At 67.5% G+C, this 57671-nt stretch carries 48 protein-coding genes and 1 tRNA gene (2 of these 49 only partly in view); 38 read left to right on the top strand and 11 right to left on the bottom strand.

The annotated features are described in order from the left end of the window. On the top strand, positions 1–2179 hold the 3' portion of the coding sequence (locus ACSFB7_RS12120; protein ID WP_435470348.1) for a DUF6351 family protein. 185 nt of this gene lie to the left of the window's left edge; the window shows 2179 of its 2364 coding nt (coding positions 186–2364); its start codon lies off the left edge, out of view; the stop codon is at positions 2177–2179. A 28-nt stretch (positions 2180–2207) separates the two neighbouring features. Here ACSFB7_RS12120 and ACSFB7_RS12115 read toward each other — a convergent pair whose 3' ends face one another. Together ACSFB7_RS12115 and ACSFB7_RS12110 are read right to left on the bottom strand one after the other, a co-directional pair. After that, on the bottom strand, positions 2208–2915 hold the full coding sequence (locus tag ACSFB7_RS12115) for a Crp/Fnr family transcriptional regulator (RefSeq protein WP_435470346.1): 708 nt from the start codon (positions 2913–2915) through the stop codon (positions 2208–2210). Between the two features lie 35 nt (positions 2916–2950). Then, complete coding sequence (locus ACSFB7_RS12110; protein WP_435470344.1) at positions 2951–4465, bottom strand: helicase HerA-like domain-containing protein; 1515 nt, start codon at positions 4463–4465, stop codon at positions 2951–2953. A gap of 113 nt (positions 4466–4578) precedes the next feature. Here ACSFB7_RS12110 and ACSFB7_RS12105 point away from each other — a divergent pair, with 113 nt between their 5' ends. The 10 genes from ACSFB7_RS12105 to fabG are packed head-to-tail and all read left to right on the top strand — an operon-like array spanning position 4579 to position 14098. Then, positions 4579–4890, top strand: coding sequence for a phosphopantetheine-binding protein (locus ACSFB7_RS12105; protein ID WP_187110524.1), 312 nt, complete (start codon positions 4579–4581; stop codon positions 4888–4890). A 5-nt stretch (positions 4891–4895) separates the two neighbouring features. Next, positions 4896–5540: a COG4648 family protein gene (locus tag ACSFB7_RS12100; protein WP_435470342.1), complete on the top strand. Its 645-nt coding sequence runs from the start codon at positions 4896–4898 to the stop codon at positions 5538–5540. Between the two features lie 16 nt (positions 5541–5556). Further along, the gene (locus ACSFB7_RS12095; protein WP_435470340.1) at positions 5557–7266 is read left to right on the top strand and encodes an ApeI family dehydratase; all 1710 of its coding nucleotides are present in this window, start codon (positions 5557–5559) and stop codon (positions 7264–7266) included. After that, the gene (locus ACSFB7_RS12090; protein WP_435470338.1) at positions 7266–8282 is read left to right on the top strand and encodes an acyl-CoA synthetase; all 1017 of its coding nucleotides are present in this window, start codon (positions 7266–7268) and stop codon (positions 8280–8282) included. Before ACSFB7_RS12095 ends, ACSFB7_RS12090 begins: the two co-directional genes overlap by 1 nt. Next, entirely contained in the window at positions 8254–8904 is a 651-nt protein-coding gene (locus ACSFB7_RS12085) for a LolA-related protein (protein ID WP_435470336.1), read from the top strand. The genes ACSFB7_RS12090 and ACSFB7_RS12085 overlap by 29 nt, the downstream gene beginning before the upstream one ends. Before the next feature lie 53 nt (positions 8905–8957). Beyond that, positions 8958–11294: an MMPL family transporter gene (locus ACSFB7_RS12080; RefSeq protein ID WP_435471032.1), complete on the top strand. Its 2337-nt coding sequence runs from the start codon at positions 8958–8960 to the stop codon at positions 11292–11294. After that, positions 11294–12133: a polysaccharide deacetylase family protein gene (locus tag ACSFB7_RS12075; protein ID WP_435470334.1), complete on the top strand. Its 840-nt coding sequence runs from the start codon at positions 11294–11296 to the stop codon at positions 12131–12133. The genes ACSFB7_RS12080 and ACSFB7_RS12075 overlap by 1 nt, the downstream gene beginning before the upstream one ends. Further along, complete coding sequence (locus ACSFB7_RS12070; protein ID WP_435470332.1) at positions 12130–12900, top strand: class I SAM-dependent methyltransferase; 771 nt, start codon at positions 12130–12132, stop codon at positions 12898–12900. The genes ACSFB7_RS12075 and ACSFB7_RS12070 overlap by 4 nt, the downstream gene beginning before the upstream one ends. Then, a complete protein-coding gene (locus ACSFB7_RS12065) occupies positions 12897–13370 on the top strand; it encodes a hotdog family protein (protein WP_435470330.1) in 474 nt (157 codons plus the stop codon). The genes ACSFB7_RS12070 and ACSFB7_RS12065 overlap by 4 nt, the downstream gene beginning before the upstream one ends. Then, positions 13367–14098, top strand: a complete 732-nt coding sequence (gene fabG / locus ACSFB7_RS12060) for a 3-oxoacyl-ACP reductase FabG (RefSeq protein WP_435470328.1) — start codon at positions 13367–13369, stop codon at positions 14096–14098. Before ACSFB7_RS12065 ends, fabG begins: the two co-directional genes overlap by 4 nt. A 556-nt stretch (positions 14099–14654) precedes the next feature. On the opposite strand, the gene ACSFB7_RS12055 is transcribed toward fabG, so the two are convergent. Genes ACSFB7_RS12055 through ACSFB7_RS12040 form a run of 4 tightly spaced genes read right to left on the bottom strand, consistent with a single transcriptional unit; the run spans position 14655 to position 18059 of the window. Beyond that, positions 14655–15431 (bottom strand): glycosyltransferase family 2 protein, encoded by a 777-nt coding sequence (locus tag ACSFB7_RS12055; protein WP_435470326.1) that lies wholly within the window; start codon positions 15429–15431, stop codon positions 14655–14657. Continuing rightward, entirely contained in the window at positions 15398–16195 is a 798-nt protein-coding gene (locus ACSFB7_RS12050; protein WP_435470323.1) for a lysophospholipid acyltransferase family protein, read from the bottom strand. The genes ACSFB7_RS12055 and ACSFB7_RS12050 overlap by 34 nt, the downstream gene beginning before the upstream one ends. 41 nt (positions 16196–16236) lie before the next feature. Then, the gene (locus ACSFB7_RS12045) at positions 16237–17217 is read right to left on the bottom strand and encodes a chorismate transformation FkbO/Hyg5 family protein (protein ID WP_435470321.1); all 981 of its coding nucleotides are present in this window, start codon (positions 17215–17217) and stop codon (positions 16237–16239) included. Between the two features lie 53 nt (positions 17218–17270). Continuing rightward, positions 17271–18059 carry a class I SAM-dependent methyltransferase gene (locus ACSFB7_RS12040; protein ID WP_435470319.1) on the bottom strand — a complete coding sequence of 263 codons (789 nt, stop codon included), beginning with the start codon at positions 18057–18059 and terminating at the stop codon, positions 17271–17273. 117 nt (positions 18060–18176) lie between these two features. On the opposite strand from ACSFB7_RS12040, the gene ACSFB7_RS12035 reads away from it, so the two are divergent. From ACSFB7_RS12035 to rng, 9 genes are read left to right on the top strand one after another with little or no spacing between them, the layout of a single operon-like run. After that, positions 18177–18902 carry a YebC/PmpR family DNA-binding transcriptional regulator gene (locus ACSFB7_RS12035; RefSeq protein WP_435470317.1) on the top strand — a complete coding sequence of 242 codons (726 nt, stop codon included), beginning with the start codon at positions 18177–18179 and terminating at the stop codon, positions 18900–18902. 43 nt (positions 18903–18945) lie between these two features. Further along, positions 18946–20244 carry a phosphoribosylamine--glycine ligase gene (purD, locus tag ACSFB7_RS12030; protein ID WP_435470315.1) on the top strand — a complete coding sequence of 433 codons (1299 nt, stop codon included), beginning with the start codon at positions 18946–18948 and terminating at the stop codon, positions 20242–20244. Then, a complete protein-coding gene (gene hemF, locus ACSFB7_RS12025; protein ID WP_435470313.1) occupies positions 20244–21170 on the top strand; it encodes an oxygen-dependent coproporphyrinogen oxidase in 927 nt (308 codons plus the stop codon). Before purD ends, hemF begins: the two co-directional genes overlap by 1 nt. Then, positions 21167–21796 (top strand): nicotinate (nicotinamide) nucleotide adenylyltransferase, encoded by a 630-nt coding sequence (gene nadD / locus ACSFB7_RS12020; protein ID WP_435470311.1) that lies wholly within the window; start codon positions 21167–21169, stop codon positions 21794–21796. The genes hemF and nadD overlap by 4 nt, the downstream gene beginning before the upstream one ends. After that, a complete protein-coding gene (gene rsfS / locus ACSFB7_RS12015; RefSeq protein ID WP_435470309.1) occupies positions 21796–22491 on the top strand; it encodes a ribosome silencing factor in 696 nt (231 codons plus the stop codon). Before nadD ends, rsfS begins: the two co-directional genes overlap by 1 nt. Then, positions 22488–22955 carry a 23S rRNA (pseudouridine(1915)-N(3))-methyltransferase RlmH gene (gene rlmH, locus ACSFB7_RS12010; RefSeq protein ID WP_187110507.1) on the top strand — a complete coding sequence of 156 codons (468 nt, stop codon included), beginning with the start codon at positions 22488–22490 and terminating at the stop codon, positions 22953–22955. The genes rsfS and rlmH overlap by 4 nt, the downstream gene beginning before the upstream one ends. Continuing rightward, a complete protein-coding gene (locus ACSFB7_RS12005; RefSeq protein ID WP_435470307.1) occupies positions 22952–23677 on the top strand; it encodes a phytanoyl-CoA dioxygenase family protein in 726 nt (241 codons plus the stop codon). Before rlmH ends, ACSFB7_RS12005 begins: the two co-directional genes overlap by 4 nt. Before the next feature lie 2 nt (positions 23678–23679). After that, positions 23680–24282: a Maf family protein gene (locus ACSFB7_RS12000; RefSeq protein ID WP_435470305.1), complete on the top strand. Its 603-nt coding sequence runs from the start codon at positions 23680–23682 to the stop codon at positions 24280–24282. A gap of 6 nt (positions 24283–24288) precedes the next feature. Beyond that, positions 24289–25815 carry a ribonuclease G gene (gene rng / locus ACSFB7_RS11995; RefSeq protein ID WP_435470303.1) on the top strand — a complete coding sequence of 509 codons (1527 nt, stop codon included), beginning with the start codon at positions 24289–24291 and terminating at the stop codon, positions 25813–25815. Here the strand turns inward: rng and msbA are convergent. After that, the gene (gene msbA, locus ACSFB7_RS11990; RefSeq protein ID WP_435470301.1) at positions 25812–27596 is read right to left on the bottom strand and encodes a lipid A export permease/ATP-binding protein MsbA; all 1785 of its coding nucleotides are present in this window, start codon (positions 27594–27596) and stop codon (positions 25812–25814) included. The two genes, rng and msbA, sit on opposite strands and share 4 nt — an antisense overlap. Before the next feature lie 254 nt (positions 27597–27850). Here msbA and tolB point away from each other — a divergent pair, with 254 nt between their 5' ends. From tolB to ACSFB7_RS11965, 5 genes are all read left to right on the top strand, one after another. Then, entirely contained in the window at positions 27851–29077 is a 1227-nt protein-coding gene (tolB, locus tag ACSFB7_RS11985; RefSeq protein ID WP_435470299.1) for a Tol-Pal system beta propeller repeat protein TolB, read from the top strand. Between the two features lie 25 nt (positions 29078–29102). Further along, positions 29103–29618 (top strand): peptidoglycan-associated lipoprotein Pal, encoded by a 516-nt coding sequence (gene pal / locus ACSFB7_RS11980; RefSeq protein ID WP_435470297.1) that lies wholly within the window; start codon positions 29103–29105, stop codon positions 29616–29618. After that, positions 29618–30367: a tol-pal system protein YbgF gene (gene ybgF, locus ACSFB7_RS11975; protein WP_435470295.1), complete on the top strand. Its 750-nt coding sequence runs from the start codon at positions 29618–29620 to the stop codon at positions 30365–30367. The genes pal and ybgF overlap by 1 nt, the downstream gene beginning before the upstream one ends. A gap of 31 nt (positions 30368–30398) precedes the next feature. Further along, on the top strand, positions 30399–31235 hold the full coding sequence (locus tag ACSFB7_RS11970) for a tRNA threonylcarbamoyladenosine dehydratase (RefSeq protein ID WP_435471030.1): 837 nt from the start codon (positions 30399–30401) through the stop codon (positions 31233–31235). A 48-nt stretch (positions 31236–31283) separates the two neighbouring features. Further along, positions 31284–31359, top strand: a tRNA-Lys gene (locus ACSFB7_RS11965). Positions 31360–31577: 218 nt separating this feature from the next. On the opposite strand, the gene ACSFB7_RS11960 is transcribed toward ACSFB7_RS11965, so the two are convergent. Beyond that, positions 31578–32279, bottom strand: coding sequence for a methyltransferase family protein (locus ACSFB7_RS11960; RefSeq protein WP_435470293.1), 702 nt, complete (start codon positions 32277–32279; stop codon positions 31578–31580). Between the two features lie 108 nt (positions 32280–32387). Further along, positions 32388–32699, bottom strand: coding sequence for a nuclear transport factor 2 family protein (locus ACSFB7_RS11955; RefSeq protein WP_435470291.1), 312 nt, complete (start codon positions 32697–32699; stop codon positions 32388–32390). Between the two features lie 213 nt (positions 32700–32912). Between ACSFB7_RS11955 and ACSFB7_RS11950 the strand changes: the two genes are divergently transcribed. Both ACSFB7_RS11950 and ACSFB7_RS11945 read left to right on the top strand, forming a co-directional pair. Continuing rightward, a complete protein-coding gene (locus tag ACSFB7_RS11950; RefSeq protein WP_435470290.1) occupies positions 32913–33554 on the top strand; it encodes a hypothetical protein in 642 nt (213 codons plus the stop codon). A gap of 54 nt (positions 33555–33608) precedes the next feature. After that, positions 33609–33881 (top strand): hypothetical protein, encoded by a 273-nt coding sequence (locus ACSFB7_RS11945; RefSeq protein ID WP_435470288.1) that lies wholly within the window; start codon positions 33609–33611, stop codon positions 33879–33881. A 42-nt stretch (positions 33882–33923) separates the two neighbouring features. Here the strand turns inward: ACSFB7_RS11945 and ACSFB7_RS11940 are convergent, their stop codons facing one another. After that, positions 33924–34217: a hypothetical protein gene (locus ACSFB7_RS11940; protein ID WP_435470286.1), complete on the bottom strand. Its 294-nt coding sequence runs from the start codon at positions 34215–34217 to the stop codon at positions 33924–33926. 237 nt (positions 34218–34454) lie between these two features. Further along, entirely contained in the window at positions 34455–35939 is a 1485-nt protein-coding gene (locus tag ACSFB7_RS11935; RefSeq protein WP_435470284.1) for a hypothetical protein, read from the bottom strand. Positions 35940–36444: 505 nt separating this feature from the next. Here ACSFB7_RS11935 and ACSFB7_RS11930 point away from each other — a divergent pair. The 11 genes from ACSFB7_RS11930 to ACSFB7_RS11880 all read left to right on the top strand — a co-directional run. Continuing rightward, entirely contained in the window at positions 36445–37044 is a 600-nt protein-coding gene (locus tag ACSFB7_RS11930; RefSeq protein WP_435470282.1) for an STN domain-containing protein, read from the top strand. Positions 37045–37046: 2 nt separating this feature from the next. Continuing rightward, positions 37047–37565, top strand: coding sequence for an RNA polymerase sigma factor (locus ACSFB7_RS11925; protein ID WP_435470280.1), 519 nt, complete (start codon positions 37047–37049; stop codon positions 37563–37565). A gap of 111 nt (positions 37566–37676) precedes the next feature. Beyond that, positions 37677–38699, top strand: coding sequence for a FecR family protein (locus ACSFB7_RS11920; RefSeq protein ID WP_435470278.1), 1023 nt, complete (start codon positions 37677–37679; stop codon positions 38697–38699). Positions 38700–38882: 183 nt separating this feature from the next. Further along, on the top strand, positions 38883–50261 hold the full coding sequence (locus ACSFB7_RS11915) for a filamentous haemagglutinin family protein (RefSeq protein WP_435470276.1): 11379 nt from the start codon (positions 38883–38885) through the stop codon (positions 50259–50261). 33 nt (positions 50262–50294) lie between these two features. After that, on the top strand, positions 50295–50921 hold the full coding sequence (locus ACSFB7_RS11910; protein ID WP_435470274.1) for an RNA polymerase sigma factor: 627 nt from the start codon (positions 50295–50297) through the stop codon (positions 50919–50921). A gap of 347 nt (positions 50922–51268) precedes the next feature. Next, a complete protein-coding gene (locus tag ACSFB7_RS11905; protein WP_435470272.1) occupies positions 51269–52060 on the top strand; it encodes a class II aldolase/adducin family protein in 792 nt (263 codons plus the stop codon). 88 nt (positions 52061–52148) lie between these two features. After that, entirely contained in the window at positions 52149–53717 is a 1569-nt protein-coding gene (locus ACSFB7_RS11900) for an ABC transporter substrate-binding protein (protein WP_435470270.1), read from the top strand. A 34-nt stretch (positions 53718–53751) separates the two neighbouring features. Further along, on the top strand, positions 53752–54726 hold the full coding sequence (locus ACSFB7_RS11895) for an ABC transporter permease (protein WP_435470268.1): 975 nt from the start codon (positions 53752–53754) through the stop codon (positions 54724–54726). A 370-nt stretch (positions 54727–55096) separates the two neighbouring features. Further along, the gene (locus ACSFB7_RS11890; RefSeq protein ID WP_435471028.1) at positions 55097–55939 is read left to right on the top strand and encodes an ABC transporter permease; all 843 of its coding nucleotides are present in this window, start codon (positions 55097–55099) and stop codon (positions 55937–55939) included. After that, positions 55936–57588, top strand: coding sequence for an ABC transporter ATP-binding protein (locus ACSFB7_RS11885; protein WP_435470266.1), 1653 nt, complete (start codon positions 55936–55938; stop codon positions 57586–57588). The genes ACSFB7_RS11890 and ACSFB7_RS11885 overlap by 4 nt, the downstream gene beginning before the upstream one ends. Continuing rightward, positions 57588–57671 carry the beginning of a 2-hydroxyacid dehydrogenase gene (locus ACSFB7_RS11880; protein WP_435470264.1) on the top strand. 855 nt of this gene lie beyond the right edge of the window, so 84 of the gene's 939 nt are visible here — the first part of the coding sequence; the start codon lies at positions 57588–57590; its stop codon lies beyond the right edge, outside the window. Before ACSFB7_RS11885 ends, ACSFB7_RS11880 begins: the two co-directional genes overlap by 1 nt.

Raw genomic sequence — 57671 nt, 5'->3', positions numbered from 1 at the left:
GATCCGCACGCTGTCGAACCGCGCCGACATGATCAGCGACGGCGATGCCTACATCGAGATCGTGCTGCCCGAGGGCAAGAGCGCACTCGACCTCGCCGTGGACCTGGACGGCAAGGACGTGTCTTCCGCCTTCGCCCTGCGCGCCAACGGCCGCGTGCTCGGCACCGTGACCGGGCTTCGCGTGGGCAGCAACACGCTCACCGCCACGCTCAGGTCGACGAAGACCGGCGCGAAGCTCGCCATCGAGAACTTCGGCCGCGGCGGCAACATCTTCGCGGGCACGCCGGTCCAGCCGTGGATCTGCGCGACGAAGGCCGGCTCGGTCGCCAGCGTGACGGTGCCTGGCACCGGCCTCTCGGCCTCCGTGACGACGCGGGTGAGCGGGCTCGATGCCGATCCGGTCGATGCCGACTGCAATGCGCCCACCGTCTACACCTACTACTACCAGCCCAAGGCCAAGGAGGGCACCGACTGCGGCCAGCAGCCCTTCGGCCCCTACGCCTGCTTCGTGCAGTACGACCCGGCCAAGCGCCCGAAGGATGCCGACATCGCGAACTTCACCACCGACCGCGGCGACACCGTAAAGGCCCTGCTGCGCGTGGAGCTGGGCACGATGGGCCGCAGCGAATACCAGGTGGCGGTGTACTTCGACCCCGCCAAGCCCTGGACGCCGTGGGAGCCGCAGAAGGGCTGGAACGGCAAGGTGCTCTGGAAGATGGGCGCCTCGGCCTCGGGCAACCGCTTCCAGCAGAGCCCGGGCACGGCCCTGTTCGACGACAACGCGCTGCGCGCCGGCTTCATGACCGTCAATTCGCAACTCACGAACCACAACGACAACAACAACGAGTTCCTGGCGGCCGAGAACATCATGATGGTCAAGGAGCACATCGTCGACACCTACGGCGAGATCCGCTTCACCATGTCCGACGGCGGCTCGGGCGGCTCGATGATGCAGACGGTGCCGGCCTCGGTGATGCCGGGCCTGCTCGATGGCTTGCAGACCGGCTACAGCTACCCCGATGCGGTCACGACCTGGATCGAGACGCGCGACTGCGGCAACCTCTGGCGCTACTACGCCACCGGTCCGGGCACGGGCCTTTCGCCGGCGGCGCGGGCGGCCATCGAGGGCCATCCGACGGCCGACTACTGCACCATGTGGGTCTATTCCTTCCTCGCGCCGCAGAGCCCGGTGCAGGCCCCCAACTGCGGCCCGGGCTTTCCGGCGGCGTTGGTGTACGACCCGGTGCTGCGGCCCAACGGCGTGCGCTGCACCATCCACGACGTGATGACCGCGATCCTCGGCACCACCGAGCTGAACGGCAACACCGTGCCCAACCTGCCTTACGACAACGCGGGCGTGCAGTACGGGCTGAAGGCCTTGCGCTCCGGCGCCATCACGCCCGAGGAGTTCGTCGCGCTCAACGAAGGCATCGGCAGTTGGGATGCGGACATGATCTGGTCGGGCGACAAGGCCGTCATTCCCGCTGTGCGCGCGCGGGCGCAGACCAGCGCCATGACCGCGCTCTACCGCAGCGGTCTTGTGAGCTACGCGAAGAACCTCGCGAAGGTGCCGATCATCGACCTGCGGCCCGAACTGGGCGCCGACATCCACATGGCCTGGCGCACCTTCGAGCAGCGCGCGCGGCTCGATGCAGGCAACGGCGGACACGACAACCACGTGGTGCTGGCGAGCGCGGCCGGCACCGGTGTCGCGCTCACGAAGCAGGCCTTCCTGATGATGGACCGCTGGCTGAGCGCCATGGAGGCCGACACCTCGGGCGATGCGAAGGAAAAGAAGGTCGTGAAGAACAAGCCCTCCGACGCGGTCGATCTTTGCCTCGCGACCGCGGGCATGACCAATGCCGAGCTGGTGGACATCGGTTTCAACAGCGCCGCGTGCCCGGTGAAGCCCTACGAGTCGGTGCGCATCGTGTCGGGCGGTCCGCTGTCGGAAGACGTGTTCAAGTGCCAGCTCAAGCCCATCAACTTCGCATCGGCCGACTACGCGGGCATCGGCTTCACGGGCGGCCAGCAGGTTCGCCTGCAGGCGACGTTTCCCGATGGCGTGTGCGACTGGAGCAAGCCGGGCGTGGGGCAGGTGCCGTGGACGCCGACCACCTTCCGCAACGGCCCCGGCGGGCAGGACATGCCGGCCGCGCCGGTGTCCGTGGCGTTCTGACCTTCTGACGTTCTGAGTTCGGCAGCCCTCAACCGGGCTGGTTGTTCGGAAACCTCGACAGGCGCTGCCTGTCGAGCACGTTGATGTAGCCGTAGCCCGTCTTGATGAGCTGGGCCGCTTCGAGTTCGTGCAGCGCCGCGTTCACCCGCTGGCGCGACACGCCGACCATCCAGCCGATTTCTTCCTGGCTGATCTGCAGCGTGGCGTCGGTGTTCGGATAGAGCACCGGATGGAACAGGCTCGCGATGCCGCGCGCCACGCGGGCGGTGGGCTCCAGCAGCCGGTCGAACTTCACCGTCGCGATGAACTGGCTCAGCCGCTCGTTCAGGTGCGACAGCATGAAGTGGTTGAAGGGGACGCTGCGGTCCAGCAACCACGCGAAGGTGTCGCGCGGCAGGTGCAGCGTGGTGGTGGGGCGGGTGGCGGCAATCTCGTACTTGCGCTGCTCGACCTTCAGCAGCGAGCCTTCGCCGATCCAGCCGCCGGTGGCCACGCCGGTGAACATCACGGGCTTGCCGTCGGCCGAGGTGTCCTGCACGCGGAGAAAGCCGCGGATCACGCCGATCCAGCTGTCGGCGATCTCGTTGCGCTGGCAGACGAATTCACCCGGGCCGTGCTCGCGGGTGAAGAGCGCCTTGTAGACCACCTCGCGCTCGCTTTGCGTGAGCACGCGCGGCCAGATGCAGCGCTCCCAGAACTGGTGGACCTCGTTGTCCGACAGCTTGCTGGTGGACATGCGGGGCTCTGGTGCGCAGGTGGTGGTGGCCGGCTTCAGCGCTTCTTGCTGCCGAAGATCCCGCCGAGCACGCCGCGCAGGATCTCCTTGCCGACCGAGGTGCCCATGGTGCGCACCGCCGACTTGGCCATGGTCTGCACGAGGCCATCGCGTTTGCCGCCGCGCGGCCCGGTGCTGCCGAAGATCATGTCGTTGAGCATGCCGCCCACGCCGGAGCCCGATGTTTCTGTCGCAGCCTTGCCTCCCGGCGCGACCACGGGCGCATCGGGCGAGCTTTCGGCGCGGCCCTTGAGCTTTTCGTAGGCCGATTCGCGGTCCACCGTCTTTTCGTAGACGCCGGCCACCAGCGAATTGGCGATCAGCGCCTTGCGCTGGTCGGGCGTGATCGGGCCGAGCTGGCTGCCCGGCGGCAGCACGAACACGCGCTCGGTCACGCTCGGGCGGCCCTTGTCGTCCAGGAAGCTCACCAGCGCTTCGCCGACCGCGAGTTCGGTGATGGCGGTCTCGATGTCGAGGCCGGGCTTTTGGCGCATCGTGCTGGCGGCGGCCTTCACGGCCTTCTGGTCGCGCGGGGTGAAGGCGCGCAGCGCGTGCTGCACGCGGTTGCCCAGTTGGGCCAGCACGGTATCGGGAATGTCCAGCGGGTTCTGCGTCACGAAATAGACGCCCACGCCCTTGGAACGCACCAGCCGCACGACCAGCTCGATGCGTTCCACCAGCGCCTTGGGTGCCTCGTTGAACAGCAGGTGGGCCTCGTCGAAGAAGAAAGCCAGCTTGGGCTGCTCGGGGTCGCCGATTTCGGGCAGTTGCTCGAACAGCTCCGACAGCATCCACAGCAGGAAGGTCGCGTACAGGCGCGGCGAGTTCATGAGCTTGTCGGCCGCCAGGATGTTGATGACACCCTTGCCGCCCACGGTCTGCATGAAATCGGCGATGTTGAGCATCGGCTCGCCGAAGAACTTGTCGCCGCCCTGGGTCTCGATCTGCAGCAGGCCGCGCTGGATGGCGCCCACGCTGGCGGCGCTGATGTTGCCGTACTGGGTGGTGAACTGGCTGCTGTTTTCGCCCACGTACTGCAGCATGGCGCGCAGGTCTTTCAGGTCGAGCAGCAGCAGGCCGTTGTCGTCGGCGATCTTGAACACCAGGTTCAGCACGCCGGCTTGCGTTTCGTTCACGTCGAGCATGCGGCCCAGCAACAGCGGGCCCATGTCGGAAATGGTGGCGCGCACCGGGTGGCCCTGTTCGCCGAACACGTCCCACAGCGTGACGGGGCAGGCGGAGGGCTCGGGCACCTCGATGCCGCGTTCCTTGAGCGTGGCGGCCAGCTTGGCGCCGATGGCGCCTTTCTGGCTGATGCCGGTGAGGTCGCCCTTCACGTCGGCCATGAACACCGGCACGCCGATGCTGGACAGCTTCTCGGCCATCGTCTGCAGCGTGACGGTCTTGCCGGTGCCGGTGGCCCCGGTGATCAGGCCGTGGCGGTTGGCCAGTGCGGGCAGGAGGGTGCACTCGATGGTGTCGTGGCGTGCGATCAGAAGGGGGTCGGCCATGGGCGCTCCGGGTCGTGTCGAAACGGGCAGTCTAATCAAGCGGCACTCCTATAATCCACGGCCGGCACGCTAGTTCCATCGGTAGTTCCGGAAAAAAGTATCAGGAGGTTTTTTTGTCATCGACTGCTCAGCCCCCCCTTCCCGCCACTGGCGACGCGTCAGAACAGTCGCCGATCGAAAAAGAACTGGCTGTGCTGCTGGTGAACGCCTTGAACCTTGAGGTTGCCCCCGAGGACATCGTGCCGACCGATCCGCTGTACGGCGAGGGCCTTGGACTCGACTCGATCGACATCCTCGAAGTCGCACTCGAAGTCTCCCGCCGCTATGGTTTCCAGTTGCGTTCGGACGACGAGCGCAACCAGCAGATTTTTCAGTCGCTGCGCACGCTCGCGACCCACGTCGCACAGCATCGCGCCGCTTCCTGATCCCCATGTCACGATGGCGACTGGCACTCCTGCTGCTGGTGGGAGTCGCCTATGCCGGCCTCTCTCACTGGATGACGCTGTTCCACGCCACGGCGCCGTGGGCGGTGGTGGTGTTGCTCGGTCCCTTGTGGCTCGCCGCGATGGGCTTTGCCGCGAGCTGGTTCGGCCGCTGGGGCTTCGTCGGCATGGCCGCGCTGGGCGTCGGCGGCTTTGCGCTTGTGTTCCTGGGTGAGGCGGGCGACCCGAACCGTCTCTATGTGCTCCAACACGTGGCCATCAACAGCGCGTTGTGCGGCTGGTTCGGCTCCACGCTGCGCGGCAACGGCACGCCGCTGATCACACAGTTTGCCCAGCGCGTTCACCCGCTCAAGGGCCAGATGCTGGCCTACACCACGCAGCTCACGCGCATCTGGACGGGCTACTTCGCCGTCGTGGTGCTGGCGTCGATTGCGATCTACATGACGCGGCCGTTTTCAGACTGGTCGCTGTTCGCCAATGTGCTGTCGCCGGTGATGGTGGGGCTGCTGTTCGTGGGCGAGCATCTGGTGCGCTACCGGCTGCATCCCGAATTCGAACGCACGCGGCTGGTGGACGCTGTGCGCGCGTTCTACGGCACATCGTCGGTGGACCACGGCACCGGCGGCCGATGAAACAGGCGCTGCCCGCGTGACGACAGACATTCAATTCCTGCCGCTGCTCGCGGACCGCGACCCCGATGCCCCCCTGGCCTGGCGTGCCGGCGTACCTGTGAGCACACGGCAGTTCCTGGCCGACGTGGCCCGCTTCGCACCGGTGTTGCCGGGCGAGGGGCCGGCGGTCAATCTTTGCGTCGACCGCTATGCCTTTGCTGTGAGCCTGGGGGCCGCGCTGGTGCGTGGCCACGCGAGCCTGCTGCCGCCCGATGCGCGCCCCGACACGCTCGCCCGCCTGCTCGAATCCGGTGGCTCGCGTCTTTTCGCGCTCACCGACGATCCGAAGCTCCAGACCCCCGGCATGCAGCGCGTGCTGATCGAAGACCGCTCCAGCCTCGAAGGCGATGCAGGCGGCTCGGTGCCGCTGATCGACGGCGCCATGCACGCGGCCAGCCTGCTGACCTCCGGCTCCACCGGCGTCCCGCAGCCGCATGCCAAGACCTGGCGCACGCTGGTGGGCGACGTGAGGGTGGCGGTCAAGCGGCTTTGCAGGGTGCTCGAACGGCCGACGCTGGAGGGCGTGACGCTGGTCGCGACCGTGCCGGTGCAGCACAGCTACGGGCTCGAATCGTCGGTGCTGCTGGCCATGCTCGGCGGCGCCGCCTTCGAGAGCGGCCGGCCGTTCTTTCCGGCCGACGTGGTGCAGACGCTGGCCTCGGTGCCGCGCCCGCGTGCGTTGGTGACCACACCGTTCCACCTCAAGACATTGCTGCTGTCGGGCATCGAGTTGCCGCCGGTCGACCTGATCCTGTCGGCCACCGCGCCGCTGTCGCCGCAGCTCGCGCTGCAGGCCGAGCAGGCCATGGGCGGCGTGCTGCTCGAAATCTACGGCAGCACCGAGTCCGGCCAGGTCGCCACGCGGCGCACGACCGAAAGCGAAGTCTGGGAGACCTTCGGCGAGATCCGCGTCCACGCCGAGCCGGACGAAGCCGGCGGCCCCGAGCGCTTCATCTTCCAGGGCGACTTCATGCCCGAGCCGACGCCCATGGCCGACGTGCTCGAGTTGCTCGACGAACGGCGCTTTCGGCTGTTCGGCCGCGCCAACGACCTGATCCACGTGGCGGGCCGGCGCAGCTCATTGGCGCACCTGAACTACCACCTGAACAGCATCCCCGGCGTCGAGGACGGTGCCTTCTGGCTGCCCGACGAAGTGGCCGATGGCGTGGTGCGTCCGGTCGCCTTTGTCGTTGCGCCGACGCTTTCGGCGGCCGAGATCATTGCTGCGCTGCGGCAACGCCTCGAACCCGTGTTCGCGCCGCGCCGCGTGGTGCAGGTCAAGGCCTTCCCGCGCGAAGGCACCGGCAAGCTCACTGTGCGGGCGCTGCGCGAATTCGCGTTGGCGCAGCTCGCGGAAGACAGCACCCCGGTGCAGATGGCGCTGGCGGTGCCGGCCGACCACCCCGTCTTTGCCGGCCATTTCCCGGGCCAGCCGCTGCTTCCGGGCGCCCTGGTGTTGGCCGAGGTCATGGAAGCCATCCAGCGCGTGCCGGCCCTCGTCACGCGGCTGGGCGCGAGTCCCACGCTCGCGGCGGCCAAGTTCCTGGCGCCTGTGCGGCCGGGCAGCACGCTTTCCATCGAGCTGATTCCGGAGGCCGGGACGGGCCGCGGCGTGCGATTCGACGTGCGTTGCGACGGCGTGGTGGCTGTCAGCGGCCGCTGGGTGGCCGTGCAAGAGTCGGCCTGATGAAGCACACCGACGCCGAGGCGAACGCCGTCAACGAGGCCGCGCAGGCGACCCAGGCCTGCGCGCAGAACACGCAGAAGGGCGACTGGGCCCGTGCGCCCGAACGCAGCAACATGCTGGCGCTGCGCTTCATCTGCCTGATGGCGCTGGTGTGCGGGCGCCACGTCACGCGGCTGCTGCTGCCGCCGATCAGCATCTACTTTCTGCTTTTCGCGCCCGCGCAGCGCCGGCACATCAAGCGCTACCTTTTCAGGGCCATCGGCCCACAGGCCGGATGGATCGACGGCTACCGCCTGCTGCACGCCTTTTCGTCGACCGTGCTCGACCGCGTGTACTTCCTGCGCGGCCGCATGGACCTGTTCAAGGTGACGATCGAAGGCAACGCGCCGATCGATGCCGAAGTCGCGCAAGGGCGGGGCGCTTTCCTGCTCGGCGCCCACGTGGGCAGTTTCGAAGTCATGGGCGCGTGCAAGCAGCAGGTGCATCGCAACAACCTGCGCCTGGCGATGCTGATGTACCCGGACAACGCGCAGCGCATCACAGCCATCCTCAACGCCATCGCGGTGCCCGAGCTGCGGCCCCACGTCATCGCGCTGGGCCGGCCGCACTCGATGCTGGCGCTGCGCGACTGGCTCGACGGCGGCGGCCTGGGCGGCATGCTGGCCGACCGCACCCTGCCGGGCAGCGAAGACCAGCCCGCGCATCAGCGCGGCAACAACATCGTGCTGCCCTTCCTGGGGCAGCCCGCGAGCTTCAACGACGGCCCCTTCCGCCTGGCGGCCTTGCTGCGCCGCAAGGTGTTCTTCATGGCTGGTCTTTATGGCGGTGGTGCGCGCTACGATGTTCGCTTCGACCCGCTGGCCGATTTCGGCGAGCCGGTGTCCAGCGCCGCGGAGCGCGAGCAGCGCATCCGCGCGGCGCTCGAAGCCTATGTCGCGCGCCTCGAAGCGCTGTGTCGCGCCTACCCGTACAACTGGTTCAACTTTCATGATTTCTGGCTCGAAGATTCGGCTTGACTGGCTCTGCAGGGCCGTGGTGCTGGCACTGGCGTTCTGCGCCATGCCGGCCTGGGCGGCGTTCGACCTGCCCGAGCTGATGAGCCTGCTGGCCAAGCAGAAAAGCGGCGAGGCTCGCTTCACCGAACAACGCTTCGTGCACGGCCTCGAAGGCCCGCTCGATGCCAGCGGCACGCTGAGCTTCGACGCGCCCGACAAGCTGGTGCGCCGCACGCTGTCGCCTCGCATCGAGACCATGGCGGTCGAGGGCAACACGCTGACCCTGTCGCGCGGCGGCCGCAATCGCACGCTGGCGCTGGACAGCATGCCCGAGCTGCTCGGCCTCGTCGAAGCCATGCGCGGCACGCTGACCGGCGACGGCGCCACGCTGCAGCGCTACTTCAAGAGCACGGTGACCGGCGCGCCGACCAAGTGGACGCTCGACCTCACGCCCATGGACAGCCGGCTGGCCGCGCAGGTGCGCAGCATCCGCATCAGCGGCCGCGCGAGCGATGTGCTCGGGCTCGAAATGGAATTCGTCGGCGGTGACCGCTCGGTCATGAACATCTCGCCGAATGCGCCTGCGGCCGTGCCCGCCAACGCGGCCCCGTCCGGCCCGGCGACGGGACGCACCACGCCGTGACGACGCAGCAGGCGGGTGGCCCGCCAAGCTGGCGGCGCAGGGCGATCGTGCTGATGGCGTGGTTGCTGGTGCTGCTGTGCGGCGCCGTGGTCATTGCCCGCACGCAGATCGGCGCGGACCTGTCGGCCTTCCTGCCCAAGAGCCCCGACCTTCGCCAGCGCGTGCTGATCGAGCAACTGCAAAGCGGTGTTGCCTCGCGCACGCTGATGCTGGGCATCGAAGGCGGCAGCAGCGCCGAGCAGCGCGCCACGGTGTCGCGCGCGGTCGGCAAGGCCATGCGCGAGAGCCAGCTCTTCGACCTGATCCAGAACGGCGATGTCGGCGACTGGAGCGAAGCCGGCACCTGGGTGTTCGACCACCGCTACCAGTTGTCGCCCGGCGTCGCGCCGGGACAGTTCACCGCCGCCGGCCTGCGCGACGCGATCAACGAAACCCTGTCGATGCTCGGCACGCCGGCCGGCAACGTCATCAAGCCTTTCCTCGACAGGGACCCGACAGGCGAGACGCAACGCATCGCAATGGAACTGGTGCCCGCCAGCGCGCCGCGCAGCGAAGACGGCGTGTGGATGTCGCGCACCGCGCCGCGTGCGCTCATGATCGCGACCACGCGCGCCGCCGGCAGCGACCTCGACGCGCAGGCCGTGGCCATCGCGAAGGTGCACGCCGCCTTCGAGGCCGCCACGCGCGACATGGGCGAGGCCAAGCCGACGCTGCTGCTGAGCGGGCCGCCGGTGTTCTCGGTGATGAGCCGCGACAAGATCAAGACCGAAGCCATCCACCTCGCGATCGTGGGCGGCATCGTGATGGGCGGCCTGCTGTTGCTGGCCTTCGCCTCGCCGCGCGCACTGGTCATCGCCTTCCTGCCGGTGGCAACGGGCGTGGTGATCGGCACGGCAACCGTGAGCCTCGTGTTCGGCTCGGTGCACGGCCTGACGCTAGGCTTTGGCAGCACGCTGATCGGCGAGACCGTCGACTACGCCATCTACTACCTGATACAGGCCCGTGGCGCCGCCGTGGCCGGCACCGGCTGGCAGCGCTGGCGCGAGGTGCATTGGCCCACGGTGCGGCTAGGGTTGCTCACTTCCGTGTGCGGCTTCGCGGCACTGGTGTTCTCGGGCTTTCCGGGGCTGGCGCAGTTGGGCGTGTTCTCCATCGCCGGGCTGGTGTCCGCCGCGTTGGCCACGCGCTATGTGCTGCCGATGCTCGCGCCCGATGGCGCCACCGGCATGGGCATGCGCCGATACATGGCGCAGGCGACCGGTGTGCTGGTGCGCGGCCTGCCGCACCTGCGCTGGCCGCTGGCCGCGCTCGGCGTTGCCGCGCTGGGGCTGGTGCTGTGGCAGGGCGGCCATCTGTGGCGCGCCGACTTGGGCGCGATGAGCCCGGTGCCCAAGGCGGCCCAGCAACTCGACGAAATGCTGCGCAACGACATCGGCGCCAGCGACGGCGGCGTGCTGGTGGTGGCCTATGGCGACGACGAGCAGGCCGCGCTGCGCCACACCGAAGCGGCTGCCGCGCGCCTCGATGCGCTGGTGGACAAGGGCGAACTCGTCGGCTACGAAGCCGTCACGCGTGTGCTGCCCAGCGTGGCCACGCAAACCGCGCGCCTCGCCAGCCTGCCGGATGGCGACACGCTGCGCACCCACCTGACCGAAGCCACGCAGGGCCTTCCGCTGCCGGTCTCGCGGCTTGGGCCATTCCTGGCCGATGTCGAGGCTGCGCGCAAGCTCGCGCCCGTGCAGCGCGCCGACCTGGCCGGCGGGCCGCTCGGCTCAGTGGTGAACACGCTGATGTACCAGCGCCCCGGTGGCGGATGGTCCACGCTGGTCGTGCTGCATCCGGGCAAGACCTTCGACCAGGGCCGGCTCGAAGCCGCGCTGGCCGGCCTGCCCGAGGTGCAGGTGGTCGACGTCGGCCGTGAACTCGCGGGGCTGTACCAGCGCTATCTGCACGAGGCTTTCGTGCAGGTGCTGCTTGGCGCGCTGGCGGTGGTGGTGCTGCTCGGCATCTACCTGCGCTCGTGGCGCCGGCTGCTGGCCGTGTGCCAGCCGCTGGTGTTCGCGGTGATGCTCACGCTCGGCGGCATGGCTGTGATGCAGGCTGCGCTGGGCATCCTGCATCTGGTGGGGCTGCTGCTGATCGTTGCGGTGGGTTCCAACTACGCGCTGTTCTTCGACCAGTTGCGCACGACGGGCCGGGCCGATGAAGACACGCTGGCCTCGCTGATGCTGGCCAACCTGACGACGGTGGTGTCGTTCGGGCTGATCGCGATCTCGGACATTCCGGCGCTGTCGTCGATCGGCCGCGTGGTCGCACCGGGCGCGCTGCTGGCGCTGTTGCTGTCAGCCGCATTCGCGCGGCATGTGGCGCCGCCGAAGACGCAGGGCTGATGGGAAAATCCGCCGCAATGTCTTCCGCGCCCAACCCCTCCGAATCCTGGCCCTGGCCGCCGGCCATGCGCGCCAGTGCGGCGTGGCATGTGGCCGCCATCGGCGTGGGCGTGCTGGTGCCGGGCGCCTTGCCCTGGGCCGTTGGCGCCATCGTGCTGAACCATGCGCTGATCACCGGTGCCGGATTGACGCCCCGCAGCAGCCTGCTGGGCCCGAATGTCACGCGACTGCCCGAGGCGGCAGCCGCACGGCGCGAAGTGGCCATCACCATCGACGACGGTCCGGAGCCCGAGGTCACGCCGCAGGTGCTCGACCTGCTGGACGCGCATGGCCAGCGCGCCACCTTCTTCTGCATCGCCGAGCGCGTGCTGGCGCACCCCGAACTGGCGCGCGAGATCGTGGCGCGAGGCCACAGCATCCAGAACCACACGGCGCAGCATCGGCACAACTTTTCCTTTCTGGGCCCGCACGGTTTCGCGAAGGAAATCGCTCGCGCGCAGGACATCCTGACCGACGTCACAGGCCAGCGCCCGATCTGCTTTCGTGCACCGGCCGGCCTGCGCAATCCCTTTCTCGAACCCGTGTTGCACCGCCTGGGCCTGTCGCTCGTGAGCTGGACGCGCCGTGGTTTCGATACGCGCGAAGGCGATGCTGCCAAGGTGATGGCGCGCCTGGGCCGCAACCTGCAGGCGCGCGACATCCTGTTGCTGCACGACGGCAACGCCGCGCGCACCGCCGAAGGAAAACCCGTTTTGCTGGAGGTATTGCCCTTGTTGCTCGAACGCCTGCGCGCCGATGGATTGCGCGCTGTCACCTTGCCCGAAGGACTGAAGTCATGAGCGCGGTGATGCCGTCGTCGTCGACCGACACCGCATGGAACGAGCTGCACGAAGCTGCCACGATCCCCTACAAGAAGGGCGGCACCTTCGCCTGGCAATTCGCACGCGGCAAGCTGGGGCGCGACCCGGTGTTTCGCGGGTTGCTCGAACGAGGACTGTTCGGTGCGCAGCACCGGCGCGTGGTCGATATCGGTTGTGGCCAGGGCCTGTTCGCGAGCCTGCTGGCATCGATGAGCGCGATGCAGAAAAAGGGGCGCTGGCCGTCGTCGTGGTCTGCCACGCCCGCCGCCGCCGACTACACGGGCATCGAGCTGATGCCGAAGGACGTGGCCCGCGCAGAAGCGTCCATCGGCCATCTGCAGCCCGCGCCCCGGCTGTTGTGCGCCGACATGTGCTCGGCGGCCCTGCCGGACTGTGATCTCGTGGTGATGCTCGACGTGCTGCACTACGTGGACCTCGACGCGCAAGAGGGCGTGCTGCTGCGCGTGCACGATGCGCTGAAGCGCGGCGGCAATCCGCAAGCGCGTTTGTTGCTGCGCGTGGGCGATGCATCGAGTCGGCGCGGTTTTGCGATCAGCCAATGGGTCGACCGCACGGTGACGCGCATCCGCGGCCACAAGGTCTCGCCGACCTGGGGCCGGCCACTGGCCGATTGGAAGGCGCTGTTGCAGCGCCTCGGCTTCCGTGTGGAGAGCATTCCGATGAGCGAAGGCACGCCCTTCGCCAACGTGCTGCTGGTGGCCGACCTGGAGGCCGTTGCTGCATGACGGCACCGCAGACGCTCGACCGCGCGGGCATCGCGCAGCGCATTCCGCACAGCGGCAGCATGTGCCTGCTGGAGCGGCTCGAAAGCTGGGACGCAGATGCAATCCATTGCAGCACCACGACGCACGCACAAGCGGACAACCCGCTGCGTACCGCCGGCGGATTGCTGGCACCGAATGCCATCGAATACGCCGCGCAGGCGATGGCGCTGCATGGCGGTTTGTTGGCCGCCGAAGGCAGCACGCCGTCGGCCGGCTTCCTGGCGAGCGCGCGCAATGTGAAGCTGGCCGTGGCGCGGCTCGACGATGTCGCCGGTGCGTTGCAGGTGCGCGCAAAGCGCCTGTCAGGCGATGATCGCCAGATTCTTTATGAGTTCACGGTGAAGGCCGACGACGGCCGCATGCTGGCCGAAGGCCGCGCCGTGGTGGTCCTGAACACGCCGCTGGCGGCAGAAAGCACAACACCGTCATGAGTCTCGAAGGAAAACGCGCACTGATCACGGGCGCAAGCGGAGCACTCGGCGCCGCGATGGCCGAGCGTTTCGCGCGCGATGGTGCCACGGTGTTGCTGCATGCGAACTCGCGGCCGGAGTCGGTCGAAAAACTGGCGGCGTCCATCACGGCAGCGGGTGGCAAGGCGGAATGCCATGTCTTCGATCTGCGCAGCGACGAAGCCTGTGCAGCCGCGTGCGCGCGGATGCTGGAAGGCGGCCCGATCCAGATCCTCGTGAACAACGCAGGGGTGCACGACGATGCGGTGCTGCCGGGCATGCGCGCTGAGCAATGGCACAAGGTGATCGACGTGTCGCTCAACGGGTTCTTCCGCGTCACGCAGCCCTTGTTGCTGCCGATGATGCGCACGCGCTGGGGGCGCATCCTGAACATCTCTTCGGTGGCCGCGATTGCGGGCAACCGGGGGCAGGTCAACTACGCGGCTGCGAAGGGCGCTCTGAACAGCGCGACCAAGGCGCTGTCGCTCGAAGTGGCGTCGCGCGGGGTGACGGTCAACGCGATCGCGCCGGGGATCATTGCTTCGCCGATGGCGGATGCGGTGTTCGATCAAGCGGTCATCAACCAGATGGTGCCTGTGAAGAGGGCGGGGACGCCCGAGGAAGTGGCGGCGCTGGCAGCCTTTCTTGCGAGCTCGGAGGCCGCGTACATCACGGGGCAGGTGATCTCTATCAACGGCGGGATGATCTAGATTCTGGGTCGTTGGTGTCCGGGGGCTCGGCGATGGGTGCTGTGCCCTTGGGCGGCCGACGTCACCGGCCCTACGGGCTTCCCTGCGCTGCTCACGACGGGCGGGGTCTCGCAGAACTCGCTTCGCTCAAACAGCTGCGAGCCCTGATCCGCCCGTCGCTGCGCTGCTCGGCGGTGCCTCAACGGCCGCCCAAGGGCACAGCATCCATCGCCGTGGACAGAGCGGTCGTTGATCCCTCCTCTTCGGAGCCCGTTCCCTGTATTACTCCCTCTCCCTCTGGGAGAGGGTTGGGGTGAGGGCAGACGGCCTCAAAGAAGTACAGAGCCAACGTCCACCCCTGGAGCCCGGTATGTGGTTCGGCGCAGTCAGCCCCTCTGGGCCGCCGAGGAGCGCAGCGTTTCGCGGATCAGGGCTCGCAGCTGTCTGAGCGCAGCGAGTTCTGCGAGACCCCGCGAGACGCGAGCACCGCAGGGAAGCCCGAAGGGCCGGTACAGCGGGGCTGACTGCGCCGAACCGCGTACCGGGCGCCCCCAACCGAAGCCAGAAGCCAACAAGCTCAGTTCTGAAACGGCGGCGCTCGTGTGATCTTGCGAAACAGCAGCAAAGGCAGCCGCAAGACAAACTCAACCATCAACCGCGCGTGCATCCAGGTCAGCAAGACGTTGTCCCGCCCATACCGAAAGTGCGAGACCCCGCCTTCTTCAGCGGTCAGGTATTTCACAGGCGCATCGATGTTCACAGGCTTGACCCCACGCCAGGCCAGCCGCACCACCGCTTCGGTGTCGAAGTCGAAGCGCCGCATCCAGGGCTGCCGCGCCATCACGGCGATGAGGTCGGCGACAGGGTAGACACGAAAACCATAGAGCGAATCACCAACGCCGGCAAACAGCGTCTCGAGCTGCGTCCACCCGTTCGACACTCGCCGTCCGCGCACGCGCAACAACGGCGCGCTGGCATCAAAGACCGGCCGTCCAAGCACCATCGTCTCAGGGCGGTCCAGCGACGCTTTCATGAATGCAGGAATCAGATCGGCCGGATGCTGCCCATCCGAATCCATCGTCAGCGCGTGCGTGAAGCCGGCTTCTTTTGCCACGCGCAGCCCGTGCAACACCGCCGAACCCTTGCCCTGGTTCTGCGGCAACACCCACACACGCAACCCCGGGTCGGAAGCGGCCATCTGCTGCAGCCGCTCGCCCGTGCCATCGTCGCTGCCGTCCACCACCACCCACACCGGATTCCATTGCGCGCGTGCCGCCGCAACCGTCGAGAACAGGCGTTCCCCCGTGTTGTAGCTGGGGATCAGGACAAGGTGGGTGCGCGAGGCGTCTGGCATTCGGGGGACGCGTCGGTGGCGCGCTGTTCCATGTTTTGGCGAAAGTATTGTTCGAGCTCGGCCTGCAGCACATCGCTGTCCTGCGTCGGCGCGAAGCGCTTGCCCAGCCGCAAGGTGAAGACGATAGGCAGCGGCGGCACCCGCCACAGCGGCCAGCCCTTGCCGAGGTAAGGCGAGTCGGTGTCGATGAACACCGTCTGGATCGGCGCCTGCGCCAGCTTGGCGATCAGCGTCACGCCGGGCCGAAACGGGTTGAGCGGCGGTGTCACCGTGCGCGTGCCCTCGGGAAACACCACCAGTTGGCCGCCGTTGCGCAGGTCGGTCACGGCCAGCCGCACCATCATGCGGGCCGACTTGTTGCTGATGTAGCGCGCCAGCCGGGCGCCCGCGCCGAGAAAGATGTTGCCCATCAGGTCGGCCTTCATGATGCAGGCGCTGCGCGGCAGGCGTGCCACCAGCAGCAGCGCATCGAGCATCGTCGGATGGTTGGCGACGAAGATCACGCCGGGCTCGCTGCGCATCGGGTCCAGGCAGGCGGCGTCGATGCGCATCATCCCGGTCACGGAGGCCAGCCACCAGAACATGCGGTAGGCAAAGGCGATCGTCACCCGGCCCAGCGCGCGCGCCGGTGCCGCCGGCATGACCGGATAGATCAGCATCGCAACCAGGTTCCAGACCAGCGAGATCAGGCCCAGGAACAGCAGCAACGCGTAAAGCATCAGCGCGAGCGGAATCGCCGTGAGAATGCGCAGCACGCGAGTCATTGAATCGGAGAATGATCGGATCGGGCGAGAAACGCAGCCGATCAGGCCCGCAGTCGGCCGGCGGCGACCGTGTGCGCCTCGATCTCGACGAGCAGATCGCTGCGGCAGATGTCGGCTTCCAGGTACACCGCATGGCGAGCCATGGGCGCATCGGCGCCGAGCGTGCTTTCGATGATGTCGCGCACGGCCTCGGTGTCTGCCGGATGCCTCACGTAGACCACGCAGTCCAGCTCGGCCAGCGAAAACTTCGCGCTGCCCCGTTCGTTGGCGGCCGTGATCACGGCCTGCAGGTTGCGCAGCGTTTCGCGGGTTTGCTCCAGCACGTCGCCGTGGTGCACGGTCTCGTGCCCGACGATGCTCGCGGTGCCGGAGATGAACAGCGCGATGTTGCCGTCGCCGATGTCCGACAGCGCGGCGCGCGAGAAGGTGGGCGAGCGTGGGCCGTAGGTTTCGGGGTAGCGATAGGCCGAGACCTGCCGCGGGTTTTCGACCGGCAGCGGTGCCTGCTGGCCGGCCAGGAAGCGGATCGACAGCGCACCCTGGTGGATGCCCAGCGCGCAGGCCGCCGGAGCACCTTCGAAGGCGGCGCGGCCGGCTTCGAGAAACGCTTCTTGCCGGCCGAGGTTGAACTGGCGGTAGCGCTCCAGTCCACCGCCGTCGCCGTTGATCTGCGGCAGGTAGTTCCAGATGCGCTGCAGGTGCGGTGCGCCGGCCTGGTCGAGCGTCTTGAAGAGATCGCGGTATGCGCGGTGCGCGAGTTCAGCCAGGCCTTGCTTTTCCGTGGCCTCGTCGAGGTCGATGGCGCCCAGCAGCCATTGCCCGTCGGTGCGCCAGCGCGCGATGCCGGTGGTGCCGGACTCGATGTGCGCGCCCGTCACATGCCACACATCGGCCATGGCACCGTGCGACGACAGCACGCGCGCGTTCACGGTCGGCATCCACGCCACGCCGTGCGGTGTGCCATAGCCGAGCGCCGCGAAGGGCGCCTTGCCATCGGTCGCCAGCGCCAGGCTGTCCGTCAATGAAAGGCGCTCTACGCGCAGATGGGATGGGTTTTCGTCCTGAACTCGCACTGTCACCTGGCCTCGGCGGTAGGGTCTGGTTTGATGGCGGTATAGGCAGAGAAAACGCCGAGGCTGGCATGCCGTTGCACGTTGCGAAAGCCCGCGGTGCCCAGCGCCTGCATCACCCGTTCGGGCGGGATGCAAGCCTCGATCGTGTCCCAGTAATAGCGCCACAGTTCCGAGGTGTTTTGCCGGCGACCGACCACGCGGGCGATCAGCGGCACCACGGCGCGCATGTAGCCCTTGAGCAGTGCTGTCGCAATGCGGCCCTCGGGCTTGGTAATTTCGAGCACCACCACGCGTCCGCCGGGGCGCAGCACGCGATGGAATTCGCTGAAGGCGGCGGCCACGTCGCTGATGTGGCGCATGGCGTAGCCCATGCTCACGAAGTCGCTGCTGGCGTCCGGCCGGGGTAGCGCCTCGGCGAAACCCCGCACCAGTTCGACGCCGGGGAGCTTCACCTGTTCCATCATGCCGGGGCTGGGGTCCACGCCCACGAGGCGGCCGGTCGAGCCGATGATCTTCAGCGCTTCCCGCGCGACCAAGCCGGTGCCGATGCCGACATCGAGCACTTGCGCACCCGGTTTCAGGCCAGCCTGCAGCAACGCCGCGCGGCGGTACGAAGGCCCGGTGCCGAAGGCGAGCACGCTCTCGATGCGGTCGTAGTCCGCAGCGGTGCTGTCGAAGATGCGACGCAAGAAGGCCTGGTGCTCTGCTTCGGTGTTGTAGTACAGCGGCAGCGGTGCGTGCGGCGGCAGGGTGTCGGGATTTCCCGTACCGGCGATGGGCGATGGCGTCATCGAATGATTATCACCAAAAGGCCTGACCCGAATTCCCGTGCCCTGGCAGGCGTTGTGTGCGCCGGACAGTAAACTCGCTACTTGCTTTGAAAACACAAGACAGCGAGAGAGAAAGCCATGGCCGGACATAGCAAATGGGCAAATATTCAGCACCGCAAGGGCCGCCAGGACGAGAAGCGCGGCAAGCTCTGGACCCGCGCCATTCGCGAAATCACGGTGGCGGCGCGCGCCGGTGGCGGTGACCTCAGCGCCAACCCCCGCCTGCGTCTGGCGGTCGAAAAGGCCAAGGCGGTCAACCTGCCGATCGACACCGTCAAACGCAACATCGACAAGGCCACGGGCAATCTCGAAGGCGTCAATTACGAAGAGATTCGTTACGAAGGGTACGGCATTGGCGGCGCGGCGATCATCGTCGACACCATGACCGACAACCGCGTGCGCACCGTGGCCGAAGTGCGCCACGCCTTCTCCAAGCACGGCGGCAACATGGGCACCGAAGGCTCCGTGGCTTTCCAGTTCAAGCACTGCGGCCAGATCATCTTTGCGCCGGGCACCGATGAAGACAAGGTGATGGAAGTGGCGCTCGAAGCGGGCGCCGAAGACGTGATCACCGACGACGACGGTGCGATCGAAGTGCTCACGCCCGTCGCCGATTTCGAAGCCGTCAAGAACGCGCTCGAAGCCGCGGGCCTGAAGCCCGAGGTGGCCGAAGTCACCATGCGCGCCGAGAACCCGATCGAGGTCACCGGCGAAGACGCAGCCAAGATGCAGCGGTTGCTCGACGTGCTCGAGGACCTGGACGACGTGCAGGACGTTTATCACAACGCCTCGCTGTCCGAATGAGCGAATGAATGATTGATCTACAGCGAATGAAGAAGGCCCGCGAATGAAGGTACTGGTAATTGGTGGTGGGGGCCGTGAACACGCTCTGGCGTGGCGTCTGGCGCAGGCCAACCGTGTCAGCCGCGTGTACGTGGCGCCGGGCAACGGCGGCACCGTGAGCGATGAACGCTACGACTGCATCGACATCACCGAGCCCGCCGCATTGCGCGAATGGGCGATGGCGGAAAAGATCGCGCTGACCGTGGTCGGCCCCGAGGGACCGCTGGCCGCTGGCGTGGTGGACGAGTTCCGCGCGCACGGCTTGCGCATCTTCGGACCCACGCAGGCTGCCGCGCAGCTCGAAAGCTCCAAGGCTTTCTCCAAGGCGTTCATGAAGCGCCACAAGATCCCGACCGCCGAGTACGAGGCCTTCACCGATACCGCCGCGGCGCACGCGTACATCGACGCCAAGGGCGCACCGATCGTCGTCAAGGCCGATGGCCTGGCTGCCGGCAAGGGTGTCGTGGTTGCCATGACCGCGCAAGAGGCGCACGAAGCCGTCGACTTCATGCTGGTCGACAACAAGTTCGGCGTGTCGCACAACGAGGGCGGCGCGCGCGTCGTCATCGAAGAATTCCTGCAGGGCGAGGAAGCCAGCTTCATCGTGCTGTGCGACGGCAAGAACGTCACCGCACTGGCCACCAGCCAGGACCACAAGCGCCTGCTCGACGGCGACGAAGGCCCCAACACCGGCGGCATGGGCGCGTATTCGCCCGCGCCTGTGGTCACGGCCGAGGTGCATGCGCGCGCCATGCGCGAGATCATCCTGCCGACCATCCGCGGCATGGAAAAAGACGGCATTCCGTTCACCGGCTTCCTGTACGCCGGGCTGATGATCGACGCGACCGGTCATCCCAAGACGCTCGAATTCAACTGCCGCATGGGCGACCCCGAGACACAGCCGATCATGATGCGGCTCAAGTCCGATCTGTTCGAGGTGTTCTGGCATGCCACCGACGGCACGCTCGATCAGGTCGAGCTGCAGTGGGACCGCCGCGTGGCGCTGGGCGTCGTGATGGCCGCGCACGGCTATCCGCTCTCGCCGCGCAAGGGCGACCGCATCACCGGCATTCCGCCCGAGGCACCCGATGCCGTGGTGTTCCATGCCGGCACGACCATGCAAGACAGCGAGCTCAAGACCAGCGGCGGCCGCGTGCTCTGCGTGACGGTGCTGGCCGACAGCGTGAAGCTCGCGCAGCAGCGGGTCTACGAGGTGGCGGCGCGCGTCAAGTTCGACGGCGCCCAGTACCGCAAAGACATCGGATACCGCGCGCTTCATGCGCGCAACAACCCCCACGCTTGATGCAGCAAACCAATCCGACAGCGGTCGGCGACTACCTGCGCAGACTGCAGCAGTCGATCATTTCGGCGGTCGAGAAGGCCGATGGTGGCACCTGCGTGCGCGATGCCTGGCACAAAGAGCCCGGCGAAACCCTGCAGGGCCACGGCCTGACCTGCATCCTCGAAGGCGGTGAGCTGTTCGAGCGTGCGGGCTGCGGCTTTTCGCAGGTGCGCGGACCGAAGCTGCCGCCTTCGGCCACGCAGAACCGGCCCGAGTTGGCCGGTGCGCCCTTCGAGGCGATGGGCGTGTCGCTGGTGTTCCATCCGCGCAATCCGTACGTGCCGATCGTTCACATGAACGTGCGCATGCTGGCTGCGCTGCCGAAAGACGGTGAGGGCGGCGAGCCGGTCTGCTGGTTCGGCGGCGGCATGGACCTCACGCCTTGCTATGGCTTCGAGGACGATGCGGTGCATTTCCACACCACGTGCCGCGATGCGCTCGCGCCCTTCGGTAAAGACAAGTACCCGCGCTTCAAGACCTGGTGCGACGAGTATTTCTTCTTGAAGCACCGCAGCGAGCAACGCGGCATCGGCGGCATCTTCTTCGACGATTTTTCCGAAGGCGGCTTCGAGAACGGCTTCGCGATGATCCGCTCGGTCGGCGACGGCTTCCTGCCGGCCTACCTGCCCATCGTCGAGCGGCGACGTCACACGGCGTACGGCGAGCGTGAACGCAATTTCCAGCTCTACCGTCGCGGGCGATACGTCGAGTTCAACCTCGTGTGGGACCGTGGCACGCACTTCGGCCTGCAGTCGGGCGGGCGCACCGAATCGATCTTGCTGTCGATGCCGCCGCTGGCCAGTTGGGCCTACCAGCAACAGCCCGAAGCGGGCAGCCCCGAAGCCGCGTTGTACAGCGACTTCATCGTGCGGCGCGACTGGTTGTGAACGCCTCCGGCAAGGCTCCACGCATCGGCGTTTTCGGCGGCGCGTTCGATCCGCCGCACAACGCGCATGTGGCGCTTGCCGAAGCCGCCATCGCGCAACTGGACCTGGCCGAACTGCACGTCATTCCGACAGGACAGGCCTGGCACAAGAGCCGCGCGCTGACACCCAAACAAGACCGCCTCGCCATGACGCGCCTGGCCTTCGCCGGGCTGAAGGGCACCGTCGTCATCGACAGCCGCGAAGTGTTGCGTGACGGCCCCACCTACACCCTCGACACCCTGCATGAATTGCAGCAAGAGCAGCCCGGTGCACAGCTTGTTTTGATCATGGGCGCGGACCAGGCAAGTGCATTGCCGACCTGGAACGGCTGGCAGGCTATACTCGGCATTGCTATCGTTTCTGTAGCGTATCGCGCACTATCGACGGGCGACATTGCTCGTTTTGATCCGAAAATGCTGCCTGGCCTCCCGGCTGGCGCGCGTTTCGAGGCGCTAGAACTGCCGGCCATGGACACCAGCGCCACCGAAATTCGGCGGCGCGCGGCGCTGGGCGAGGATATTTCCTCGCTGGTTCCGCCCACCGTTGCACGCTATATTGACCAACACCACCTCTACCGCTCTGCCTGATGACCACTGAAGCCGCCGCCAAGAAAGACACCCAGAAACTCCAGCGAGCCATCATCGATGGTCTCGAAGACGTCAAGGCGCAGGACATTCAGGTATTCGACACAGAACATCTTTCGCCGCTCTTCGAGCGCGTGATCGTTGCGTCGGGCACCTCGAACCGCCAGACCAAGGCGCTCGCCGCCAGCGTGCGAGACGCGGTGCGCGAGGCCGGTTTCGGCAAGCCGCGCATCGAGGGCGAGGACAACGGCGAGTGGATCATCGTGGACTGCGGCGCAGCCGTCGCGCACATCATGCAGCCCGCCATTCGCCAGTACTACCACCTCGAAGAGATCTGGGGCGACAAGCCGGTGCGCGCCAAGCTCGGCGGCGCCAAGCCCGCCGCTGCCAGCGCATCGAAGACGGTTGAAGAGAAAAAGCCCGTCGCCGCCAAGATGCCGAACCTGCGCCGTGCGAGCGCTGCAAAGACCGCCATCCGCGCGGCTGAGCAGGAAGCCAAGGCCGAGAAGGCCAGCAAGAGCCCATCGAGGAAGCCGGCTGCCAAGAAGGCCGCCACCAAGACCACGACCGCTGCCAAGAAGACCACCACCGCACGCGTGCCGGTGAAGGTCGTCGGCAAGCCGGTGGCCAAGAAGGCAGCGGCAAAGACGGCAGCCAAGAAGGCGCCCGCGCGCAAGGCGGCCCCGCGCCGTCCATGAAGCTGCTGGTGGTCGCCGTCGGGCAGCGCATGCCCGATTGGGCGCAGACTGCCTGGGACGACTACGCCAAGCGCTTCCCGCCCGAGCTCAAGCTCGAGTTGCGCGCCGTCAAGACCGAACCCCGCGGCTCCAAGTCGCTGGAAACCCTCTACGCCGCCGAGCGCGAGCGCATCGAAGGCGCCATCGCCCGTGGCATGCGCATCGTTGCCCTCGACGAGCGCGGCACCGCGCTCACCACCAAGGCACTGGCCGCGCGCCTGCAAGCCTGGCAAGGCGAGGGCGACGACGTGGCCCTGGTCATCGGTGGCCCCGATGGGCTTGACCCCACCTTCAAGGCCGCGGCCCACGAACGCATCCGCCTGTCCGACCTGACGCTGCCGCACGCGATGGCGCGGGTGCTGCTGGTCGAACAGCTCTACCGGGCCTGGTCGGTGAACGCAGGCCACCCCTACCACCGCGAATGACCAGCGCCAGCAGTCGGGCCGCGATGCTCGACGAGGTGGGCCATGCGCTGTTGCCGGCGCTTCTGCCGACGGATCTCTTGATCCGCACCGCGCAGTCGCTTGAACTCACACTGGGGCAAGCTGCCGGCAGCCGCAACCTGCTGGCCCAGCCGCAGTGCCGTGAAATGGCTCATTGCTTGAAGGCGCAGCTTGTCGACATGGGCCTGCTTGCTGCTTGCGCAGTGGCCGTGCAGTGCACGCTCTTTGACAAGACGGCCGACAGGAACTGGCTGGTCGCGCTGCACCAGGACACCTCGATTCCCGCGTCGACGCGCGAACCCGACTTAGCGATGCCCGCCGTCATCAAGGAAGGCGAGCCCTACGTGCAGCCGCCGGTCGATGTACTGCAATCGCTGCTGGCCGTGCGGGTGCACCTCGACGATTGCGGTGCGGATGCTGGCCCCCTGCGCGTGGTCCCGGGCAGCCACCGGGCAGGCCACCTCGATGACTCGAAAGCGCAAGCAATGCGCGCGGACCGTGGCGAGGTGACATGCACAGCGGCACGCGGCGACGCGCTGCTGATGCGCCCGTTGCTGCTGCACGCGTCTTCCCGCGCCCGCTCGCCGGCTCGCCGCCGCGTCCTTCACTTCCTCTTCGGACCCGAGTGCCTGCCGCACGGACTGGTCTGGAATCGCATCGTGGCCGGCGCGCAACCCGCGTCGCCTGCCCCCCAGGAGAACTGAACTTGCCCGACTTCATCTACCTCGCCTCGCAAAGCCCGCGTCGCGCCCAACTGCTCGGCCAGCTCGGCATCCAGCACGCCTTGCTGCTGGCCGATGCCAGTGAAGACGCCGAGGCGCTCGAAGAGGTGCTGCCCAATGAAGCGCCGGCAACGTATGTGCAGCGCGTCACAGCGCTCAAGCTCGATGCCGCCGTGGCCCGGCTCAAGCGCCGCGGGCTGGCCGATGCGCCGGTGCTGTGTGCCGACACCACCGTGGCGCTCGGCCGCACCATCCTCGGCAAGCCCGAAGACGCGGCGGATGCCGCGCGCATGCTCGCGCAGCTTTCGGGTGCCACGCACCGCGTGCTGACGGCCGTGGCCCTGCAGCACGGCACGCAGCGCCACGCGGCGCTCAGCGTTTCCCGCGTGCGCTTCGCCAAAATTACCGACGCGCAGATCGCTCGCTACGCCGACAGCGGCGAGCCGCTCGGCAAGGCCGGCGCCTACGCCATCCAAGGCGCGGCGGCGGCATTCATCGAGCACATCAGCGGGTCCTATTCGGGCATCATGGGCCTCCCCATGTTCGAGACCGCGCAGTTGCTTCAGAGCGCCGGTTTCACTACTTAAGACCTCATGCAAGACATCCTGATCAACTGGTCCCCGCAAGAGACCCGTGTGGCGCTGGTCGAGCACGGCGCGGTGCAAGAGCTGCACGTCGAACGCACGCTGGAGCGCGGGCTGGTCGGCAACATCTACCTGGGCAAGGTCTCGCGCGTGCTGCCGGGCATGCAGTCGGCCTTCATCGACATCGGCCTGGAGCGAACGGCTTTCCTGCACGTGGCCGACATCGTCGCGCCGTTCACGCCGGGCTCACGGCCCAGCGCGCCGGCGCCCGAGCGCGACCATCGCAACGGCGGCCCGATCGTGCCTATTGAAAAGCAGGTGTTTGAAGGTCAGTCGCTGTTGGTGCAGGTGATCAAGGACCCGATCGGCACCAAGGGCGCGCGGCTGTCGACGCAGATCAGCATCGCCGGGCGGCTGCTGGTGTTTTTGCCGCAGGACAACCACATCGGCGTGTCGCAGAAGATTCCGTCGGACCAGCGCGAGTCGCTGCGCACACGCATGCTGGCGCTGATCGAGGCGGCCGCGGCCGCCGACAGCGGTGGTGTGGTGCCGGTCAACACCGGCGGCTTCATCCTGCGCACCAACGGCGAAGACTCGTCCGATGCCGAGCTGGCCGAAGACATCGCCTACCTGCGCAAGACCTGGTCGCGCATCCGCGATTCGTCCAGCAAGCTGCCGGCGATGTCGCTGCTGCATCAAGACCTGAGCCTGCTGCAGCGCGTGCTGCGCGACATGACCAGCGAAGACACGCAGACCATTCGCATCGACTCGCGCGAGCAGTTCGAGGTGCTGCTGAAATTCGGCCTCGAATTCATGCCGCAGGCGGCCGGCAAGCTGCAGCACTACAAGGGCGAGCGGCCGATCTTCGATCTGTACTCGGTCGACGAGGAAATCGCCAAGGCGCTGGGCCGCCGCGTCGAACTCAAGTCGGGCGGCTACCTCGTGGTCGACCAGACCGAGGCGCTGACCACCGTGGACGTGAACACCGGCGGCTTTGTCGGTGCGCGCAATTTCGACGACACGATCTTCAAGACCAACCTCGAAGCAGCGCAGGCGATTGCGCGGCAACTGCGGCTGCGCAACCTGGGCGGAATCATCATCGTCGACTTCATCGACATGGGCCGCGACGACCACCGCGAGCAGGTGCTGGCCGAATTCCGCAAGCAACTGGCGCGCGACCGGGTCAAGACCACGGCCGGTGGTTTCTCGCAGCTCGGACTGGTCGAGATGACGCGCAAGCGCACGCGCGAATCGCTGGCCCACATGCTGTGCGAGCCCTGCGCGGCCTGTGGTGGGCAGGGCATCGTGAAGACCGCGCGCAGCGTGGCCTATGACGTGATGCGCGAGATCCTGCGCGAGGCGCGGCAGTTCACGCCGCGCGAGTTCCGCATCGTGTCGTCGCCGCAGGTGATCGAGCTGTTCCTCGATGAAGAGAGCCAGCACCTGGCGGGGTTGAGCGATTTCATCGGCAAGCCGATCTCGCTGCAGTCCGAGCCCGCGATCGGGCAGGGACAGTACGACATCGTGCTGCTTTAAAGCGTCGGGTCTTGCCCCGGCGGGGCGCTGCGCACCGCCAGCGTCTGCAGGCGGGCGTAGAGCCCGTCCAGCGCCATCAATTGCTCATGGCTGCCTTGCTCGGCAATGCGGCCTTGTTCCATCACGATGATGCGGTCGGCGTGTTGGATGGTCGAGAGGCGGTGGGCCACGATCAGCGTGGTGCGGTTCTGCATCAGGCGCTGCAGCGCGTCCTGCACCAGCCGTTCGGATTCGGTGTCGAGGGCCGATGTGGCCTCGTCGAGCAGCAGCACGGGCGCGTTCTTGTAGAGCGCACGGGCAATGGCAAGGCGCTGGCGCTGGCCGCCCGACAGTTGGGTGGCGTTGTGGCCCAGCACGGTGTCGATGCCCTCGGGCAGGCTCTCGACGTGGCTGCTCAGGTTGGCGGCAGCGATGCATTCGAGCACGCGCTCGCGGTCGATTTCCGAGCCCAGCGCCACGTTGGCAGCAAGGGTCTCGTTGAGCATCACCACATCCTGGCTCACCATCGCGAACTGCGCGCGCAGGCTCTTGAGCTGCCATTCGCTGGTGTCGTGTCCGTCGAGCAGCACCTGCCCGCCGCTTGGCTGCACGAAGCGCGGCAGCAGGTTGACCAGCGTGGTCTTGCCCGAGCCCGAGGGGCCGACGAAGGCCACGACCTGGCCGGGTTCGATGGTCAGGTTCACGCCGTCGAGCGCACGTTGTTCGTCGTCGCCGCGGTAGCTGACGCGCACGTTGCGCAGCTCGATGCGGCCGGCCGCATGTTCGAGGCTGAAGCTGCCTTGCGATTCCGGTGCCACTTCATCGATCAGCACCAGTCCGCGTTCGAGGGCGGCCAGGCCGCGCGTGATCGGGGCGGCCATGTCGGCCAACCGGCGGATCGGCGCGATCAGCATCAGCATGGCCGTGATGTAGGCAACGAAACCGCCCACGGTCAGGCCCTGTTCGCCGCTCTGCCAGAGCGCGATCATCACCACGACCGACAGCGCGAGCGACGCCATCATCTGCGTGAGCGGCGTGGTGGCGGCCTGCGCGATGGTCGACTTCACGGCCAGGCGGTTCAGGCGCTGGCTCAGTTTCTCGAAGCGCTCGCCTTGCGCAGCTTCGGCGCCATGAAGGCGCACCACGCGGTGCGCAAGCACGTTTTCTTCCACCACGTAGGCCAGCTCATCAGTCGCCTGCTGGCCCTGCTGCGTGAGGCGGTACAGGCGCTTGGAGAACACCTTCATGATCCAGGAGATGCTGGGCACGAGAAAGGCCACGATCAGCGTGAGCTTCCAGTTCAGGTAGACCAGGTAGGCGAGCAGCGCGATCAGCGTGAAGCCATCGCGCGTGAGTCCGAGCAGCGCCTGCACCAGCAGCATCGCGCCGGTCTGCACTTCGTAGACCACCGTGTTCGACAGCGCGCTGGCCGACTGGCGCGTGAACAGCGCCAGCTCGGCGCCCATCAGGCGCTCGAACAGCACGCGCCGCAGCCGCTGCATGCCTTCGTTGGCGATGCGCGAGAGGGCGTATTGGGAAATGAACTGGGCGATGCCGCGCACCGCGAACAGCAACAGCACGGCGGCCGGCACGATCCACAGCGCGAGCTGGCCGCGGTTGAAGCCACGGTCGAGCAAAGGCTTGAGAAGGGCGGCCATCAGCGGCTCGGTGATCGCGGCCATCAGGGCGCCGATCAGGCCGGCTGCCCACCACTGGCGAGAGCCGCCAAACCAGGTCATGAGTCGCGCCAGACGGCGCATCAGGGGAGGGCGCGCGTTCTCGCTGCCGGGGGATGCTTGCATGGCGGCGGATTCTACGGGCGCCCCCATTCCGGGCTTCCTTAAGTGATTCTGTAGGACCGCACCGCTGGATAAACGTTTTGTGACGGGGCCTGCAAACCAGTGTGTAACATGTGGCCCGTTAAGCCCGGGGCGAAACTTTTTCTCCGGAAACCTCTCCGAACCGCATGAACAAGCCGTTGTCAGCTCCTACCCCAACTCCTTCTTCATCGCTTTTTGCACGCCGCACCCTCATTGCGGCTCTTGCCGCCACTCCCATGCTTCCTGCACTGGCCCAGTTCCGGGTCGAAGTGTCGGGCGTCGGGCTGACGCAGCTGCCAATCGCGCTCGTTCCCTTCAAGGGCCAGGAAAGCTCGCCCCAGAAGATTTCGGACATCGTCCAGGCCGACCTCGAACGCAGCGGCCAGTTCCGCGGCGTCGACGCATCGGGCCAGGCGCTGGATGAGTCCTCGCGCCCCGACCTGTCGCTGTGGCGCCAGCGCACGGCCGATTCGCTCGTGGTGGGCAGCGTCAGCAAGCTGGCCGATGGCCGCTTCGACGTGCGCTTTCGCTTGTGGGACGTGGTGAAGGGACAGGACCTGGGCGGCCAGAGCTACACGGTGCCCCAAGGCGACCTGCGCCTTGCCTCGCACCGCATCGCCGACTACGTCTATGAAAAGCTGACCGGCGAAAAAGGCATCTTCTCGACCCGCATCGCCTACGTCACCAAGGGCGGCAGCCGCTACTCGTTGTGGGTGGCCGACGCCGATGGCGAGAACGCACAGGCCGCGCTCGCCAGCCCCGAGCCCATCATCTCGCCTTGCTGGTCCTCCAACGGCCAGCAGCTGGCGTATGTGTCCTTCGAGTCGCGCAAGCCGGTCGTGTACGTGCACAACGTGGCCAGCGGCCAGCGTCGCCTGCTCGCGAACTTCAAGGGTTCCAACAGCGCGCCGGCCTGGGCGCCCGATGGCAACTCGCTGGCCGTCACGCTCAGCCGCGATGGCGGCTCGCAACTGTTCAGTATTCCCGCCACGGGCGGCGAACCGCGCCGCCTGACCCAGAGCTCCAGCATCGACACCGAGCCGGTGTACTCGGCCGACGGCAGCACGATTTACTTCGTGAGCGACCGCGGCGGTGCGCCGCAGATCTACAAGATGGGCGCCAGCGGCGGTAACCCGACACGGGTCACCTTCAGCGGCACCTACAACATCTCTCCGTCCGTCAGCGGCGATGGCCGGTGGTTGGCCTACATCTCGCGCATAGGCGGTGCCTTCAAACTCCAGGTGATGGAACTGGCGACCGGCAATGTTGCGTCCATCACCGACACCACCGCCGACGAGAGCCCGAGTTTTGCTCCCAATAGCAAGCTGATCGTCTACGCCACGCGTTTGCAGGGCCGCGAAGCGCTCATGACGAGCACGCTCGATGGAAAAATAAAGGCACGACTCGCGGGACAGGCGGGAGACATAAGAGAACCGGACTGGGGTCCGTTTCAAAAGCAATGATTAGGTTTACTTGAGGAGTTCGAAAATGTTGAAACGTACGATTTATTCGCTGGCCATCGTGGCTCTCATTGCCGGTTGTTCGTCGGGCACCAAGCTCAATGAAACACCGGTGACCGACCGCTCGGGCACCGCCGGCGGCCAACAGGGCGCCGCCACCGTGGCACCTGTCACCATCGACCCGAACGCGGGCACCACGCAAGGTCCGATCGGTGTGGAACGCATCGTCTACTTTGACTACGACAGCTACACGGTCAAGCCCGAGTTCCAGTCGATCATCGATGGCCACGCACGCTTCCTGAAGCAGAACCCGCAGCGTCGCGTCTCGATCGAAGGTCATACCGACGAACGTGGTGGCCGCGAGTACAACCTGGCACTGGGTCAGAAGCGTTCCGAAGCCGTGCGCCGCGCGCTCACGCTGCTCGGCGTGAGCGACGGCCAGATCGAAGCCGTGAGCTTCGGCAAGGAAAAGCCGGCGGTCCAGGGTTCGGGTGAAGAAGCGTGGGCGCAAAACCGCCGCGCCGAAATCCGCTACACCCGGTGATGCAACGCGCCTTGCTGCGAGGCGCGGCGCTGGCTGCCGCCTTGCTTTGCGTCTCGATGGGGTCGCAGGCCGCACTGTTCGAGGATGACGAGGCCCGCAAGGCCATCCTCGACCTGCGGCAGCGCGTCGAGGCCATGCGCCAGCAAACCGATCAGCGGCTGACCGACGAAAACGGCCAGCTGCGTCGCAGCCTGCTCGATCTGCAGAGCCAGATCGAGCAGATGCGCGGCGACCTGGCACGCATGACCGGGCAGAACGAACAGCTCACGCGCACGCTGAGTGAAATGCAGTCGCGCCAGACCACCATCGACGACAAGCTCAAGCAGACCGAGCCGTCGAAGGTGTCCGTGGACGGCCGCGAGTTCAACGCCGACCCCAAGGAAAAGGCTGATTTCGACGCTGCTCTCGGTGTCTTCCGCTCCGGCCAGTTCGCTCAGTCGCAAACGGCGTTCGCCGAGTTCGTCAAGCGCTACCCGCAAAGCGGATACAACGCCTCGGCGCTGTTCTGGCTCGGCAATGCGCAGTACGCCACGCGCAACTACAACGAGGCCATCGCCAACTTCCGCTCGATGCTTTCGCTCGCGCCCGACCATGCAAAGGCCCCCGAGGCCGTGCTGTCGATCGCGAACTGCCAGATCGAACTGAAGGACACGCGCGCGGCACGCCGCACGCTGGAAGACCTGGCCAAGGCCTACCCGCAGTCCGAAGCCGCACAGGCCGGCCGCGAGCGCCTCTCGCGCCTGCGCTGATGACGGCAGCGGAGATTTCCGCTTGAGCACCATCACTCCTGAAGCCTTCGCAACAACCACAGCCGTCGCGGATGTCGTCAACGACACCGCGGCGCCTGACTTTGCGCGCCGCTTCGGCGGACTCGAACGGCTCTACGGCGTGGCCGGTGCGGCAGGCATTCGCAACGCACACGTGCTGGTCGTCGGCATCGGCGGCGTAGGCTCCTGGGCCGTCGAGGCGCTGGCGCGTAGCGGGGTGGGGCGGCTGACGCTGATCGACCTCGACCACGTGTCGGAGTCGAACATCAACCGGCAGATCCACGCGCTCGATTCAACCGTGGGGCAGGCCAAGGTCGAAGCCATGCGCGAGCGCATTGCGCAGATCAACCCCGAGTGCAAGGTGCTGGCCATCGACGAATTCGTCGAGCCCGGCAACTGGGCCGCGTTGCTCGACGCGGCGCAGGCTTCGAACGGGCCGGCAACGGCTGTCATCGATGCATGCGACCAGGTGAAGGCCAAGCTCGCGATGGCCGCATGGGCGCGCAGCGGGCGCACGGCGTTCGTGACGGTCGGTGCTGCGGGCGGGAAGCGGCAGGCGCACAAGGTCGACATCGACGATCTGTCGCTTGTCACGCACGACCCCTTGCTTGCCCAGCTTCGCCAGCGCCTGCGCAAGGAGCACGGCGCGCCGCGCGAAGGCCGAAAGATCGGCGTGACCTGCGTCTTCAGCCGCGAAAGCGTGGCGCCGCCAGACGCTTCATGCGCGATCGAAGGCGACGGCTCGCTCAACTGCCACGGCTATGGTTCGGTGGTCAGCGTGACGGCAACTTTCGGTCAATGTGCGGCAGGTTGGGTTCTCGACAAAATCGCGAGCAACGCCGCGCTATAATCTTTGGCTTTGCTGGATTCAACGCCAGCGAAAAGCAAAAATGGTTCCGGGACGTTAGCTCAGTTGGTAGAGCAGCGGACTTTTAATCCGTTGGTCACTGGTTCGAATCCAGTACGTCCTACCACCGCACCATCTAAATCGTCATTTGCCGCAGGCACTTGGCGATTTTTTTTTGGAAAAACGTGAAGTCAGCTGCTGAGTGCCAGTGGCTTCACTGGGGTGAAAAGTGTGGGACCGCTTGGGGTAACCGCCCTCCAGTGCTTTCATACCGACAACGTCAAGCTGTGATCGCCTGCGTCCGCCGCCGGGCGCGAAGGCGAGCGATCTCGAAAAGGCCGACCGTCACCAGAGACCCGGAAGCAGCCTCCAGCGGACCCGACTGGCGTAGTCCGCATAACCGGGAAGCTCGTTCTGCAACAGGCGATCTTCCCAGGAGGTCCGCAGCACCAGGAGCACCGAGGCGAGCATGGCAGGGGCGAGTGCCCAGAATGAGCCGAGCGCGAGCGCCATGCCGAAGAACAACGCGAGCGCCGCGACATAACCCGGATGGCGAATGAATCGATAGGGCCCCACATCGATCACGCGTTGATGGCGCTCGGACTGGATGCGCACACCGGGCTCGAAGAACGGATTCACGGCCTGCGCCCACGCGGTCATGGTGATTCCGGCGAGCAACGCGACATAACCCAGCACCACAGTCCAATCCGGCACGTCCGACCAGTGATAGCGCCCGGCATCGAGCGCCGCGACGGGCAGGATCGCCACCATCGCCGGCAGGATGACCGCAAGTAGCGCCTTGTCCCATCCCTTGGTCCCCGGTTGAATGCGGCTGCGTGCGCGATAGATCATCGGGTTGATCCGCGCGAGCACCAGCGCTGAGATACCGAAGGCAAGGACCAGCACCGTGAGGAACACCCATCCCGGTCGCCAACTGATGGAACCTGCGGGCAGGAAGACGAGGGCGAGCAATGCCAGGGGCAAGCCGATCGCATAGATGATGGCCGTGCGAGACGAGATCGACGGCGGCTCCTTTGGTGCTTCCATGACTTCTTCTCCGTGATGGATCGTCCGTCGCTTCGATCTCCGACTTGACGCGTGCTCGCCAGACGGCAGGGCGACGATGCCGGAGGCGGACATTCCATGAACGCTTGGTCAGGGCGTGGTCGAAATCGCCGTGGTAGCTTGAGTCATGACGGTGGCCCATGCACCGTCGATGTGCTTCCAAACTTCCACGACCCACAGCCCGCCGCTGAAAAAGCGAGTGACTACAAGGTCGCCTTGCTGTTCATGTTGCTCGCGTTCGCGCGGGACATAGGGCCGCTGCTTCTGCGTTTGAAGGTTGCCGATCCGTTCGGCCCTGGACATGAACTGGCCGTTCTGCTGAACAGTCGTGAAGTCGCTCGCGGTGTACTTGCCCCACTGCGCCGAATCGACGGCATAGAAGGCTTCGTCGCGTGCACGCATGGCGGCTTGAAGGTCCGCAGGGAGCATGTTCGTGTCAGTCATGTGGGCACTGTAGCGCCCGTGGCCGGGGTCTGCTGTGGGGCCCGCTGCCAGAAGTGCTTCGGCTACAGTCGGCCAGAATTTGACATCCGCTGTTGCGGGTTGTCCCAGATGCTGGCCGGGCCCCGGACTTCGCGCAACGCAAAAAGTCATGACAGACCGGGGGAATGACACATGCCGAAGAAATTCTTCAACTTGTGCTTTGACAGTGAGTCTTCTCAAGACTCCGTAGGTGGGGCCTATCTGGCGCCGGAAGGCCAAGGGCTGCCATGCTGCACCCAGTGCGAGCGGCAGATGATTCCGTTCCTGCAGTTCACGCTCCCGATTGCGGCCGAACTTCCGTTCTCTGAAGGCAGCAGGCTGTCGGTGCTCATGTGCCCCGAGCACAACGAGATTCCAAGCTTCGAATCGTTCGATGCGCTCCCTCCAGCCTATTGGAAACGAGGCGAAGGCCACTGGCATGCATCGCTGGAAAAGCCGCGCGCCATGCGCCGCGTGACGGGCACCCCGATCCTTCGCTCGGCGCAACTCGTACTTGCCGATGCGCCCGCTGACGAGAACTACCGCATCGCGGTCGGCGGTGCGCCCGATTGGATACAGGATGCCGAAACCTTCACCTGCGCTTGCGGCTCTGCGATGAAGTTTGTGTGCCAGATCAGCGACGGCTTCGAATTTCCCAAGCTACCCGATGCGCCGGAGCAGCCGGACAGTTCCTCGGCAAGGAGCTACGTGCTCTTTCTGGGTAATGAGGTCTACGTGTTTGCGTGCGTGCAGCAATGCGATCCTCGGGCGGTGTGGATCACGGTTCAGAACTAGCAAGGCGGCAGTTGGCCAGAACCAGGCCTTCGCCCGCAGGTTAGATTTGCGCCTATGACTCGTTTACGCACACCACTTGAGGCCGCCGCCGGCAAACTCATCGCGGCGATTCAGAAGGAGTGGGGCTTCGAAGCTGGCGAGCCGGAGTCGGCTGAAAGCGAGAACGTGATGCATGCGGCGCACCAACTGCTACAGGCCGCGTCGATGTTTGGATCAATCGTGAGCGTTATCGGCTCGGACTCTGTATCGACGTTTCTGGGCAAGCAGTGGGTTCAGGCCCATCCACGAGTCCTGCCATACATCGCGGCCCTTGAAGGCGCTCAATAGGCAACGGACGGCAAGCGGCCACAACCGGATGTGGCCGGACTTCTATTCTTCACCTATCGGGTGCGCGTGCACCCCGCATTCCACAAGCCTTTGAAGCAGGCGCTCTACGGCTTCGGTCGGTGCGCAATTGAACTCCCCTGGTGCTACCGTCAGGTCGCGAGAGTCTCTCCCCTTGAGGAGCTGTACTGAGCGCTCTTTGCCGCCCCAAGATTTCACCTCGACATAACCTTGATCGTCCAACAAAGGAATGTGGACGCAGTCATGAAATAGTTCGTTCCGCACCCCCGCGACTGCCAGCGCTGCCGAGAATTCGTCGAGGCCGTCATCCTGAAACATGGTGGAGTTAGATCCCAAGGGACCTTGCCGGTGCCACAAGCGATAGAGAAAGCCAGGGCAGCAAGTTCGCCTTGAGCGAGTTCAAGACACTTCTTTTCAATGACCGCTTTGGCGAGCCTCCGAGTTCTGCTTCGGGCTCAAAGCCGTGGAGCGCCTTGCCGCTAGCGGCAGGCCGAGCAAGGACAACAGTCGACGCAAGCGATGTGTTCATCGGGCGCAATTGAAGTCTGATACGCATCAAGAACGATAGGGCGAACCCACCCGCACCGCCTCAGCACCGGCCAGGCCGGCAACAAGGCTTTTGTCCGCGGCAAGATAGTGCGCCACCGCGCTGCGCAGATCGGGCGTGGCATACAGCGTCTCGGTCCAGGCGCGCTCGGTGAACATCAGCTTGTACGTTCCATCTTCCTTCAGCAGATAGATGGCGCCATCGCCACCGATGCGCTCGTTCTGGATTTCGCCTTCATACCAGCGGGTCGCCATCGCATGATCCACCAGTTCCTCGAAGTCGACCGTGAACACGGCATCGCGCTCCGCGGGCGTGAAGTCGTCGCGGTACGCCGCCGCGCCTTGCTGCGCGAGCTCCCAAGTGGCGTCTTGCCCGTTGTAGGCCTTGAGCACCAGTTCCGACCCTTTGTCGTGCAGCAGTGCTTCGAGTTGCGCGTGGCGATCCGGGCGCCATACCAGCCCATAGGGCGAGTCCGGCGGCGGGGTGGCAAGGCTGTTCACATGAAACGGTTCGGCGTCTTCCTGTTCGCTGTCGTACAGCGCCAGACACCAGCTTTCCTGCGCATGGCGCGGCGTCGTGCGCGGAGCCGTCAGGCTTGCGGTGTAGTGCACGCCGCCTCTGTCTATGCCATTGGGCGCCGATGGAACGCATCCGGCCCTGGCAAGGCCGCAAACCTGATCCACCAGCGACCAGTTGCCGTCCTGCGCATCGCGAACCGTCTGGACGATGAGCCGCGCCGTGATCGCGGCTGGCGCTTGGGTGCGCTTGCCGTCCTCGGACACGGGCACCGTTGCGTCCAGGCGGAATGCAAGGGGTTCGCCGATGCGAAAGCGCTCGTCGCGGTCGACGTCGATCTTGTCCAACGCCAGGCGTGGCGGCACGGCGGGCCGGATGAGCCGGTAGAGGACAAACAGCGTCAGCGCGCCGAAGAACAGAAACATCGGTAGGCCTGCCAACAACCACAGCAGGTTCCATCCTCCTGCCATCGACCACATCAGCGCCTGGAGCCCCAAGGCGCAGAGCAGGAGCAGCACCGCCAGCGAGACCAGCGTGCCAAGCCATTCCCCACCCTTGTTGTTGCGCGGGCGGTCGCTGTCGGACGCCGGTGGCACCTGAAAAGTCCACGAGATGGGATGTCGCTGCGCGATTCCCGGCAGGCCCTCGACGCGCGGATCGGGTAACGGCGTCCAGAACGCCTCGTCCAAGGACGTCATCACTAGCGCGCTTGATCTGCCCGGCATGTCCCGCGGCTCGATGGCGGTGCTCTCCAGGTGCAACGAAGTCTGCGCGATGCCGTCCTGCGCCACATCCTCGAAATGCCGAGGACGCATGCCGGACACGCGGTGGTAGCTGCGCCGCGCGGTGTCGACGATCAGCGTGTCGGTACCGGCCAACGCGGCATGGAAGCGTCCGTCGGCGGAGGCGATGCTCTCGGAAACCGGCAGCGTCAGGACCCGAGCCAGGAAGTCGAGGTCGGGGTGGAGGTGGGGCATGGAGCGGTGTGCGGTTGAACCAGCCCATCATATGAAGAGGGATGCCAGCCGAATCTCCAATCGAGCCATCGTGCTGCGCGCAGCGCCACAAACCCGAGAAGCGCGTGCACCACGTGCCCGATGCGCGACGGAATCCAGCACCCTTCAAGCCCGGACACTGACCGTGGCCGCGACGAGTACCGCGCCAACGCGCCAGTACAGAACCCCATCGCTGCAACGAGCCCGTCACATCCCGGTGACAGCATGCAAGTTTCCCGAATGGCGCGCATTCCTTGCCGACTCGAATTTTCCACTCCACATGGCCTGCGCCGCATCTAGTCGGGCGTGACGATGCTCGCAGCACCGCGGCGCGCCGGGGTTGAGTGGCGTGCGCCTGTCTATTGCCGGCTTCGCATGCCGCACGGCGGCGCTGTGTGGGCTCATGCTGTTCGGGCTCACAGGGCCGGCATGGGCGGCTGACGGATCCGCACCACCGCCACGGGACGACGGGCTTCCGGCGGGCGCCATGCCACCCGCCGCAGAACAAGCGCTGGACTTCGACATCCCGGCGGTTGCGCTGGGCGATGCGCTCAAGCGCTATGCCGCCGTGACCCGACAGCCCGCTCTGTTTCGCAGCGAGATCCTGCTGGACCTCACATCGTCCGCCGTACGCGGCCTGTACGCGCCGGATATCGCCCTGCGGTTGCTGTTGGAGGGTACGGGCCTGGTTGCCGAGAAGGTCCGCACGGATTCGGGTGTCACGCTCGCGCTGAAGCCGGCGGACGCCGCGTCGACGGTCTCGCGCGCGGCCGGCATCGGCAGCCTTGCGGGCTATCCGAGCCTGGTGCAGGCGCAGGTGTGGGAAGCGTTGTGCGACGACGCCCGCACGCGGCCGGGCGCGTACCGCTCTCTCTTGCGCTTCGAGGTGGATGCCATGGGGCAGATCCGGCGGCCGCGCTTGCTCGGCGCTACCGGCGACGCATCCCGGGATGCCGCGATGCTGGAAATCCTCCAAGGCGTGCATCTCGCGCACGCGCCGCCGCCGGACCTGCCGCAGCCCCTGACCCTTCTCATCCTGCCCACGGATTCGCGCGGTGGACCGCGCTGCCGCAGCGCGGCTTCCTGACCGTGGCCGAAGACACGCGCCCCGTCCTGATGGACTACCTGTCCAGGCACTACGACGTCCTCAAGCGCCAACTGGGACGGGCGTTGCGCAACCCGGATCTGGCCGAGGATGCGCTGCACGACACCTGGTTGCGCGTGAACGACCAGGACAAGACCGAAGACGCACCGATCCAGCGACCGGGCGGCTACCTCGTGCGCATGGCGTTCAACATTGCGCTGGACATCCAGCGCCGCCAGAGCCGCAACCTGTCGTTCGGCGAAATCGATGCACTGATGGAGCTTGCAGACACGGCGCCCGGCCCGGCCCGGATCGCCGAGGCACGCTCGCAACTGGATGCCGTGGTCAAGTTGCTGGACCGCATGCCCGAGCGGCGGCGCGAGGTCGTGGTGCTCGTGCACATGGAAGGGCTCACGCAACCCGAGGTGGCCAAGCGCCTGGGCGTTTCGTTGCGTACCGTCGAATACGAACTCAAGCATGCGCACGACTATCTGAGTGCAAGGACGGCCCATGACAAAAATTAGTTGCGGGATCCGGGGCGCGCATTCGTCGTATGGGGTGAAGAATCGAATTGTCCAGACCGGATGCCGGACCGCGCCCCGCAATGAAGGGCATCGGCCGTGACGAATGACACCATGACGACACCCGTCGACGACCCCGCCATCGAGGCTGAAAGAACGAGGCAGGAGGCCTGGGAATGGCTGCGCCTGTTCCATTCGGGAGTCGTCAAGCCTCAGGACGCCGAGCGCTTTCGGCGCTGGGTCGCGAGCAGCCCGCCGCATGCGACGGCCTTCAGCGAGGCCAGGGCGCAATGGGGCGTGATGGGCTCGGCCGCCGCAGGGCTGCTTCGCTCGAATGCGCAAGCGGCGGCGTTTCATGAACGCCACCAGCCCCGGCCCGTGCTTGCCCGCCGCACCTTCCTGGGCGCGGCGGCGGGCGCGGCTGCCATGGCCGGGGTCGCGGGCGTGGCGGTGTTTCATCCGCCCGCGGGGTTGTGGCCCGCGCCGGCGGAGTGGGGCGCCGACTACCGCACCGCCACCGGTGAGCAGTTGGTGGTCGACCTGACCGAGCGGGTGCATGTCACCCTGAACACTCAGACCCGCATCAGGCGCCAGACGGTGGACGGTCAGACGACCGGTATCGACCTGCTTGGGGGCGAGGCGGCATTCGATCTGTCGGCCAGCGGCAATGGCAGCGGCAACGGCAGGCGGCCGTTCGGTGTCGTTGCCGGAGCCGGCCGCAGCCTCGCGGAGTCGGGGCGCTTCGAGGTGCGGTACCTGAACGCCAAGGTGTGCGTGACCTGCATCGAAGGCACGGTGCGCGTGGAGCACGCCGCCGGCACACGCGAGTTGCGCGCGCGCCAGCAGACGGTGTACGACGGCAGTTCGTTGAGCAGCGTGGCGCTCGTCGGCACGGCGAATCTTTCCGCCTGGCGCAAGGGGGAACTGGTGTTCACCCAGACCCGGCTGTCCGACGTGCTCGACGAGATCAATCGCTATCGGCCCGGCCGCGTGATGCTGATGAACGCCGCCGCGCGCAACCGGCCCGTGACCGGCAGCTTCTACATCGCATCGCTGGACCTGGCGCTGGCGCAGTTGCAGCACGCCTTCGATCTGGATGCCCGTTCGCTGCCGGGCGGGGTGGTGGTTCTCAGCTGATCCCGTGCCCGGGTGCCGGGCAAGGCGGCTTCAGCCTGTTCGGCGATGTGCGGGTGCGTCTTCAAAAAATAAGTTGCGGGGTGGTGGGCGCCTGTTCGTCGTAGTGCATCGACTCAACTTTCGGCGGAATGACACATGAGCACACGCGGGCCCCTGGGCGCAGCAACCACACCGAGGAACGGGATGCGTAAGCAGAAGCCGTTGCGGGCACAGCCGTTTCGCATGGCGCCCATGGCGCGTGCCATCGCCATGACCCTGGCCGCCAACGGCGTGCTCATGGATGCGCAGGCGCAGCAGGCCTTCAGCGGCGCCTGGTTCGCGGCCAAGAACGCGACGCAGAACACGGCAACCGCCACGGGCCGGCTGCCCAACGGCATGCCGGCATCGATGCTGACCAATCCGCTGGAACAGAAAAAGGCCGGTGAGCAGCTGCAACGCTCGATCAACAACCTGAACATGGCCGCGCGCGGCATCGCCGCGCAGCAGTCGGCCCAGGAGGCGGCGCGACAGGCGGCGCTGAGTGCCGGCTCGGACATTCCCGATGGCCTGGCCGACGGCGGCTTGAAGGTGGACAGCAACAGCCTCACGGCGGGCTGGCTCAATGCCAACGCGCCGGTGCAGACCGCCGCGGGCGGCCGCATCGTGGTCGGCATCCGGCAGACCGACGAAAAAGCGATCCTGAACTGGGAGAGCTTCAACGTCGGCAAGAACACCACGGTGCAGTTCGACCAGAAGGGCGGGGCGAAGCCGGACGGCACCAACGCGTGGATTGCGCTGAACCGCATCAACGACCCGAGCGGGCGGCCCAGCCAGATCGCGGGGCAGATCAAGGCGGACGGCTCGGTGTACCTGGTCAACCGCAACGGCATCGTCTTCACCGGCTCGAGCCAGGTGAACACGCGCTCGCTGGTGGCGTCGAGCCTGGCGCTGTCGGACAAGCAGTTCAAGCTGGGCATCAACAACGCGCAGGTGCTCCCCAACCAGGGCAACGACTTCGCCATTCCGCAGTTCGGCGAGTTCACGGCCACCCGGCCCGCGATCTACGGCGACTCGGGCTTCAAGGCCGGCAGCGGCGGCGTGCCCGACCGCATGGGGGGCGTGGACCGCTTCGATCCCGGCGCGGCGCCCGGCGAGGTCAAGGTCGAAGCCGGCGCGCGCCTGGCCGCGGACACTGGCGGCAAGGTCATGCTGTTCGCCCCCAAGGTGCGCAACGCGGGCCATATTTCCGCACCCGACGGCCAGGTCATCCTGGCGGCCGGCGAGAACATCTACCTGAAGACGCCGTCCGCGCAGGACCCGAATGCGCCCCGTGGTCTGGATGTGGCGGCCTCGGCCGTGCCCGGCTGGGCTTTCGGCGGCGGGCAGATACAGGGGGCGCTGGGGCTTCTACCTGTCTACGCCGATGTGAATTTCGTCAACAGCCTGCGCGACGTCGTCATGCCCGAGATGGCTGCGCGCGCCAAGGCGGTCGGCTACGAGGTGGTGAACAGCGGCACCGTGCAGGCCGAGCGCGGCAACATCACCCTGCAGGCGCAGGACGTGCGGCAGTTGGGCGTGCTGAGCGCCACGACCGCCCTGAACAACCGCAACGGCTCCATCCTGCTGCGCGCCTGGGGCCTGGGCAGCCACATGTACGCGGACGGCGTGAACGACCTCATCAACTGGTCGGCCGGCACGCTGACGCTGGGCGAAGGAAGCATCGCGCAGGTCCTGCCCGATACCTCGGACACCGGCGAGATCGAGGCGGCCGCGCTCGCCACGCGCTACCAGCCCGGCCACGTGGGCCTGTACGGACAGTTGATCGACATCCGCTCGAAGGCGGGCGTGTTGGTGCCGGCGGGAACCATCACGGCCGAATCCGCGGTCAACCCGATGACGCCGTTCCCCTACCTCAAGCCCGGCGGCGTGCGCGATGCCAGCCGCATCTACCTGGACAGCGAAGCCTTCCTGAGCGTGGCCGGCCTGCAGGGGATGCAGGTGGACATGTCGCGCAACTTCATCGAGGCCGAGCTGCGCATCAATGAATTGCGCGACTCGCCGCTGCTGCTCGACTCGTGGGTGCGCGGCAAGAAGGTGATCGTCGACCGGCGCGTGGGTGGCGTGTTCAAGGACGGCCCGATGGCCGGCGTGCAATGGGTGACCGGCCCCGACGGCGCCACCTACATTCCCGGCGCATGGGTCGGCACGCCGCTGGGCGACGTGAGCGGCTGGGTGGGCGTGGGCAAGACCGACCTGCGCGAACTCTCGGCCAACGCGGGCAGCATCGAGCTGCGCGCGAGCGGCACGGTGATCACGCGCTCGGGCTCGATGATCGACGTGTCCGGCGGATCGGTGCGCTACACCGACGGCATGAACACGGCGACCAAGCTCATGGGTGCCGACGGCCGCGTACACACGATGGACCGCGCCATGCCCGACATCGACTACACCGGCATCGCGGGCCAGTTCACGAACGAGCATGTGCGCTGGGGCGTGAAGACCACCTGGCGCACGCCGCTCATCGGTGCCGACTACAAGGAAGCCGGCTACACCGAAGGGCGCAAGGCGGGCGGCGTGAAGATTCTTGCGGCCGACGCCATGGTGCTCGAAGGCGACATGCTCGGCGGCGTGGTGGTGGGCGAGCGCCAGGCGCAGAAGCCGGGCGGCAACAAGGGCGGGCGGCTGGAGCTGGGCGAGAACACGCCGCCCGGGCGGCCGTGGTCGCCGGGCACCATCGTCGTGAGCCACGACCCCAAGCGGCTCGCGCAGGACTTCGATGCGACCGGCAAGCTCGGCGAAGACTTCTACGTGCAGCTCAAGCCCGGCGAGCAGAAGTCGCGCAAGCTCACCTACCTGTCGGACGACATGCTCAGCGATTCCGGCATGGGCACCATCGTGCTGAACACCATCAACGGCGACTTCGAGCTTGCGCGCGGCGCGGCCCTGAACCTGTCGCCGGGCGCGTCGCTGTCCGTGGCCGGCACGGAGGGCTCGACGAACGACATCCGCATCAACGGGCAGATCCGCGCGGCGGGCGGGCAGATCGTGCTCGGGTCGAGCAACGGAAAGCTCGAAGTGGGCGAGCAGGGGCGGCTGGACGCGAGCGGCCAGTGGATCAACGCATGGCGCGACGGCGCGCTGCGAGGCGCCTGGGCGATGGACGGCGGCGACATCCGGATCGAGGTTGGAAAGATCTCCGCCCACAAGGACGCCGTGTTCGACGTCTCGGGAGGCGGCCGCGTGGACCTGGGCAAGAAGGGCCTGCCCGTGCTGAGCGTGGGCGACGCGGGCTCCATTTCCCTGAACGGCGTGACGCCCGACCTGGACCTGGGCACGCTCGACCTTCGCGCCCATGCCGCAGGCTCGGCGGGCAGCCTGTCGATACAGGCCGCCTCGGGCGTGCAGATCGGCGGCACGCCCGTGGCCTCGCAGCAGGCAGGCGCGGCGGCGACCGTGATGTTGCCGGCCACGCTGTTCGGCGAGCGCGGCTTCGGAAAAGTGGCGGTCTCGGTGCGCGGAGAGGGCAACGGGATCGTCGTGCCCGAAGGCGCGGTGGTGTCGCAGCAGGCCACCAGCATCGACATGAACGGCTTCGCCTGGCGCGACCTGCCCAGCGGCCGCAATCTCGCCGGCGCGATGCCCACGGGCGTGCTGCGGCCGGAGGAGCGCGCGGCGCGCGATCCCGCATCGCTGTCGCTCGGCACGGAGAACGGCCCGGTCCATGTGGCCAGGGGCGCGCAGGTGCGCACCGACACCGGCGGCGCCCTGACGCTGAACGCCGGCGGCGCGCTCGGCGTGCTGACTGTCGCCGGGCGCCTTGAGGCACCGGCGGGAAGCATCGCACTGCGCGGCGGCAAGCTCACCCTGGAAGCCGGCGGCGAGTTGCTGGCGCGCGGCGTGCCGCTGATCCATGTCGACAGCAGCACCGGGCGCCGCGTGGGCGAGGTGCGCGACGGCGGCACGGTGCAGATCCAGGCGGATGAGTTGCTGCTCGCGAAGGGTGCGCTCATCGACGTCTCGGGCGCCACCGGCACGATCGACGGCGTGCCCGATGCCGGCCCGAACGGCACGCGGATTCTCAGGCCCGCGGCGGCGATCACGCTGGACAGCAACGGCGGCCTGATCGACATCACCGGCAAGGGCCTCGTCGAAAGCACGCTGCGAGGCGCGGCGGGCGGCCCCGGCGGCGGCGGCGGTCGCATCCGCCTGAACATGACCGCGGCGTCCGGGCCTGATGGCTCGCCGCTGGAGCGGCTCGGGCGCGTGCTGCAGGACCCGGACTGCGCCGGCTTCTTCGGGGATGGCGTGTGCGGCGACTGGAAGCAGGGCCTGGACTTCGACTGGGCACCCGGACTGCGCGATTGGGGCTACGACATCACCGGCCCGTTGGTGCTGCCGTCCTCCCTGATCGCACACCTGGCGGACGTGAAGGAACTGGTGGTGTCCGACGGGCTGGCGCCGCCCGGCGCCAGCGTGCCGCTCGACCCGGCGCAGTTCGGCCTGTCCGCGCAAGCGCTGGACAACTTCCGCGACATCCTTTTCTCGAGCGATCTGTTGCGCGACATTCTTCAGAAGCCCGGCCAGAACTTCGCGCTGACGGTGCGGCCGCAAGCGTTCAAGGACGGCGGCTTCGCCGACCTCTCGCTGGTGAACGCGGCGCAAGGCGCGATCCGGCTGGACAACGCGCACCTTGCAATGGGCCGCTCGATCCTGCTGCAGGGCGCCATCGTCGGGCATGCGGCTTCGTCGTCGTCGCTGCGCGCGCCGCGCATCATGCTGTCGGCGGTGCCCGGCGCTTCAGCCGCACCGGCGGCCTTGCCCGCCGGGCAGGACGCCGCCGCGGCGGGGCAGTTGAGCCTGAGCGCCTCGCTGATCGACATCGCCACGCGGGAAGAGCCGGGCCAGTCGCAGGCCGGTACCGTGCGCATCACCGGTTTCGGCCGCACGGTGCTCGACGCCGGCGAGATCCGCATGGGCGGCGCGCTGCCCGCGCAGATCAACGAGGAGACCGTGCTGCAGGTCAACCTGGACGTCGACGGACATCTGGTGCTGAACGCAGGCCAGGTGTACCCGGCGACCGGAATGACCGGCGTCCTTCGCGCCGGCGACTCGATCACCGTCGAACGCCGGGGCGATGACGGCGGCGCGCCGCTGTCGGCCGGCGGCAGCCTGCGCCTGGAGGCGCCGGTGATCGCGCAGAACGGCGTGCTGCGGGCACCCTTCGGCCAGATCGAGCTGAATGCCGGCGAACGCCTGTCGCTGGGCGCGGGCAGCCTCACGTCGGTGTCGGGCGCGGGCCTGGACGTGCCCTATGGCACGCTGTTCAACAACGAGCACTGGCACGATCCGTCGAAGGCCCTCGACAGCGCGAATCCGTCCAGCGGCTCGCTGCTGGCGCCGCCCGAAAAGCGCATCACCATGAAGTCGCCCGACGTGGCGCTGGCGCGGGGCGCGGTGGTGGACATTGCCGGCGGCGGCGACCTGCACGCCTCGGAATTCGTGCCCGGTCCCGGTGGGTCGCACGATGTGCTGAACGTGCCCGGCATGTACGCCATCCTGCCCGGAATGGCCGGTGCGGCGCCCGCCGGCGGCGCGGAGGCCGGCCAGCGCGTCTGGCTCGTCGGCGGCCCTGGTCTTGCGGCCGGCTGGTACACCCTGCTGCCCGCGCGCTATGCGTTGCTGCCCGGCGCCTTCGCGGTGCAGGCGACGGGCAAGGCATGGGGCGGCGCAGCCGCGCCTGCCACCCGCGCGCCCGACGGCAGCCTGGTCATGCAGGGCCGGGCCGGCAACGGCTACGGCGGCAACCAGGATGCGCAGGCCACGGCCTGGCGCGTGATGCCCGGGAGCACGCTGCGCCGCTATACCGAATACAACGAAGCCACGGCCAACGACTTTTTCTCGTCCGAGGCTTTCAAGCTCACGCAGTACCGGCTCACCGGCCAGAACATCGTCACGCCGCGCCTGCCGCGCGACGGCGGCGCGGTCGTGTTCGACGCGGGCCGCCGGCTCGTGCTGGACGGCACCTTGCGCTCGGCGCCCGAAGCGGGCGGGCGCGGCGGGCTGGTCGACATAGCCGGCAAGAAGATCGCCATCCTGGGCAGCGGGCAGGATGCCGCCGGGCTGCAGGCCGACGGCTACCTCGTCATCGATTCGACAAGCCTGTCGAACTTCGGCGCCGGCAGCCTGCTGGTGGGCGGCAAGCGCCACGGCAATGCGCTCGGGCTGGAGCTGGACGTGACCGCGACCGACATCGTCGTGCACAACGGCGAGGGGTCCGAGCTGTCCGGCCCCGAAATCATCCTGGCGGCCAGCGAGCAGGTGGCCATCAAGGCCGGAAGCCGCGTCAGCGCGAAGGGCGGCAGCACCCGCGGCTCGGGCAGCCTGATCATGAAGCCCAGGGTTGCGGCGGTCTACACCGATCCTGACGGCAACCTGGACGACAACAGCGACGGCGTGATCGACGCCAAGGACGCGGTGGACGACGTGCTCACCACGCCCGCCAGGGATTGGGGCGCGCTGGTTCGCGTGGCGACCGGCGATGCGGTCAAGGTCATCCGCCAGGGCGTGGACACCTCGCGCGGTGGGCTGGTCACCATCGGCGCGGGCGCCGTGGTGAACGGCGACAAGTCCTTGCTGATCGATGCCACGCGCACGACCGAGCTGGCCGGCTCGGCGCAGATCTCGGGCGCCGACCTGTCGGTGGCCTCCGGCCGCATCGGCTTCGGCGGAGGCTCCGAAGGCATGGTGCTGGACAGCGGCACGCTCGCGCAGCTCTCGCATTCCACGCGCCTGACGCTGCGCAGCTATTCGGACTTCGACTTCTACGGCTCGCTGGACCTGGGCGCGGCCGGCCTGAAATCGCTGACCTTCGACGGCGCCGCATTCGTCGGCCGGGGCGCGGGCGATGTGGTGATCAGGGGCGACAGCATCGCGCTCGTCAACAGCGGCGGCGGCACGGGCGCGCCGGCAGGCACGGGCACGGGCGGCTTCACGCTGGACGCGGCCACGCTGGTGCTGGGCGCGGGCCAGAAGAGCTTCACCGGCTTCGGCGCCGTGACGCTGTCGGGCCGCGACGCGATCGTCGGCGAGGGGGCGGGTGGCATCGACACGGGCGCCGCGCCGCTCACATTGAACACGCCGCTGCTCACCGGCCGGGGCAGCGCGGCGCAGACCATTGCCACCGGCGGCGCATTGCAGGTGGTAGCGCCCGCTGCGGGGGCGGCCGCGTCGTTCGACCTGCAGGACAGCCTGGGCCTGCGCCTGGGCCTCACGGGGCGCAGCATCCGGTTCGGCGGGCGGGCCGTCGCATTGGGCGGCAGCATCGACATGACGGCGACCGGCGGCAGCCTCGTGGTGGCCGACGGCGCGCTGATCGACGTGGGCGGGTTCGCCAAGCCGTTCTTCGACGTGACCGAATACGCGGACGCGGGCCGCATCAACCTTTCGGCGGTGGGCGGCGACGTGCGGCTGGACACCGGCAGCCGACTGAACCTGGCCGCGCACCCGAACAGCGGCGACGCAGGCACGCTGAGCCTGGCGGCTTCGCAGGGCGGCACCGTGGTGCTGGACGGGCGCATCGCGGCGCATGCCGGCGGCAACGGCGGGAAGGCGGGCAGCTTCGCACTCGACATCGAGGCGCTGCCCGACTTCGCCGGCCTCAGCCAGCGGCTGAACGACGCGGGCTTCAACCGTTCGCGCCAGTTCCGCATTCGCCAGGGCGACGTGGTGCTGGGCGGGTCCACGACGGTCGAGGACTTCGGCCTCACGGCGGACCGCGGCAGCATCGACATTGCCGGCACGGTGGATGCGCGCTCGGCCTACGGCGGCGCCATCCGCATCAGCGCCGGCAACGGCGTGGCGATGCACGGCGGCGCGCAGCTGCTCGCCGGCGCCACCGGCAGCCTGGGCAACGGCCGTGTCACGCTGGAAGCGGCCGGCGGCCAACTGAACCTGCAGGGCGGCGTGATCGATGTGGCAGGCAACGAAGGCGGCAAGGTGCGACTGCGCGCGCAACAGAATGCCGCCCACGACGACATCGCGGTCGTGGCGCTGGGCACGGTCATCACCGGCGCGCGCTCCGCGGTGCTCGAAGGCGTGAGCACCTATGACGTGAAGGACTACGACGGCTCGACGGTCGATTCGGTCATGGCCGACGCCGTTGCGCACGCCGGCCAGTTCCGCGCCGCGTTGGGCGCGGTGGCGGCTCGCCTGCGCACCGGACTGGCGATCATGCCGGGCGTCGAGATCCGCAGCGCCGGCGATCTCGCGCTGAACAGCGACTGGAACCTGCTGCGCGACTTTTCCACGGCACGCGAAGGCACGCTGACCTTGCGCGCGGGCGGCAACCTCGCCATCAACGGCCACCTGAGCGACGGCTTCGATGCGGCGGACCGCAGCGGGCTCCTGCAGGCGGGCCCGTCGTGGAACCTGCGGCTGGTGGCGGGCGGCGAGCTGGGCTCGGCCGACGCGATGGCGCTCAAGCCGCTTGCGGCACTGGCCGGGGGCAAGGGGTCGATCACGGTCGGCACGGCCAACACCGCCGTTCCCACCGACAGCGATCCGACGCCGGACAACGGCGCGGGCAAGCTGGTGCGCACCGGCACCGGCGACATCGAGGTGCGCGCGGGCCGCGACCTTCGCCTGGCGCACAAGGAATCGGTGATCTACACCGCCGGGCGCAAGGACACCACGACGTGGAGCGACTTCTCCACGGCCAAGCCCAATGCCAGCTACGGCGTGGAGGGCGGCAATGTGGTCATCGGCGCGCAGGGCAGCATCGAGGCCGTGCCGTCGGGCCAGCATTTCACCGAGTGGCTCAACCGGCAGGGCAACCTGGGCATCGAAGGCTTCTTCAGCGAGTTCACCAACGGCGAAAACGGCGTGCGGCCGGACGGCAGCTACGGCCCCATCCTGCATGCGCCCGAGCAGTCGAGCTGGTGGATCGACTACGGGCGCTTCCAGCAGGGCGTGGGCGCGCTGGGCGGCGGCAACGTGAGCGTGACGGCGGGCGCGAACCTGCGCAACCTACTGGTCGCCTTGCCGACCCACATGCGCATGCGCGGCGGCCGTTCCGCGAGCGAGGCGATGACCATGGAAATGCGCAACGGCGGCGCCATGACGGTCACGGCCGGCGGCGCGATTCTCGGCGGCCAGTACTACGTGGCGCGCGGTGCGGGCGACATTCGCGCCGGCGAGACGGGGATCGGCCACACCTTCGTCCTGACCCGCGACGACAGGGCCGGCACCGTCACGAAGACGAACTACACCGTGGCCCCGGTGCTCGCCCTGGGCGACGCCACGCTGAGCCTGCGCACGGCGGGTGACCTGCGCCTGCAGACCGTGGTCGACCCGCTGTTGATGACCTACGGCGAAGGCCTGCGCAACGACGGCCAGGTGCTCAACTACGGCGCCTACATGAGCGGCTACACCGACCGCAGCGCGCTCAGGCTGGTGTCGACCGGGGGCAACATCACCTTCGTGAACCGCGCGGAGTTCAGCTTCCGTGACCTGCTGCTCAACGGCACCGGCGCGGACCCCCTCATCGGCTTTGGCGGCAACCGGTATCCGGCCCGCTTCTCGGCGGCCGCGCTGAACGGCAGCCTTGCCATCGACGGGCCGATGTACGTGTTGCCGGGAACCACGAACGACGTGAAGCTGCTGGCAAAGAACGACATCCGCTTCGACGCGCAACTCGCCATGGCCTATGCGACGCCGGGGATGATGCCCTCGGGCTTCATGCCGGGCGGCGCGAACTCGCCGTTCAACCAGATGAACATGGAGGACCTGCTCGACAACCGGATCGGCCCGATCCTGTCGTCGCCCGTCAGTCATCCGTACCTGCGCCGCGTGAACAACCCCGACGTGCTGCCGCTGGCCAACGACTTCGAGCCCAGCCGCATCTATGCATCGCAGGGCTCCATCGTCGGGCTCGACGTGAAGGCCAACGAACAGACCTGGGTGCGCGCGGGTACCGACATCCGCGGCCTTCGGCTCGCGGGGCGCAACCTGCGCGGCTCCGACGTCACGCTGCTGGAGGCGGGCAACGACATCCTGGCCGTGGAGAGCGTGAGGCCCATCAACCCCGAGAACGGGGCCGCCACGGGCCTGACCGGCAACATCGAGATCCAGGGGCCCGGCACGCTGGTGCTGGCCGCCGGCCGCGACCTGTACGCCGACAACCTGCAGGTGCAGACGCTGGGCAACCAGCGCTATGACGCCAACAACCGCGCGTTGCCCAACACGCAGGTCAAGGGCCTGCCCGAGCGCGGCGCCACCATCACCGCCATGGCCGGGTTGAACAGTGCCGTGGGCTACGACGCGTTCACGCGCGCCTACCTCGACCCTGCCGGCGTGGCGTCCATGCCCGACTACCTGAAGGCCCGCGGCGCCGACGGCACGGTACTTCCGATCTACCTGGTGGACCAGACGGAGGCACGCGCGGGCGGCCAGGAAAAGACCGTGCGCCGCGGCCTCGTGTCGTACATGAAAGACATGACCGGGGAAACGCTGGCGCCGCTCGATGCCTGGGCGCGCTTTCAGCAATTGCCCCAGCCGGCGCAGCAGCAGTTCTTGCGGCAGGTCTACCTGCTCGAGTTGCGCGAAGCGGGGCGAGACCAGAACGAGCCGGGCACGGGCGGCCTGCCGCGCAACGGCGGCTACAACCGCGGCTATGCGGCCATCAAGACGCTGTTCGCGGGCGAGGACTGGAAGGGCGACGTTGCAGCCAACAAGCTCATGCTGCGCACCATGGCCGGCGGCGACATCGACGTGCTCACGCCCGGCGGCGGCCTGCAGGTGGCGGCGCTCGGCGCCACCGTGCCGGCCGGCTACGGCCTGGTGACGCTGGCTTCGGGACACATCGGCATTGCCGCCAGGAACGACGTCACGGTGAACCAGTCGCGCATCCTGTCCTTTGTGCCCGAGGTGACGAAGCAGGGCAGCGACCAGATCATCTGGTCCACCGTCGGCGACATCGATGCCGGGCGCGGGTCCAAGACCTTGCGCGTGCCGTCGGGGCCGGAGGTGTCAACCGACCTGGACGGCGTGACGGTGATCCGCGAAAAATCGGACATGAGCGGCAGCGGCATCGGCACCGTGGGCGACGGCGACGTGGACCTCGTGGCACCCCGCGGCACGGTGAATGCGGGCGATGCCGGACTGCGCGTGGCGGGGAACCTCAATATCGCTGCGCTGCAGGTGCTGAACGCGGACAACATCCAGGTCAAGGGCGAGACCAAGGGCCTGCCGGTGATCGCGGCCGTCAACATCGGCGCGCTGACCAACGCCAGCGCGGCGGCGGCGCAGGCCACGGCCGCCGCGCAGGATGCGGTGCAGCGCGAGCGCGCGGCCGCGCGGCAGACGCTGCCTTCGGTCTTCACGGTGCGCGTGCTCGGGTTCGGCAACGAGCCGGTGCCGGGCGGAAGCGACACGCCGTCGCCGCGCCAGGGCCTGCAGTCGGGCGCGCGGGGCGACTACGACCCGCTGAACCCGGTGCAGGTGGTGGGCATGGGCCGGAACATCGATCCCAGGCACTGGGCGAACCTGAGCAGCGACGAGCGTCGTCGGCTGCAGCAGGACCGCTAGGTCGGCGCGGGTGGATGCGCCATGGCATTGATGATGAGTGCTTCTTGCGAACCGCAGGCGGCGCAGGGCGACGAAGCCGCCAACGAGCCGCTGGGCGAAGCGCAACGCCGCCTTGCGCTGCAGGGCTTTCTCTGCGCGAACTACGACGGGCTGCGGCGAAAGCTGACCCATCACCTGGGCTGCGCCGACATCGCCAGCGAGTGCCTGCACGACGCCTGGCTGCGGCTGGGCCACCTGGAGGTGCGCACGCCGGTGCAGAACCCCAGTGCCTACGTCTATCGCGTGGCCTGCAACGCCGCGATGGACCGGCTGAGAACCAGCCGGCCATGGCAATACGCGGGCGACACCGTCACCGAACTGGAGCACCTTGCTGACCACGCCCCGGGCCCGGATCACATCGCGGCGGCACGCTCCGACCTGGCTGCGGTGGAGCGGGCCATGGGGCGCTTGCCGCGTCGCCATCGCTCGGTGCTGGTCGCGCTGCGCATCGACGAGCTGACCCGCCACGAGGTTGCCGCCCGGTACGACCTGTCGCTGCGCGGCGTGGACACCGCACTGCGACAGGCTTTGGACTACTGCGCCGAGTACACCGGCCATCGGGTGCTGACGGGCGTCAGCAGTCCGCGACGCGCCTTGCGCGCGTTGCGTCCGCAGGCCTGAGCAGGGCTTTTTAAAAAAGAAGACGGCACCCGCGCCGCTTCATCGCTGGCGCCGAAAAAGCGCAGGGCAGGGCACTTCGCCGGTGCGCCCGGGCACACAAACGGACCGTTCAACCACGCCGACGTCACGCACTTGCCTGTACGCGCCGCCGGCGTTCTTGCGTTCCGTCCCTCGTGCGGCATCACTTTTTCAGCCTCCGACCCGCGACCAAGGGCTTACCCCATCACGCGGGCCTGCATATTGCTTAAGACTGTCGCGGGTCAACTGTCGACAGATTGCACTGTCGATCCGATGAACCCGAACAAGGCGCCGGCGACTCCTCGCCGGGCCTGAAAAAGGAACGCGATATGCAATTGCACGCAGTGGACCGCAAGGCCCCACCTGTTTCCGACGCCGAGCGCCAAGTCCGCGAAGACCTGGCCGCGGCCTACCGGCTGGTGGCGCACTACGGCATGGACGACAGCATCTACACGCACATCTCCGCGCGTGTGCCGGGAACCGAAGACCAGTTCCTCATCAACCCCTTCGGCATGCTGTTCCGCGACATCACGGCCTCGTCGCTGGTCAAGATCGATCTGGAAGGCCGCATCCTCGACGACTCGCCTTATGACGTGAACCCGGCCGGCTTCACCATCCACAGCGCCGTGCACGCGGCGCGCCATGACGCGGCCTGCGTGCTGCACACCCACACGGTGGCGGGCGTGGCGGTGTCGTCGCTGGCCGGCGGGCTGCAGCCGTGCAACCAGTGGGCGCTGCAGTTCTACCAACGCGTGGTCTATCACGACTTCGAGGGCATCGCGCTCGACCCGGAAGAGCGCGAGCGCCTGGTGGCCGACCTGGGCCCGACGGCCCGCGCGCTCATCCTGCGCAACCACGGCCTCGTCACGCTGGGGCGCACGGTGTCCGAAGCCTTCATCCTGATGCTCAACCTGGAGCGCGCCTGCCGCGTGCAGGTGGCCATCCAGTCGAGCGGCCTGCCGGTGCATCCGGTGCCGGCCGAGGTCTGCGAGAAGACCGCGCGGCAGTACGAAGCCGGTGGCGGCAGCGACCTGCCCGGCCATTCCGACCCGAACGCGCGCGAATGGCGCGCGATGCTGCAGCGCATCGAGCCCGCACCGGCCACGTCGTTCCGCGACTGACCTGCTTTCCCCGTTTCCTGTTTCTTTCTTTCTTCCTTTCTTCCGTCCCTGTCCACCACCTCGCAAGAGCCAGAAGGAGTTCGCCCTCATGAAACGTCGCAACCTCATCCAGATGGGTGCCGCTGCCACCGCCGGCCTGACGCTGGCCGGCGTTCCCCTGCACCTTCTGGCCGCGGGCAGGAAGGGCGGGGTGATCAACGCCGTCGTCCAGCCCGAGCCGCCGGGGCTGATGCTGGGTATCACGCAGAACGGCCCCACGCAGATGATCTCCGGCAACATCTACGAAGGCCTGCTGCGCTACGACGAGAAGATCAATCCGCTGCCCTCGCTGGCCACCGCGTGGACCGTCAACAAGGAAGGCACGCTCTACACCTTCAAGCTCAAGCCCGGTGTCACCTGGCATGACGGCAAGCCCTTCACCTCGGCCGACGTGGTGTTCTCGGCCGATGTGTTCCTGCGCAAGACGCATGCACGCCTGCGGGCCAACCTGGCGGCGGTGGAAAGCATCCGCGCGGTCGATCCGCTCACGGTCGAGTTCAAGCTCAAGTACCCGTTCGGGCCCTTCCTGGGCATCTTCGAGGTCGGCAGCATGCCGATGGTGCCCAAGCACATCTACGACGGCACCGACTTCGCCACCAACCCCGCCAACGCCACGCCCATCGGCACCGGGCCGTTCAAGTTCAAGGAGTGGGTCAAGGGCTCGTACATCCAGCTGGTGGCCAACGACAAGTACCACGTCAAGGACGTGCCGCTGGTCGACAGCGTCTACTTCCACATCATTCCCGATGCGGCCTCGCGCGCGGCCGCCTTCGAGTCGGGCAAGGTCGACCTGGTGCCGGGCGGCGCGGTCGAATACTTCGACGTGCAGCGCCTGGCCAAGCTGCCCGGCGTCGCGGTCACCACCAAGGGCTGGGAGTTCTTCGCGCCGCATTCGTGGCTGTGGCTGAACAACCGCAAGGCGCCGATGGACAACGTCAAGTTCCGTCAGGCCGTGATGTTCGCCATGGACCGCGAGGCCATGGCCAAGATCGCATGGCAGGGCTTCGCCAAGCCCGCCACCGGGCCGTTCAACAGCAACATCAAGTTCCACAGCACCGACGTTGCCAAGTACCCGCGCAACATCGAGACCGCCAAGAAACTGCTCGCCGAATCGGGCTACAAGGGCGAGACGCTGCGGCTGCTGCCGCTGCCTTACGGCGAGACCTGGTCGCGCCAGGCCGAGATCCTCAAGCAGAACCTGGCGCAGGCCGGCATCAAGGTCGAGATGACCGCCACCGACGTGGCCGGCTGGAACCAGCGCCTGAACGACTGGGACTACGACCTTGCCTTCACCTACGTCTACCAGTACGGCGACCCGGCACTGGGCGTGGCGCGCAACTACACCACCGCCAACATCGCCAAGGGCTCGCCCTTCAACAACGTCGAGGGCTATTCCAACCCGAAGATCGACGAACTGTTCGATGCCGGCGCGCGCGAGACCGACCCCGAGAAACGCAAAGCCACCTATCTGCAGGCGCAGAAGATCCTGCTCGACGAAGTGCCCGTGGCCTGGATGCTGGAGCTGAACTTCCCGACGCTCTACCGCACCAAGCTCGGCAACCTCATCAGCTCGGGCATCGGCCTGAACGACAGCCTCGGCACGGCAACGGTCGCATGACGGCCAGCCCGCACCCGCAAGGAAGGAGCCGCCGATGAAACGCACGCAGTTCATGCTCACCCGCGTGCTGCAGGGGCTGGTGGCGATCCTGCTGATCGCCACGGTCAACTTCATGCTGGTGCGCGCCGCGCCGGGCGATCCGGTGTCGGTGCTGGCCGGCGAGGCCGGCGCGTCCGATCCGCAGTTCGTCGCGCAACTGCGCGCGCAGTTCGGGCTCGACCAGCCGCTCTCGACGCAGCTCGCCACCTACGTCGGCAAGGTGGTGCAGCTCGACCTGGGCTACTCGTACCGCCAGCAGCAGCCGGTGCTCAAGCTCATCATGGACCGGCTGCCCGCCACGCTGCTGCTCACCGGCACGGCCTTCGCGCTGTCGCTGCTGTTCGGCATCACGCTCGGCGCGCTGTCGGCGCGGCGCGCGGGCACCTGGGTCGACAGCGGCATCACCGTGGTGGCGCTGCTGTTCTATGCCACGCCGCTCTACTGGCTGGCGCTGATGGCGGTGCTGGTGTTCACGGTGCAGCTCGACTGGCTGCCGGGCTTCGGCCTCTCGACCGTGGGCTCGGGCGCCACCGGCTTCGCGCTGGCACTCGATATCGCGAAGCACCTGGTGCTGCCCGCGCTCACGCTCGCACTGTTCTACATGGCCGTGTATGCCCGCATGACGCGCGCCGCGATGCTCGAAGTGGCGCAGATGGACTTCGTGAAAACCGCGCGCGCCAAGGGCGTGCGGCCCGGCCGCATCCTGCGCGCGCATGTACTGCGCAATGCGTTGCTGCCGGTGGTCACGCTCGCGGGCATCCAGGCCGGCGGAATGATCGGCGGCGCGGTGCTCACCGAGACCGTGTTCGCATGGCCCGGCATCGGCCGCCTCATGTTCGACGCGCTGCTGCAGCGTGACTACAGCCTGCTGCTGGGCGCCTTCCTCGTGACGGCCGCGATGGCAGTCTTGTTCAATCTGATCACTGACCTCGTCTACACGCTGGTCGACCCACGGATCGAGCTGACATGAGAGCCTGTTTTTGGGGTCGCCGCGTTGTTCGTTTGGGGCGCTGCTGTTCAGGGCGACGCTCACGCCGACACGGTGCTCTTTTTCGCGAATGTCCCCCGCTTCGCTCCTCCTTTATTTCGCGAAAAAGAGCCCCGTATCGGCGCGAGCGCTCAGAGCACTGGTTGATCGGCGATCACCAGCCGCGTGTCCCTGTGCGAATGACGCCAGGTGCTCCCCGCAGCGAAATAAAGGAGGAGCGAAGCGGGGGACATTCGCGGAGGGGAGCACCTGGCGTCATTCGCACTCGCCCCGAACGACAGCGCCAAGAACAACAGCCCACAGAACTCAAGCAACCCGCAACACAACGCGCAGCGGAGCAACCGACATGACGATGAACAGTCCTTTCTGGCGGCGCTTCCGCCGCAACAAAGGCGCAGTGGCCGGCATGGTCGTGCTGCTGATCGTGGCGGCCGTTGCGCTACTCGGCCCGTGGCTCGCCACCAACGACCCGTGGGCCATGGTCGAGCAGCCCTTCGTGCGCCCCTGGGCCGAGCCCGGCTTCCTGCTGGGCACCGACACGCTGGGGCGCGACATTCTCTCGGGCCTCGTCTACGGCGCGCGCGTGTCGCTCTTGATCGGCGTGGTGTCCACGCTGGTGGCGCTGCTGATCGGCGTCTCGCTCGGCGCGGTGGCCGGCTACTTCGGCGGCTGGATCGATGCCGCGCTGATGCGCTTCACCGAGCTGTTCCAGGCGGTGCCGAGCTTCGCGCTGGCCATCGTGCTGGTGGCGATCTTCGAGCCTTCGATCAAGTCGATCGTCGTGGCCATCGCGATCGTCTCGTGGCCGCCGGTCGCGCGGCTGGTGCGCAGCGAATTCCTCACGCTGCGCCAGCGCGACTTCGTGCAGGCCGCGCTGCTCGCGGGCCAGTCGACGCCGCGCATCATCCTCACGCAGATCCTGCCCAACGCCATGTCGCCCATCATCGTGATGGCCTCGCTGATGGTGGCCACGGCCATCCTGCTTGAAAGCAGTCTGAGCTTTCTCGGCCTGGGCGACCCGAACCAGATGAGCTGGGGCTACATGGTCGGCGCGGCGCGCACCGTGTTGCGGCAAGCCTGGTGGATGGCACTGTTCCCGGGCCTGGCCATCGTGCTGACGGTGCTCGCGCTCAACCTCGTGGGTGAAGGCCTGAGCGACGGGCTCAACACGCGGCTCGACGGGAGAGGCAAATGAACGCCACCGTGACGCCGATGAAGCCCCTGCATCCAGTTCTAGAAATTGCCGACCTGAGCATCTCTTTGCCCGCAGGGGCCGACCGCGCGCTGGCCGTCGAAGGCGCCACGCTCTCGGTCATGCCGGGCCAGACGCTGTGCGTGGTCGGCGAGTCGGGCTCGGGCAAGTCGATGATCGCCAACGCCGTCATGGGCCTGCTGCCGCGCCCGCATGTGGCGCCGGTGGCGGGTCGCATTTTGTTCGACGGCCACGACCTGCTGCAGCTCACCGAGCCGCAGATGCGCGAGCTGCGCGGGCGGCGCATCGGCATGGTGTTCCAGGAGCCGATGACCGCGCTGAACCCGGTGATGCGCATCGGCGAACAGATCGGCGAGGTGTTCGATGCGCATGGCAACGTGCCCGCGGCAGAGAAGCGCCGCCGCATCCTCGCCGCGCTGGCCGACGTGGGCCTGCCCGACCCCGAACTGCTGATCGACAGCTACCCCTTCCGCCTTTCGGGCGGCCAGCGCCAGCGCGTCATGATCGCCTGCGCGCTGGTGCTGGAGCCCGTGCTGCTGATCGCCGACGAGCCCACCACCGCGCTGGACGTCACCACGCAGGCGCAGATCCTCAAGCTCATCCGCGAGCTGCAGCAGCGGCGCGGCACGGCGGTGCTGTTCATCACGCACGACTTCGGCGTGGTCTCCGAAATCGCCGACCACGTGGTGGTCATGCAGACCGGCCATGTGGTCGAGTCCGGGCCCGCCGCGCAGGTGCTCAGCGCGCCGCAGCATCCCTACACGCGCAAGCTCATCGCCGCCATCCCCGATGGACAGGCGCAGACCGTGCCGCACGACGACATGACGCGCGTGCTGCAGGTGCAGGACCTGTGCAAGACCTACCGCACCAGCGGCGGCCTGTTCAAGCGCGGCCGCGCGGTGCAGGCAGCAAAAGACATCAACTTCGAACTGCACCGTGGCGAAACCCTCGGGCTGGTGGGCGAGTCGGGCTCGGGCAAGTCGAGCGTGGGGCGTTGCCTGGTGGGGCTCGCGCCTTTCGACAGCGGCCGCATCATCTTCAAGGGCCGCACGCTCGCGCAGGGCAAGAACTTCCGGCGCGGCGTGGCGGGCAAGATCCAGATGGTGTTCCAGGACCCGTATGCCTCGCTCAATCCGCGCCATCGCGTGGGCGCCGCCATCGCGGGCGGCCCCATCGCACAAGGCGTGAGCAAGGCCGAAGCCATGGCGCGTGCGATGGAGTTGCTCAAGCTCGTGGGCCTGGGCGCCGATGCGGCGCAACGCTATCCGCACGAGTTCTCGGGCGGGCAGCGCCAGCGCATCGGCATTGCCCGCGCGCTCGCGATGCAACCCGAGCTGCTGGTGGCCGACGAGCCGGTGTCGGCGCTCGACGTGTCGGTGCAGGCACAGGTGCTGGAACTCTTTGCGCAGGTGCGCGAGCAGTTCCAGCTCGCGATGGTGTTCATCACGCACGACCTGCGCGTGGCCGGCCAGATGTGCGACCGCATCGCGGTCATGCAGCGCGGCGAAGTCGTGGAGTACGGCGAAACGCAGAAGGTGCTGAACGATCCGCAGCATGCCTACACGCGCAAGCTGATCGACGCGGTGCCGCGTCTGGCAGGGCAGGTCGACGCCGTGGCGAGGGTGGCCTGATGCCCTGCGTCGCGCTCCTGAGCGATGTGCTCGACATGCACTACCTTGCGCCCGCCTTCCGCGCGCAGTGCCCCGACATCGAC

It is taken from the genome of Variovorax raffinosi, from assembly GCF_051216615.1.
Classification (GTDB): Bacteria; Pseudomonadota; Gammaproteobacteria; order Burkholderiales; family Burkholderiaceae_C; genus Variovorax.
This window is presented reverse-complemented; position numbering and strand designations above follow the sequence as displayed.

Excerpts from the sequence above, each read along its gene's own strand:
- ACSFB7_RS12115 (WP_435470346.1), bottom strand. The coding sequence starts at position 2,915 with ATGTCCACCAGCAAGCTGTCGGACAACGAGGTCCACCAGTTCTGGGAG.
- ACSFB7_RS12110 (WP_435470344.1), bottom strand. The coding sequence starts at position 4,465 with ATGGCCGACCCCCTTCTGATCGCACGCCACGACACCATCGAGTGCACC.
- ACSFB7_RS12100 (WP_435470342.1), top strand. The coding sequence starts at position 4,896 with ATGTCACGATGGCGACTGGCACTCCTGCTGCTGGTGGGAGTCGCCTAT.
- ACSFB7_RS12090 (WP_435470338.1), top strand. The coding sequence starts at position 7,266 with ATGAAGCACACCGACGCCGAGGCGAACGCCGTCAACGAGGCCGCGCAG.
- ACSFB7_RS12085 (WP_435470336.1), top strand. The coding sequence starts at position 8,254 with ATGATTTCTGGCTCGAAGATTCGGCTTGACTGGCTCTGCAGGGCCGTG.
- ACSFB7_RS12080 (WP_435471032.1), top strand. The coding sequence starts at position 8,958 with ATGGCGTGGTTGCTGGTGCTGCTGTGCGGCGCCGTGGTCATTGCCCGC.
- ACSFB7_RS12075 (WP_435470334.1), top strand. The coding sequence starts at position 11,294 with ATGGGAAAATCCGCCGCAATGTCTTCCGCGCCCAACCCCTCCGAATCC.
- ACSFB7_RS12070 (WP_435470332.1), top strand. The coding sequence starts at position 12,130 with ATGAGCGCGGTGATGCCGTCGTCGTCGACCGACACCGCATGGAACGAG.
- ACSFB7_RS12065 (WP_435470330.1), top strand. The coding sequence starts at position 12,897 with ATGACGGCACCGCAGACGCTCGACCGCGCGGGCATCGCGCAGCGCATT.
- fabG (WP_435470328.1), top strand. The coding sequence starts at position 13,367 with ATGAGTCTCGAAGGAAAACGCGCACTGATCACGGGCGCAAGCGGAGCA.
- ACSFB7_RS12055 (WP_435470326.1), bottom strand. The coding sequence starts at position 15,431 with ATGCCAGACGCCTCGCGCACCCACCTTGTCCTGATCCCCAGCTACAAC.
- ACSFB7_RS12050 (WP_435470323.1), bottom strand. The coding sequence starts at position 16,195 with ATGACTCGCGTGCTGCGCATTCTCACGGCGATTCCGCTCGCGCTGATG.
- ACSFB7_RS12040 (WP_435470319.1), bottom strand. The coding sequence starts at position 18,059 with ATGACGCCATCGCCCATCGCCGGTACGGGAAATCCCGACACCCTGCCG.
- ACSFB7_RS12035 (WP_435470317.1), top strand. The coding sequence starts at position 18,177 with ATGGCCGGACATAGCAAATGGGCAAATATTCAGCACCGCAAGGGCCGC.
- purD (WP_435470315.1), top strand. The coding sequence starts at position 18,946 with ATGAAGGTACTGGTAATTGGTGGTGGGGGCCGTGAACACGCTCTGGCG.
- hemF (WP_435470313.1), top strand. The coding sequence starts at position 20,244 with ATGCAGCAAACCAATCCGACAGCGGTCGGCGACTACCTGCGCAGACTG.
- rsfS (WP_435470309.1), top strand. The coding sequence starts at position 21,796 with ATGACCACTGAAGCCGCCGCCAAGAAAGACACCCAGAAACTCCAGCGA.
- rlmH (WP_187110507.1), top strand. The coding sequence starts at position 22,488 with ATGAAGCTGCTGGTGGTCGCCGTCGGGCAGCGCATGCCCGATTGGGCG.
- ACSFB7_RS12005 (WP_435470307.1), top strand. The coding sequence starts at position 22,952 with ATGACCAGCGCCAGCAGTCGGGCCGCGATGCTCGACGAGGTGGGCCAT.
- rng (WP_435470303.1), top strand. The coding sequence starts at position 24,289 with ATGCAAGACATCCTGATCAACTGGTCCCCGCAAGAGACCCGTGTGGCG.
- msbA (WP_435470301.1), bottom strand. The coding sequence starts at position 27,596 with ATGCAAGCATCCCCCGGCAGCGAGAACGCGCGCCCTCCCCTGATGCGC.
- tolB (WP_435470299.1), top strand. The coding sequence starts at position 27,851 with ATGCTTCCTGCACTGGCCCAGTTCCGGGTCGAAGTGTCGGGCGTCGGG.
- pal (WP_435470297.1), top strand. The coding sequence starts at position 29,103 with ATGTTGAAACGTACGATTTATTCGCTGGCCATCGTGGCTCTCATTGCC.
- ybgF (WP_435470295.1), top strand. The coding sequence starts at position 29,618 with ATGCAACGCGCCTTGCTGCGAGGCGCGGCGCTGGCTGCCGCCTTGCTT.
- ACSFB7_RS11960 (WP_435470293.1), bottom strand. The coding sequence starts at position 32,279 with ATGGAAGCACCAAAGGAGCCGCCGTCGATCTCGTCTCGCACGGCCATC.
- ACSFB7_RS11955 (WP_435470291.1), bottom strand. The coding sequence starts at position 32,699 with ATGCGTGCACGCGACGAAGCCTTCTATGCCGTCGATTCGGCGCAGTGG.
- ACSFB7_RS11950 (WP_435470290.1), top strand. The coding sequence starts at position 32,913 with ATGCCGAAGAAATTCTTCAACTTGTGCTTTGACAGTGAGTCTTCTCAA.
- ACSFB7_RS11945 (WP_435470288.1), top strand. The coding sequence starts at position 33,609 with ATGACTCGTTTACGCACACCACTTGAGGCCGCCGCCGGCAAACTCATC.
- ACSFB7_RS11940 (WP_435470286.1), bottom strand. The coding sequence starts at position 34,217 with ATGTTTCAGGATGACGGCCTCGACGAATTCTCGGCAGCGCTGGCAGTC.
- ACSFB7_RS11935 (WP_435470284.1), bottom strand. The coding sequence starts at position 35,939 with ATGCCCCACCTCCACCCCGACCTCGACTTCCTGGCTCGGGTCCTGACG.
- ACSFB7_RS11930 (WP_435470282.1), top strand. The coding sequence starts at position 36,445 with ATGCCACCCGCCGCAGAACAAGCGCTGGACTTCGACATCCCGGCGGTT.
- ACSFB7_RS11920 (WP_435470278.1), top strand. The coding sequence starts at position 37,677 with ATGACGACACCCGTCGACGACCCCGCCATCGAGGCTGAAAGAACGAGG.
- ACSFB7_RS11915 (WP_435470276.1), top strand. The coding sequence starts at position 38,883 with ATGCGTAAGCAGAAGCCGTTGCGGGCACAGCCGTTTCGCATGGCGCCC.
- ACSFB7_RS11910 (WP_435470274.1), top strand. The coding sequence starts at position 50,295 with ATGAGTGCTTCTTGCGAACCGCAGGCGGCGCAGGGCGACGAAGCCGCC.
- ACSFB7_RS11905 (WP_435470272.1), top strand. The coding sequence starts at position 51,269 with ATGCAATTGCACGCAGTGGACCGCAAGGCCCCACCTGTTTCCGACGCC.
- ACSFB7_RS11900 (WP_435470270.1), top strand. The coding sequence starts at position 52,149 with ATGAAACGTCGCAACCTCATCCAGATGGGTGCCGCTGCCACCGCCGGC.
- ACSFB7_RS11895 (WP_435470268.1), top strand. The coding sequence starts at position 53,752 with ATGAAACGCACGCAGTTCATGCTCACCCGCGTGCTGCAGGGGCTGGTG.
- ACSFB7_RS11890 (WP_435471028.1), top strand. The coding sequence starts at position 55,097 with ATGAACAGTCCTTTCTGGCGGCGCTTCCGCCGCAACAAAGGCGCAGTG.
- ACSFB7_RS11885 (WP_435470266.1), top strand. The coding sequence starts at position 55,936 with ATGAACGCCACCGTGACGCCGATGAAGCCCCTGCATCCAGTTCTAGAA.